This is a genomic window from Cellulomonas wangleii (genome assembly GCF_018388445.1).
GTDB classification, from domain to species: Bacteria; Actinomycetota; Actinomycetes; order Actinomycetales; family Cellulomonadaceae; genus Cellulomonas; species Cellulomonas wangleii.
The window spans coordinates 2,462,867-2,520,537 of the sequence record NZ_CP074405.1 but is presented as its reverse complement, the minus strand read 5'-3'; the positions used below and the strand labels follow the sequence as shown (position 1 = coordinate 2,520,537).

The following is a 57,671-nucleotide window of genomic DNA, read 5'->3' as shown; positions in this document are numbered from 1 at the left end:
GCCCCGCCGCCAGGGTCTGCACCCACCGCACGTGCGGCGCGGCGGCGGCGAGCTCCGCCAACCGGTCGGCGGGGTTGCCCCAGACGACGATCGCGTCGGCGTGCGCGGCCTGCGGCGGGGGCGCTGCGGCGACGTCGTAGGGGACCGGTACGACGCCCGCCGGCAGGCGCGGCGCGCCGTCGACGGACGTGGGCAGGAGGATCGTGGTCACGGGTCGATACGATGCCAGTGTGTCAGCCACGAGCCAGTCGACGCCGCCGCCCGCACCGGGTGCTCGGCCCGGGCCCATCTCCGTCATGATCGTCGACGACCACGAGGTCGTCCGCCGCGGCATCGCCGAGGTCGTCGAGCGCACCGACGGCATGACCGTCGTCGCCGAGGCCGGGTCCGTCGCCGACGGCGTCCGGCGCGCCAACCTCGTCCGGCCGCAGGTCATGCTCGTCGACCTGCAGATGCCGGACGGCACGGGCATCGACCTCATCCAGGCGGTCCGCGAGACGCTGCCCGAGGCGCGCGCCATCGTCCTGACGTCGTTCGACGACGACGACGCGCTCGCGGCGGCGCTCGACGCCGGGGCGGCCGCCTACCTGCTCAAGAGCGTGCGCGGGGCGGAGATCACCGACGTGATCCGCGCGGTCGCGGCCGGACGCACGCTGCTCGACGACCGCACGGTGGCCCGCCGCCGCGCCGGGCACGAGGACCCGACGGAGTCGCTGACGCCCAGCGAGCTGCGCGTCCTGGACCTCATCGGTGAGGGCATGTCCAACCGCGAGATCGCCGAGCGTCTCGGCGTCGCCGAGAAGACGGTGAAGAACCACATCACGTCGCTGCTGGCGAAGATGGGGCTGCAGCGGCGCACGCAGGTCGCCGCCTGGGTGGCGTCGCGCAAGAACTCCGGCTGGCGGGCCGAGCCCGGGCACTGACGGGCCCGCGGCGCACCGCCGGACGGTGCGCCGCAGGCGCCGCCCGTGCGCCCACGGCGCCCGGTCAGCCGAGCGGCGCCTGCCACATGAGCAGCGTGCCCGTTCCGCTGGGTGCGGTGCCGATGCTGAACGTCCCGCCGTGCTGCCGCGCGCGGGCCGCGAGGTTGCCGGTCCCGGAGCTGCGCTCCCGGTCGGCAGGCAGGCCCACGCCGTCGTCCTCGACGTCGACCTCCACCGAACCGGTCGGACCCGACCCGCGCACCGCGACGCGCACGGTGACCGACGACGCCTGCGCGTGCCGCGCGGCGTTGGCCAGCCCTTCGCGCACCACCGCCACCACGTCGTCCGTCAGCTGCTGCTCGAGGCGTTCGTCGAGGTGGTCCTGCGCGTCGGCGTCGTCCTGCGACAGGTCCTCGCCGTCGAGCGAGAGCACCAGGGACGGGGCGAAGCCCAGGCCGGTGCGGGCGAGCGACGCCTCGCGGCGCAGGCGCTCGACCAACCCCGTGGCGGCGTCCGGGTCACGCAGCGCGTAGACGATCTGCCGGATCTGCCGCACCGAGCTGTCGACGTTGTCCAGCGCCTCCTCGACGATGCTCGTGAGCTCCTGGGGGTCGACGCCGCGCGCCGCCCGGCGGCGCACGGTCTCCAGCTGCATGCCGGTCGCGAACAGCTGCTGGATGGCCAGGTCGTGCAGGTCCCGTGCGATGCGCTCGCGCTCGTCGAGGAGGGCCGCGACGTCCTGCGCGTGCCGGGCCTCGGCGAGCACGTACGCGAGCGCGGCCTGGGCGGCGAACGACTCGGCGGTGGCCAGGTCCCGCTCGTCGAACGGGGTGCGGCCGATGCGGCGCAGCAGGACGAGCACGCCGACGCCGCGGCCCGAGGAGTGCAGCGGGGCGAACATCGCCGGGCCGAAGGCGCGCATCTCGTCGACCTTGACGGTCCGCGACGCGGACAGGGACGGCGTGAGCAGCCCGCGCCCCTCCTCGAGGACCGTCCAGGCGCGCCCGCCGCGGGGCATGACCAGGCCCGTCAGCTCGGCCGCGTGGTAGCCGTCGGCCAGCTCGATGAACAGCTCTCCGCCCATGCCGGGCAGGGCGAGCGCGGCGGTGTCCGCACCGGCGACCTCGCGCGCGGTGCGCGCCACGTGCTCCAGCGCCGACTCCTCGTCCACGCCCTCGAGGAGCATGGTGGTGATGTCCTGGCCGGCGCGCAGCCAGTGCTCACGACGCTCCGCCTCGGCGTAGAGCTGAGCGTTGGCGACGGCGACCCCGGCGGCGGCGGCCAGGGCGAGCACCATCCGCTCGTCGCCCACGGTGAACGCGCCGCCGCCCTCCTTCTCCGACAGGTACAGCTGGCCGAAGACGTGCTCGCCGACCTTCACCGACGCCCCGAGGAACGACCCCATGGACGGGTGGTGGGCGGGCCAGCCCTGGAACGCCGGGTGCTGGGTCAGGTCGTCCAGCCGCAGCACGCCCTCGTGGGGGATCTGCCCCAGGACGCCGTGCGCGTGCGGGGGGTGCCGCAGCATCCGGGCCACGGCCGTCGGCACGCCGGTGTAGACGAACGTCGTCGAGGTCCCCGAGTCGTCCAGCACGTTGATCGCGCCGTACCGGGCGTGCGTCAGCTCGGCGCTGACCTGGACGAAGCGGTCGAGGACGGCCGACAGCTCGAGGTGCCCGGCGACCGCCAGCATCGCGCCGAGCAGGTCCGTCAGCGCGTCCCCGGTCAGGAGAGCGGGCGGCGGTGGGCGGTCGGAGATGACCCCGTGCTCGAACGGCGTCCCCGCCGTCGGCAACCTGCCGGGCACCTCCCGCATCTCGCCCCGGTACTCGTTCACGACGTCTCCTGCTGCTCGGCCTGCACGGCCTCACGGTAGCCCGGCACGCGCGTGACCAGCTCCGCGTGCGTGCCGCGCGCCGCGACCCGCCCGCCCGCGAGCCACAGCACCTCGTCGGCGGCGGTCAGCGGTGCGAGCCGGTGGCTGACGACGAGGACGCCCCGGGCCCGGCCGTCGCGTGTCGGTGGCGCGTGCCACAGCTCGTCCAGGAGGGCGTCCGCGGTGGGGGCGTCGAGGTGCTCGGCGGGCTCGTCGACGAGCAGGAGCAGGGCGTCGCTCAGCAGCGCGCGGGCCAGCAGCAGACGCCGGCGCTCGCCGCCGGACACCGTGCGGGCGTCGGAGCCCACGATCGTGTCGAGCCCGTCGGGCAGGCCGGCCAGCCACGGGCCCAGACCCGCGCGGCGCAGGGCGTCGGTGGCCTCGTCGGGCGACACGTCGCCGCGCGCGACGCGCAGGTTCTCCAGGACGGAGGTGCCGAAGACGTGCGCGTCCTCGCTCGTCATGACGACGTCGCGCACGACCCGCTCACGGCCGGCGACCGCCAGCGGCGACCCGTCGAGGGTGACCTCGCCCTCCACGGGCGGCAGCAGTCCCGCGAGCGTGAGCAGCAGGGTGGTCTTGCCCTCGCCGCTGGGTCCGGCGACGGCCAGCCGGCGGCCCGGCGACAGCGTCAGGTCGACCCCGGTGAGGACCGCGGGACGCCCGGGCCAGCCGCAGGCCAGACTGCGCGCGACGAGCCTCGGGGCACCCGCGGTGCCCGACGGTGCGGGCGCCGGTGCGGACGGCCGCGGCGCCACGGCGGTCGGGGCAGACGGCTCCGCGGTCCCGCGCGCGTCGTCGGCGTCGTCGAGCAGCGCCAGCACGCGCGCCGCGGCGGCGCGCGAGCGCTGCACCTGCACGGCCGCCGCCGGCAGCAGCGAGGTCGCCTCGAACGCGGCCAGGGGCGTCAGCACGATCACCGCCAGCTCGACCGGGGCGAGCAGCCCCGCCCGGACCGCCGGCACGCCGGTGACGAGCGCCGCCAGGACGGCCGCCCCGACGGCGAGCTGGCCGATCGCCGCCGCCACCGCCGCCGGGCGCGCCCCCGCGTCCGTGGCACGCGCCAGGTCCGCGTCCGCGGCCCGCAGCGCGTCGAGCTCGCCGCCCAGGCGCCCCGAGACGGCCAGCGGACCGGCGTCGTCGAGCACGCCCAGCGACGTGGCGCTCATGCGCGCCCGGGCCAGGACGCCGCGCTCCTCGGTCGTCCGGGCGCCCCGGGCCGCGAGCCAGGGGGCGAGCACGCCCGCCGCCAGCAGGCTCAGCGCCAGCGCGAGCCCCGCCGGTGGCCAGAACAGGGCCATCGCGACCGACGTGCCCACGCCGAGGGTCACCGCGACGCCCGCCGGGAGCAGCCCGCGGACCACGACGTCGCCCACGGCGTCGACGTCGGCACCGACCCGCGCGAGCAGGTCCCCGCGGCGCACTCCCAGCAGGGCGCGGGGCGAGCCCGCGGCGAGCCGCTCGTAGAGGGTGGTGCGCAGGTTCGCCATGCCGCGCAGCGCGACGTCGTGCGACACGAGGCGCTCCAGGTACCGCATGAGGCCGCGCCCGATGCCGAAGGCGCGGACCGCCACGGTGGCGACCGAGAGCTCCAGCACGGGCGGCATCTGGGACGCGCGGGCGATGAGCCACGCCGAGACGGCGGCGAGCGCGACCGCGCACCCGAGCGCGAGGGTGCCGAGCAGGACGGCCAGCGCGACGCGCCGCGGGTTCACGTCGAGCAGGCGGACCGCGCGTCGCAGCGTGCCCCGCGGCGGCGGGGTCGGCCCGTCGACGGCCGGGGGAGCGGTGGTCGGGGGAGCGGTGCTCATCGCGTCACCTGCTCGGTGACCGTGGCCGAGGAGACGACGTGCACCAGGTCGTCCGCGCGGCTCGCGAGGGACGCGCGGTGGGCGACGAGCAGCACGGCGCAGCCCGCGGCCCGCAGCGCGTCGAGCGTCGCCAGGACCACCTGCTCGCCGGCGGCGTCCAGGTGGGCCGTGGGCTCGTCGAGCACGACCACCGGGCTGGGACGCAGCAGCGCCCGGGTCAGGGCGAGCCGTTGGCGCTGCCCGACGCTCAGCCCCGCCCCGCCGGTGCCCAGGACGGTGTCCCAGCCCGCGGGTAGGGACGCCACGACGGCGTCCAGGCCGGTGAGCGCGGCCGCCCGGTCCCGGTCGCCCGGTGCGGGGGACCCGAGCACCTCCTCGACCGTCCCCGGCTCGAGCACCGGGCGCTGCGGGAGCCAGGTGACCTGACGCCAGTAGCCGTGCAGGTCCACGTCGCTCAGCGCGGTCACCGTGCCGTCCGCCGCCACGAGCTCGACGCGCCCCTCGTCGGGGGGCAGCAGGCCGAGCAGCACCTCGACGGTCGTGGACTTGCCGACGCCCGACGGCCCGACGAGCGCGACCACCCGCCCGGGGCGCAGCGCGACGTCCACGGGGGCCGGCGCCCAGCCGCCCCGGGCGCGCACGGCGACCCCGCGGGCCCGCACGACGCCGGCCGTCAGGTCGGGAGCTGGCCGGGTCCCGGCGGCCGGCACGGGGACCTCGAGCACCGCGAAGGCGCGGTCCGCGGCGGCGACGCCGTCGGTGGACGCGTGGAAGTGCAGGCCGACCTGGCGCAGCGGGTTGAACACCTCCGGTGCCAGCACCAGCACCGCGAGGCCCGTCACGAGGTCGAGGTGGCCGTACACGAGCCGCAGGCCGATGCCGACCGCCACGAGCGCGACGGAGAGCGTGGTGAGCAGCTCGAGGACCATGCCCGAGAGGAAGGCGATCCGCAGGGTGCCCATGGTGGCCCGGCGGTGCGCGTCCCCCAGGTCACGGACGCGGGCGGCCGGTCCGCGCTCGCGCCCGAAGGCCCGCAGCGTCGTCAGGCCGGCCAGGAGGTCGAGCACCTGCGCGCCCAGCCGCTGCATGACCGCCAGGCCACGCTCGGAGCGTCCCTGCGTCATGACGCCGACGAGCCACATGAACAGCGGCACGAGCGGCACGGTGCCCGCGAGGATCGCTGCCGACACCCAGTCCAGCCCGAGGACGACGAGCAGCGTCGCCGGCGTGAGCGTGGCGGCCAGCACGAGCTGCGGCAGGTAGCGCACGAAGTACGGCTCGAGCGCGTCGAGGCCGCGGGTGGCCAGGGTCACGAGGCTCGCGCCGTCGGTCGGTGCCGCGCGCCGTGGCCCGACCGCGGCGGCGTGCGCGACGACACGCTCGCGCAGCTCGGCGACGGCGCGCGTCGCGGCCCGGTGCGCGTAACGCTCCTGCGCCCCGGCCACGAGCGCCCGTGCGACGACGACGAGCACCAGCCACCCGGCGAGCGGGGCGACCTGCGCGAGCGTCGCCCCGTCCGCGACGGCGGATCCCAGGGCGTGCGCCAGCAGCAGGGCCTGGGCGACGACGAGCCCGCCCGTCAGCACTCCGAGCGCGACCGTGAGGGCGAGGTAGCCCCGGGCTGCCCGTGCGTACCGCAGCAGGCGGGGGTCGAGGGGCTTCACACCGTCCAGCAGATCATGCTCAGGACCGCGAGACCACGCGCTCGAACGTGAGCCCGGTCGCCTCGGGGATGTGCTCGATGGTCAGCCGCTTGCGGAAGACCCAGTAGGTCCAGCCCTGGTACAGCAGCACGATCGGCGTGAGGATCACCGCCACCCAGGTCATGACCGTCAGGGTGTAGTCGGTGGACGAGGCGTTCTCGACCGTCAGCGAGTTCGCCGGGTCGAACGCGGGCATCACGTCGGGGAACATCGAGCCGAAGATCAGCACCACGGCGGCGACGATCGTCACGACGGAGGCGCCGAACGCCAGGGCCTCGCGGCGCTGCCGCGTCGCGACCACGACGAGGACGAGCGCGACGGCGGCGACCAGCACGGCCGCCCACGTCCAGGCCTCGCCGCTGTAGGCGACCTGCGCCCACACGGCCCACACGCCCGCCGCGAGCAGCGTGACGACCGAGCTGCGGGCCGCGAACGTGCCCGCCCGCTCGCGCATCTCGCCGTCGGTCTTCATCGCGAGGAAGATCGCGCCGTGCGTGAGGAAGATGCTGAGCGTCACCACGCCGCCGAGCAGGGCGAACGGCGAGAGCAGCGCGAAGAACCCGCCGACGTACTGGTGGTTCGCGTCCAGCTCGACGCCGCGCACGAGGTTGGCGAACGCGACACCCCAGAGCAGGGCGGGGACGAACGAGCCGAAGATCAGCGCCCGGTCCGCCCAGGTGCGCCACTGCGGGGAGTCGATCTTGCCGCGCCACTCGAACGCGACGACGCGCACGATCAGCGCGATGAGGATGAGGAACAGCGGCAGGTAGAACCCGGAGAACAGGGTGGCGTACCACTCGGGGAACGCGGCGAACGTCGCTCCGCCGGCGGTGAGCAGCCACACCTCGTTGCCGTCCCACACGGGGCCGATGGTGTTGATCATCAGCCGGCGCTCCTTCTCGCGGCGCAGCTTGTCGCCCCGCGGCAGGATCGCGAGCAGCATGCCGACGCCGAAGTCGAAGCCCTCGAGGACGAGGTAGCCGGTCCACAGGACCGCGATGAGGAGGAACCAGACGACGGGGAGGTCCATGACGGGCTCCTCAGTAGGCGAAGGACAGCGGACGGGTGGTCCCGTCGGCGTCGTCGGCGGGCGGGTTGGCCTCGGGGCTGGGGTCGTGCTCGGTGTCTGCGACGCCCTGGACGGCGTACCGCTTCATGAGCCGGAACCACACGACCATGAGCACGCCGTACAGCAGCGTGAACCCGATCATCGAGAACAGGACCATGCCGGGACTGACGACCTCGCTGACGCCGCGGGCGGTGAGCAGCCACACGCCGTCGACGCCGGACGCGTCGGGGTTGGGCGCCACCACCCAGGGCTGGCGTCCCATCTCGGTGAAGATCCAGCCGAACGCCGAGGCGAGGAACGGGGTCGCGATCGCCGCGAGGCCGAGCCGGCCGAACCACACGTTGCCGGTGACCGACCCCTTGCGGCGCAGCAGCCACAGCGCGGCCAGCGACAGCGCGGCGGACCCGACGCCCAGCCCGATCATGAGGCGGAAGGACCAGTAGGTGACGGCCAGGTTCGGGTAGAACCGCGTGTCCTCGTCGACGCCGGACGAGACGCCGTTGGCCTCGTCCCACTCGGCGATCCACTGCGCGTACTCCTCCTGGAGCTCGTCCACGCCGCGGATGGGTGCGGTGAAGTCGTTGGTCGCCAGGAAGGACGTCAGGCCGGGGATCTCGATGAGGTGCTTCACGTTGGCGCAGTCGTTCGTGAGGTCACCGATCGCGAGGATCGAGAAGGGTGCGCCCTCCTGCGAGGTGCACAGGCCCTCGGCGGCCGCCATCTTGGCCGGCTGCTGCTGGAACATCAGCTTGGCCTGCCAGTCACCCGACAGCGCCACGCCGGCGCCCGAGACGAGCATCGTGACCAGCCCGAGGACCACCGCGGGGCGGTACACGTCGCGTGCCTTGTCGACCTGCCCCGAGCGCACGAGCCGCACCATCCACCAGGCGGCGATGCCGGCGACGAAGGTGCCCGCGGTGAGGAACGCGGCCGCGATGGTGTGCGGGAACGCCGCGAGCAGGGTGGGGTTCGTGAGGACCGCGACGATGTCGGTCATCTCGGCGCGACCGGTCTCCAGGTTGAACGTGGTACCGACCGGGTGCTGCATCCAGGAGTTGGCCGCGAGGATGAAGTACGCGGACAGGTTCGTCGCGATGGCCACGGCCCAGATGCAGGCGAGGTGGATCTTCTTGGGCAGCTTGTCCCAGCCGAAGATCCACAGGCCGAGGAACGTCGACTCGACGAAGAACGCGGCGAGCGCCTCCATCGCCAGCGGAGCCCCGAACACGTCGCCGACGAACCGCGAGTACTCCGACCAGTTCATGCCGAACTGGAACTCCTGGACGATGCCGGTGGCGACACCGATCGCGAAGTTGATGAGCAGGAGCTTGCCGAAGAACTTCGTCAGCCGCAGCCACCGCTCGTTGCCCGTGCGCACCCACGCGGTCTGCATGATCGCGACGAGCGGCGACAGGCCGATCGTCAGCGGCACGAAGATGAAGTGGTAGACGGTCGTGATGCCGAACTGCCAGCGGGCCAGGTCGAGGGCGTCCACGCGGGTCCTCCATGCGTGTGCGAGGGGCAGGGCGTGTGTGCGGCCGGACCGGGTGGGGGCGTGGTCGCAGGACGCGCCTGCACGGCGCGTCTCCTTGGAACGGTAGGCCGGGCGTCCCGGGGCGGCAGGGACGAAGGTCCCGGGTGCTGACGACACGTCGTCAACTCACCCTGGTCATCAGGGGGGTTGTGGCGGGGTCCTGTGCGATACTCGACACGGCCCCGACGTCCACACCGCCGGGACCGACGAGCTCGCCGCACCAGTGACCGTGCAGGCCAGCCGCCGCCCCGCCCTCGGCGGGCTCCAGCCTGGAGCCCCGAGACGGCCTGGCAGGCGATGGCGCCGGAGGGTGCGGCGGCTGCGACCGACGACTTCCGTCGCCGCGCCGGGTAGCACCGCCGTGAGCGACGACCGACCGCCTGGGGGTGCACGTCGTGTGGGCGGGCTCCCCGGTACCCAGGAGCACCCGCTTGCCTCCCGTGAACACCCCCGAGAACTCGTCCGACGCCGACGTCAGCGAGGTCGCCGACGCGGCGCCCCGCAAGCGACGTCGCCGTGTGGTCCGTGACGTCGTCACCCCCGACGCGACGCCCGACGCCCCGGCGTCCGAGGTGGCCGCCGAGCCCGCGGTCGAGCCGGCCCCGGAGCCCGTGGCCGAGGAGCCCGTGGCCCCGGAGCCCGTGGCAGGGGAGCCCGCGGCCGTCGAGCCGCCCGCCGCACCGCCGGCCGCCGCTCCGACGCGTGCGCGCCGGTCGCGCCGCGTGACGCGCACCGTCGTGCTCGACGACGCCCCCGCCACGGCGGCCGTGCCGCAGCCTGCGGCGGAGCCTGCGCCGGCGGTCGACGTGCCCGAGGCCGCGGCGCCCGTCGCCGAGGACGTCGTGGACGAGGACGCCGACGCCGCTGCCGACACGGCTGCCGACACCGCCGAGGTGAGCGCGCCCGAGGCGCAGGACGCCGACGAGCCCGAGGCCAGTGGTGTGGCCGAGTCCGTGGCCGAGGAGGCCGAGGAGCGCGCACCGCGCCGACGCCGCTCGGGCCGCCGCGGCGGCCGCGCCGGCCGTGCCGCGCAGGACGTCGACGCCGCCGAGGCCACAACAGCCGACGCTGCCGTCGGGTCGGACGACACCGACCCCGGATCTGCGCCGGACGCCGTGCCGGGCGACGTGGCGCCGGGTGACGTGGCGCGCAGCGCCGCCCCGCTCGACGTGCTCGCCGAGCTGGGGCCCGTCCGCACCGCCGACGAGCCCCCGGCCCGCGCCCGCCTCGCCACGACCGCGCTGCTGTTCCAGGCGCCGGACCCCGCGGTCCGCCCGCGGCGCCGCCGGGCGCAGGCCTCCACGGGGTCGCCCGAGGAGATCTCCGGCACCGCGCGCGTCGAGGCCGAGGAGCAGGACGCCCCTGCCGCCGAGGTCACCACGCCCGACGCCGCCCAGCCCGCCCCGGAGGAGGGCTCGGGCCGGCCGCGCCGCCGCCGGGGTCGTGGCCGCCGTGGCGCGTCGGACGTCGAGGAGACGGGCTCGGCCGACGACACGACGTCCGAGCCGACCGACGACGAGGTGACGGACGCGTCCGTCGCCACCGAGGACGCGTCGGACGACGTCGAGCCCGCCACCCCCGAGGGTGCGGACGGCGACGACGAGCAGGACGAGGACGGTGCGTCGGGCCGCCGCCGCCGTCGCCGCGGGGGCCGCGGCCGGCGCGGGCGTGCGGACGCCGGTGGCGACGACGACGCGTCCGACGAGGCCGCCGGTGACGACGACGCGGACGCCGGGTCCGGCACCGACACGGCGGACGACGCCGGTGACGACGAGGGCTCGGGGTCGAGCCGCCGTCGCCGTCGCCGTCGCCGCGGTGCCCGGGGCGACGCGGCGGAGGAGCCGCGCCGCCGGACGTCGGGCGACGAGGTCACCGCGCTGCGCGGCTCGACCCGGCTCGAGGCGAAGCGGCAGCGTCGCCGTGAGGGTCGCGACGCCGGTCGGCGCCGCCAGATCATCACCGAGGCGGAGTTCCTGGCGCGCCGCGAGTCCGTCGAGCGCTCCATGGTGGTGCGCGAGGTCGACGGCCGCACGCAGATCGCCGTCCTCGAGGACGGCGTGCTCGTCGAGCACTACGTCTCGAACCAGGCGCAGGCCTCGATGGTGGGCAACGTCTACCTGGGTCGCGTGCAGAACGTGCTGCCCAGCATGGAGGCCGCCTTCGTAGACGTGGGCAAGGGCCGCAACGCCGTGCTCTACGCCGGCGAGGTCAACTGGGACGCGGCCGGGCTCGAGGGCCAGCCGCGCCGCATCGAGCAGGCGCTGAAGTCCGGCGACGCGGTCCTGGTGCAGGTCACCAAGGACCCGATCGGCCACAAGGGCGCGCGCCTGACGAGCCAGATCACGCTCGCCGGCCGCTACCTCGTGTACGTGCCCGGCGGCGGCATGACCGGCATCAGCCGCAAGCTGCCCGACACCGAGCGCTCGCGCCTGAAGAAGATCCTGCGCGACCTCGTGCCCGACTCGGCCGGCGTCATCGTGCGCACCGCGGCCGAGGGGGCCAGCGAGGACGAGCTGCGCGCCGACGTGGCCCGCCTGCAGGGCCAGTGGGAGGCGATCGAGAAGAAGCGGAAGACCGCGAACGCGCCCGCCCTGCTGCAGGGCGAGCCGGACATGGCGATCCGCGTCGTCCGCGACATCTTCAACGACGACTTCTCCTCCCTGGTGGTGCAGGGCGACGACGCCTGGTCGACGATCTCGACCTACGTGGGCGACCTCGCACCCGACCTGGCGGCGCGCGTCGAGAAGTGGACCGGCACGCAGGACGTGTTCACGGTGCACCGTGTCGACGAGCAGCTCGCCAAGGGCATGGACCGCAAGGTCTGGCTGCCGTCCGGCGGGTCGCTGGTCATCGACCGCACCGAGGCCATGACGGTCGTCGACGTCAACACCGGCAAGTTCACCGGTGCGGGCGGGACGCTCGAGGAGACGGTCACCCGCAACAACCTCGAGGCGGCCGAGGAGATCGTGCGCCAGCTCCGGCTGCGCGACATCGGCGGCATCATCGTCATCGACTTCATCGACATGGTGCTCGAGTCCAACCGTGACCTGGTGCTGCGTCGGCTCGTCGAGTGCCTCGGGCGCGACCGCACCAAGCACCAGGTCGCCGAGGTCACGTCGCTCGGGCTCGTGCAGATGACGCGCAAGCGCGTCGGGCAGGGCCTGGTCGAGGCGTTCAGCGAGACCTGCGAGCACTGCCACGGGCGCGGGTTCATCGTCCACACCGACCCGGTGGGCCGGAACGGGCGACCGGAGACCCCGGCGCAGCAGCCGGCGGCCGAGCAGGGCGAGTCGAAGCGGTCGCGGCGCAAGCGTGCGGCGGCCGACGCGGGCGCCGCGCCCGCCGCTGCGGTGCCGGTGCTCCCGGAGGCGCGCGAGGCGGTCAAGGCCACGCTCGCGACGATCGCCGCCGCGGCGGCCCACGCGCACGAGCACGACGCCGACCGGCCGGAGGATGCGGACGTCGACGTGGCGCCCGACGCGTCGTCCCGCGCCGTCACGCCGGTGGACGCCGAGCAGGCGCCCGCAGCGGCGGAGGACGCCGGCCACGGCGCCGCGACGCTCGACGTCATCGCCGAGCTCGGCGCCGTCGTGCGGGAGCCCCGCCGTCGGCGCGCGACCAGGGTCGCGAGCACGGACGCCCAGCTCGAGCTGCACGCCGTCGCCCCCGAGGTCTTCGCGGTCGACGACGAGGCGGACGAGACCGGCCCGGACGCGCAGGACGCGCCCGCGGACGGTGGCGTGGAGCGCACGGCGGCCCCGCAGCCGGCCGACGACTGACGTCCCCGCACGTGACGCCCGCCACCAGGGCGGGCGTCACGGCGGGGCCCGTTTGACCGGGCGGGAACGGGTCCGTACCCTAGAACGTCGGTGCGTCACGCACGTACCGGGAGGTGGATGTGCCCCCGAGGACACCCTCGGACCCGGGTGCGTCGCACGGCCCCGGTCAGGCGCCGCGGACGACACCGCCGACGCGAACCCCCGCCCTCGTGGCTGGGCGGCGCGCGGGGTCCGGCGGGTCGCGCGGCACCGACGAGCAGGACAGACGTAGCACCGATGAGCAGGTCCGACGAGCAGAGATGAGCAGCAACGTGGTGTACGCGATCGTGAAGGCTGGCGGCCGCCAGGAGAAGGTCGCCGTCGGCGACGTCGTCGTCGTCGACCGCCTCGCCGCCGAGGCGGGGTCGTCGGTCCAGCTGCCGGCGCTCCTGCTCGTGGACGGCGAGAAGGTCACCACCGACGCCGCGGCGCTGGCCAAGGTGACGGTGACGGCGGAGGTCGTGCGGGACGAGAAGGGTCCCAAGATCGACATCCTCAAGTACAAGAACAAGACCGGCTACCGCAAGCGCCAGGGTCACCGCCAGAAGCTGACCCGGCTGAAGGTCACCGGCATCAAGTGAGCCCGCGCCGCTCACGCGGCCGTCCCCCTTTTCGCAGCATCCGGAGAGCAGGTCAGTCATGGCACACAAGAAGGGCGCGAGCTCCTCGCGCAACGGTCGCGACTCGAACGCCCAGCGCCTCGGCGTCAAGCGCTTCGGCGGTCAGGTCGTCAAGGCCGGCGAGATCCTCGTCCGCCAGCGCGGCACCCACTTCCACCCGGGCGACAACGTCGGCCGCGGTGGTGACGACACGCTGTTCGCACTGGCCGCCGGCTCGGTGCTGTTCGGCACGCGTCGTGGCCGCAAGGTCATCGACATCGTGGTCGCCGACGCCTGAGGTCGCGACACACCCCAGCTTCACGGTCGAAGGGGCGCACCGGTACGGTGCGCCCCTTCGGCGTGTGACGATCGAGAGCAGTACCCGCAGAGCAAGGAGGTCCAGCCGTGGCGACGTTCGTCGACCGTGTCGTGCTGCACGCGACCGGCGGTGACGGTGGGCACGGTTGTGCGTCCATCCACCGCGAGAAGTTCAAGCCGCTCGCCGGCCCCGACGGCGGCAACGGCGGCAACGGCGGGTCGGTGATCGTCGAGGTCGACCCTCAGGTCACCACGCTGCTGCCGTTCCACCACCTGCCCCACCGGCGCGCCGCGTCGGGCGGCCAGGGCATGGGCGACCACCGCAGCGGCGCGACCGCCGACGACCTCGTCCTCGGCGTTCCCGACGGGACGGTCGTGAAGTCGCCCGACGGCACGGTGCTCGCGGACCTCGTCGGCGCCGGCGCGCGCTACGTGGTCGCCGCGGGCGGGCGCGGCGGGCTCGGCAACGCCGCGCTGTCCTCGCCGCGTCGCAAGGCCCCGGGCTTCGCGCTGCTGGGGGAGCCGGGCGAGGAGGCGGAGGTCGTCCTCGAGCTCAAGACCATCGCCGACGTGGCGCTGGTCGGGTTCCCGTCGGCGGGCAAGTCGAGCCTGGTCGCGGCGATCTCCGCCGCCCGGCCCAAGATCGCCGACTACCCGTTCACCACGCTCGTGCCGAACCTCGGCGTCGTGCAGGCCGGTGACGCGCGCTACACCGTGGCGGACGTGCCCGGGCTGATCCCCGGTGCCTCGCAGGGCAAGGGCCTCGGGCTGGAGTTCCTGCGGCACATCGAGCGCTGCGCCGTCGTGGTGCACGTGCTGGACTGCGCGACGCTCGAGCCGGACCGTGACCCCGTCACGGACCTCGACGTGCTCGAGCATGAGCTCGCCGCGTACGCGGAGGACCTCGCGGTGGCCGCCGGGGGCGTGCCGCTCACCGAGCGGCCGCGCATCGTCGTGCTCAACAAGATCGACGTCCCCGAGGCACGCGAGCTCGCGGACCTCGTGCGCCCCGAGCTCGAGGCCCGTGGCCTGCCCGTCTTCGAGATCTCGACCGCGAGCCACGAGGGGCTGCGGCCCTTGACGTTCGCGCTCGCCGAGCGGGTCGCGGCAGCGCGCCGCGCCGCGCCGGCGCCCGAGGCGACGCGCGTCGTGCTGCGTCCCCGCGCGGTGGACGACACCGGCTTCACGGTGAAGCGGCGCGAGGGCGGGGGTCAGGTCTGGTTCGCCGTCCGCGGCGAGAAGCCCGAGCGGTGGGTGCGGCAGACGGACTTCTCCAACGACGAGGCCGTGGGCTACCTGGCCGACCGCCTCGCGCGCGCCGGGGTCGAGGACGCGCTGTACAAGGCCGGGGCCGTGGCGGGTGACGAGGTCCGCATCGGGCCGGACGAGAACGCGGTGGTCTTCGACTGGGAGCCGACGCTGCTCACGGGGTCCGAGCTGCTCGGTGGCCCGCGCGGCACGGACGTGCGCCTGGAGGACCGCGCCCGCCCGACCCGCGGTCAGAAGCGTCGCGAGTACACCGAGCGCATGGACGCCAAGGCGGCCGCCCGCTCCGAGCTGTGGACGGAGCGCGAGCAGGGTGTCTGGACGGATCCGGACGACGCCTGACCGGTGCGCCGCCCGCTCCGGGACCGCCGCGTCCGCGGGTCGGGCGGTGCGCGGGACCGGGGGCGGCGCGGGGCATCATGGGTGCCGTGAGTGCCGCCGCCCTGTTGGGACGTGACCAGCTGCCCGGTGCGGGCCGCATCGTCGTCAAGGTGGGGTCGTCCTCGCTGACGACGCCCGACGGACACCTCGACCCTGCGCGGCTCGGCGCGGTGGTCGACGTCCTCGCCGCCCGGCGGGCCGCCGGGGCGCAGGTCGTCCTCGTGTCGTCCGGTGCCATCGCCGCGGGCATCGGCCCGCTGGGCCTGGCCGCGCGTCCGCGTGACCTGGCGACGCAGCAGGCCGCCGCGTCGGTGGGGCAGGGGCTGCTGGTGGCGCACTACACGCGCGCGTTCGCGGCGCACGGCCTGACGGTCGCGCAGGTGCTGCTCACGGCCGAGGACACGTGGCGCCGCGGGCAGTACCGCAACGCCCACCGGGCCCTGACGCGGCTGCTGGACCTCGGCGTCGTGCCGATCATCAACGAGAACGACGCGGTCGCGACCGACGAGATCCGGTTCGGTGACAACGACCGGCTCGCGGCCCTGGTGTCGCACCTGGTGCACGCCGACGCGCTCGTGCTGCTCACCGACGTCGACGCGCTCTACACCGGTCCGCCCTCACGTGCCGGCTCCCGGCGGATCGCCGACGTGCAGGCGCTCGACGAGCTCGCGGGCATCGACGTCACGGCCCGGGGCAGCGCGGTGGGGACCGGCGGCATGGTGACCAAGCTGGAGTCCGTCGCCATCGCCACGCAGTCCGGGATCCCGGTGGTGCTCACGTCGGCCGCCCGAGCCGGCGACGCGCTGGCGGGGCAGGACGTGGGCACGTGGTTCGCGGCCACGGGGCGGCGGCGTTCCATCCGGCTGCTGTGGCTCGCGCACGCCGCGCGCACGCGCGGCCGCCTCGTGCTGGACGACGGCGCGGTGCGGGCGGTCGTCGAGCGGCGCACGTCGCTGCTGCCGGCGGGCGTCACCGACGTCGAGGGGACGTTCGAGGCAGGTGACCCCATCGAGCTCGTCGACGGCTCCGGTGCGGTCGTCGCGCGCGGGCTGGTCGCCTACGGCTCGGAGGAGGTCCCGCAGCTGCTCGGCCGCACCACGGCCGACCTGCGGGCCGAGCTCGGCCCGGGGTGGGACCGCGAGCTCGTGCACCGCGACGACCTCGTGCTGGTCCGTCGGCGGCGCTGACGCACCGCGGCTGCCCACGGTGCGGGAGGGGTCGGCGCGCGCGACCCGCGCGCGACTAGCCTGGGTGGCATGACCACGTCGCTGGAGCAGTCGACACCCGCGCTCGTCGACCCCGAGGAGGCGGTGCTCGCCGTCGCGCGTCGCGCCCGGGAGGCGTCCCGTGCCCTGGCGACCGCGACGCGCGCCACCAAGGACGCCGCGCTGCGGGCCATGGCCGACGCACTGGTGGCCGCCACCGACCGCGTGCTGGTCGCGAACGCGCAGGACGTCGACCGGGAGCGCGCCGCCGGGATGTCGCCCGGCCTGCTCGACCGGCTCACGCTGACGCCGGAGCGCGTCGCCGCGATCGCCGACGCCCTGCGCGAGCTCGCGGCCCTCCCGGACCCGGTCGGGGAGGTCGTGCGCGGCTCGACGCTGCCCAACGGGCTGCGGCTGCGGCAGGTCCGCGTGCCGATGGGGGTCGTCGGGATGATCTACGAGGCCCGCCCGAACGTCACGGTGGACGCCGCGGGGCTGGCCCTGAAGAGCGGGAACGCCGTGGTGCTGCGCGGCGGGTCCGCGGCGGCGCGGTCCAACGAGGTCGTCGTGCAGGTCCTGGCCGCCGCGCTGGACGCGCAAGGGCTCCCGGGCGACCTGGTCCAGTCCGTGGACGCCTGGGGGCGGCCGGGGGCCGTCGCGCTGATGCACGCGCGCGGCCTGGTCGACGTGCTCGTGCCGCGCGGGGGAGCGGACCTCATCGCGACGGTCGTGCGGGAGGCCACGGTGCCGGTGATCGAGACCGGCGTGGGCAACTGCCACCTGTACGTCGACGCGAGCGCCGACCACGCCGACGCCCTGGCGATCCTGCTGAACTCCAAGACGCAGCGCGTCGGGGTGTGCAACGCGGTCGAGACGCTGCTGGTGCACCGTGACGTGGCCGACACCTTCCTGCCGGCCGCGCTCACCGCGCTGGCGACGGCCGGCGTGACGGTCCACGGGGACGACGTGACGTTGGCGCACGTGCCGGCGGGTGCTGCCGCGGTCCCCGCGACCGAGGAGGACTGGGGCACGGAGTACCTGTCGCTCGACCTCGCGGTCCGCGTGGTGGAGGACCTCGACGACGCCGTCGCGCACGTGCGCCGCTGGTCCACCGGGCACACCGAGGCCATCGTCACGCAGGACCTGCGTGCGTCGGAGCGGTTCGTGGCGGAGGTGGACGCGGCGGCGGTCATCGTCAACGCGTCGACGCGGTTCACGGACGGCGGGCAGTTCGGCCTCGGTGCCGAGATCGGCATCTCCACGCAGAAGCTCCACGCGCGCGGGCCGATGGGTCTGTCCGAGCTGACGACGACCAAGTGGATCGTGCACGGTGACGGCCACGTGCGTCCCTGACCCGCCCGCCCGGCGGTCGGTGGTGATGTACCACGGCCCCGCGTGCGAGACTGGGTGGCCGCGGCGCGGGCCCCTCGCGGGCGCCCGCCGCCACCGACCCGCAGGACCGACGTGAACCCCCAGGAGGACGACGTGCACGCCACCCTCATCGCCGCGGCAGAGACCGCCGCCGAGCACTCCGAGGCGCTGCCGTTCGCGCCGGCCGTCTTCGGTGTCGGCGCGTTCGTGGGGCTCCTGGCGATGCTCCTCGTGACGTACGCCTTCCGCTCCGTCGGGACGCGCCACTGACGGTGCCGGCCACCACGGGGGTCCCTGCCCGCCCACGCCTCGGGGTGATGGGTGGCACGTTCGACCCCGTGCACCACGGCCACCTGGTGGCCGCGAGCGAGGTCGCCGCCCGCTTCGACCTCGACGAGGTCGTGTTCGTGCCGACGGGGCAGCCCACGTTCAAGCAGCACGCGAACGTCTCGCCCGCCGAGCACCGGTATCTCATGACGGTGATCGCGACGGCGTCGAACCCCCGCTTCACGGTGAGCCGCGTGGACATCGACCGCGCGGGACTCACGTACACGGTCGACACGCTGCGGGACCTCAAGACCGAGCGCCCGGACGCCGACCTCTTCTTCATCACCGGCGCGGACGCGATCGCGCAGATCCTCACGTGGAAGGATGCTGCCGAGCTGTTCGACATGGCGCGGTTCGTGGCGGTCACCCGCCCCGGGCACGCGCTGTCGGTGGACGGCCTGCCCGCCGGGCGGGTCGACGTGCTGGAGGTCCCGGCCCTCGCGATCTCCTCGTCCGACATCCGTGCGCGTGCGCGTGCCGCGGAGCCGGTGTGGTATCTCGTCCCCGACGGGGTCGTCCAGTACATCGCCAAGCACAGGTTGTATCGAGGTCGTGATGAGTGAACCCGGAGAGCGCCGCCGCCGTCGTGAGATGGAGCGGGCGGCCCAGGACGGTGGCCAGGGCCCCGGCGCCCCGGCGCCCCCGTCCGACGAGCCGGTCGCACCCGCGTCGCGCCGCGCCATGCGCAGCAGGCTCGTGACCCCGCCCGCGGGGACGTCGTCGGCTGCCGGCGGCGGTACGCCCGCCTGGTCGGCGGGTGCCGGCCAGCCGACCCCGCGGCCCGCGGCGACGGGGCCGGGCACCCCGGCTCCGTCACCGGCGCAGGGTCCGACCACCGGCGACGCGTCCCGCTCGCGACGGTCGTACCGTGACGCGGCCCTCGACCCGACGGCCGGCCCGCGGACGACCGGCGCCACCGCGCCGCGCCCCGGGACGCCGCCGCCCGCGCCGCGCGCCGCGACCCCGCAGCCGCAGCACCGGCCGGTGCCGTCGACGGCACCCCGACCCGCCGCCGCGGGCCCGGCCTGGGGCGGCGCCCCGCAGGGTGCCGGCGCCCCTGCGACGTCGCGCCCGGCCGGTGCCCCCGCACCGTCGTCGCCGGCACGGCCGTGGGCGCAGCCCTCGGCGCAGCCGTCCGGGTCCGCGGCGACATCGCGCCCCGAGGCGCGCACCCCGTGGAACCGGGAGCCGGGCGGCGCCGCCTCGCCGTCCGGTGCGCCCAGCTGGGCGGCGTCCGCGGCCCCGCCGGCACCCGCCGCCCCGCCGGCGGCCACGACCCCGCCGCGTACCTCGGCCTGGGGCTCCGGTGCGCCGGCGGCTCCCGCCGGCCAGCCGTCGGCACCCTGGACGCCCTCGCAGCCCTCGTCCGACGGCCCGCGGCCGACCGGGCCGGCGCCGTCGCTCAGCTCGTTCCAGTCGTCAGCAGCGACCGCACCGCGTACCGAGCCGGCCCCGTCGCGCATCGAGCCCGTGGTGCCGTCGGCCACGGCGTCCGCCGCGTCGACGGCGTCGCCCGTCTGGACGCCGAGCGGTGCCCCGGCCGCACCCGCGGCGCCCCAGCGGGCGGCGGGGGAGCCGCCGGCCGCCGGCTGGCCGCGGACGCCCGCTGCGGTGCCTGACCCCGTCGCCGGCCCCTCCGACGAGAAGCCCGCCCCGCCCTGGGGCGTGTCGCGCCCGCCGTACGACGAGGACGACCTGGACGACGAGGACGACGACGACGAGCCGGGACGGCGGATCCACCCGTACACCTGGCTGCACGTGCTGATCCTGGCCGCCGTGGCCTTCGTGCTCGGCTTCCTCATCATGCTGCTCTACATCCGGACGCGGGGCGCCGACGGCGCCGCCGAGGCTGCGGCCGCCGTGAGCGGCTGGGTCACGAGCCGCGCCGGCCCGCTCTGAGCGACGGCACCGACCGGCCTGCCCCGCCGGGTTCGGCAGTGCCGCGCCCGGCACCACCGCATCCCGGCACCACCCGTACCACCGCATCCCGCGGCGGCGGCCTCCCCGGCCGCGCCGCCCCCCGACCCCCAGGAGCCCACGTGTCTGCGAGCCCCCGCGCGATCGAGCTGGCCCACGCCGCCGCCCGCGCCGCATCCGACCTCAAGGCGCAGGAGATCATCGCGCTCGACGTGAGCGAGCAGCTCGTCCTCACCGACGTCTTCCTCATCGCCTCCGGGACGAACGAGCGGCAGGTCGGCGCGATCGTCGACGCCGTCGAGGAGTCCCTGCACAAGCTCGGCGCGAAGCCCGTGCGCCGGGAGGGCAAGGCGCAGGGTCGGTGGGTCCTCATCGACTTCGGTGACGTCGTCGTGCACGTGCAGCACGCCGAGGACCGCGTCTACTACGCGCTCGAGCGACTCTGGAAGGACTGCCCCCTGATCGAGCTGCCCCCGGAGGAGCGGGGCGAGCAGGCCGACGCGTGAGGCAGCACCTGCTGCTCTGGCGGCACGCGCGGACGGCCTACAACGCCCTGGCCCGGCTGCAGGGGCAGATCGACATCCCCCTGGACGAGGTCGGTCACTGGCAGGCGCGCGTCTCCGCGGCGCGCCTGGCCGCCCGGCACCGCCCGGTGCGCATCGTCGCGTCGGACCTCTCGCGCGCGGTCGACACCGCGGGCTACCTGGCCCGTGCGGTCGGCGTCCCGGTGGAGCTGGACCCGCGGCTGCGGGAGCGCGCCTTCGGCGAGTGGGAGGGCATGACGGGCCACGACATCGAGGCCCGCTGGCCGCAGGAGTTCCGCGAGTGGCGCGCCGGCGGGGACCCGGTCGGGGTCGGCGCCGAGACCCGCGCCGAGGTCGCGGCCCGCATCGGCGAGGCCGTCCGCGACCAGGTCGCGCGCACCACCGAGGGCGGGACGCTCGTCGTCGTGTCCCACGGTTCCGCGCTCGGCTCGGTCGTGGCCGACCTGCTCGGGCAGGACCCCGCGTGGCGCGGCATCGTCGGCATGCACAACGCCCACTGGGCCGAGCTGCTGGCCGCGGGCTCGGCCGATGCGGACCCCGCGTGGCGTCTGCTGGGCTACAACGTGGGCCCGACCGACGCATCGTCGGACTGGAACGCCGGCCCCGACCCGGAGCCCGCGCAGGAGGCCGCCGACGACGCCACGCGCGACCCGGACTGACGCCATGTCGCACGTCACACGGCCCCTGCCGGGGCGCGATTGGCGTTCTGCGGCTCGTTCGTCCTAGACTCACCGGGCGCCCTTCGGGGCGACGGGGTCCGTCCGCGGACCACGGGGCTGTGGCGCAGCTGGTAGCGCACCTGCATGGCATGCAGGGGGTCAGGGGTTCGAGTCCCCTCAGCTCCACCCGAGAACGACGGCGAGGGCCGCGTCAGGATCCTGGGACCAGGAACCCGACGCGGCCTTCGGCGTTCCGGGGACGTCAGGTCCTCAGGTCGACGGGGAACACGTCGGTCCGGGCGACGACCCGGTCCCGCTCGTCGGCCATCCGTACGCGCCGGGGGTCGGCGACGTACCCGTCGAGCGCGGTCGCGTCCGGGAACCGCAGGATCTGGACCTCGTGAGGCTGCCCGTCGCCGCCGTCGCCCACCGCGCGCTGCAGGACCGTGCCGCCGTGGTCGGCCACGAGGACCAGGACGGCGTCCTCGTAGCGGTGCAGGCCCGCCTCCTGCCCGGGGACGGCCCGCAGCAGGCAGCACAACGTCAGTGCGCTCATCCCGGCAGCGTGGCACGGGTGGCGTCCTGCGGTCGACGGATGGGAGCGAGCGTCTAAAGGTTTCGTCGCCCGCGGGCGCCTTGCCGATGAGGAAAGCGCTCGCCTACGGTCGAGAAACCGGTTTCCGACCCGGGATGCCGCATTGCCGCGGCGCGACCGGGTCGGACGGCGCGTCCCGCGGGGCACGCGCCGGTCCGACCGCGCTCGACGACGAGAAGAGGCAACGATGAGACGACCTGTCGTGACACGACTCCTGGCGACCGGGGTCGCTGCGGCCCTGGCCACAGCCGTCGGCGTGTCCACGCTCACCCTCCCCGCCCAGGCGGCCACCGGAGCCGCCGACGGCTTCGCCTCGCAGAACGGCGGCACCACCGGCGGCGCCGGCGGGCGGACGGTGCGGGCCACCACCGGCACCCAGATCCACGAGGCCCTGTGCGGCCGTGCCGGCAGCGACACCCCGATCGTCATCGAGGTGTCCGGCACCATCACCCACGGCAACACCGCCAAGGTCTCCGGCAGCAGCTGCAACACGGCCGCCGGGGTCATCGAGCTCAAGCAGGTGAGCAACGTGACGCTCGTGGGCGTCGGCAGCGGCGCGGTGTTCGACCAGGTCGGCATCCACATCCGCGAGGCGCGCAACATCATCGTCCAGAACGTCACCGTCAAGAACGTCAAGAAGTCCGGCTCCCCGACGTCCAACGGCGGCGACGCCATCGGCATGGAGAGCGGCGTCAGCAACGTCTGGGTCGACCACGTGACGCTCGAGGCGTCCGGCGGGGAGTCGGAGGGCTACGACGGCCTGTTCGACATGAAGGGCGACACGCGGTACGTGACGCTGTCGTACAGCATCCTGCGCAACTCCGGGCGCGGCGGCCTCGTGGGCTCCGGGGACAGCGACCTGGGCAACGGCCCGGTGACCTACCACCACAACCTCTACGAGAACCTCGACTCGCGCGTGCCGCTGCTCCGCGGCGCGACGGCGCACATCTACAACAACCACTACGTCGGCATCAAGGAGTCGGGCATCAACGCCCGTGCCGGCGGCAAGGCCAAGGTCGACAACAACTACTTCGAGGACTCCAAGGACGTGCTCGGCACGTTCTACACGGACCTGCCCGGCTACTGGCAGGTCGCGGGCAACGTCTTCGACAACGTGTCGTGGTCCAGCAAGGGCGGCGACACCAACCCCGCGGGGCCGAACGTCACGTCGACGACGACGGTCTCGGTCCCGTACTCCTACCGGCTCGACGGCGCGAGCTGCGTGCCCGCCCTGGTGCGCGCCACGGCCGGGGCGAACACGGGCAACCAGGTGTCGAACGGGTCGTGCACTCCGCAGACCCCGGCGCCGACGACGGCACCCACGTCCGCGCCGACCACGGGCCCCACCGCCGGCCCGACCTCGTCACCGCAGCCGTCCACGCCGCCGCCCACCGCGCCGCCCCTGGGACGCAACCTCAGCCTGGGTGCGGGCGCCGACGGCTCCGGCAAGGGCGGCGGCACCAGCTACGGCAACGCGATCGACGGGTCGCTCAGCACGTACTGGCAGCCGAGCGGCTCGACGGGCCGCATCTCGGTGAAGTGGGGGTCGGCCACCACGGTCGCCCGGGTCGTGGTGCGCGAGCCGGCGGGCTCCGTGGGGTCCATCGGGGCGTGGCGGGCCGTCGACAACGCCACGGGGGTCGTGCTCGCCACGGGCAACGGGGCCGGGACGCTGACCTTCAGGGCCACGTCCCTGACCAAGCTCAACGTGGAGATCCTCGGGTCGACCGGTACGCCGCGCGTCGCGGAGGTCGAGACGTACGCCGGCTGAGCCGGTCCGGTCGGGGGTCGGGGCCCGTGCGCCCCGGCCCCCGACCGTGCGGGTGTCGTCAGCCGGCGAGCTCGTCCAGCGGCGGCGCGAGGCGCCCCTCGGGGTCGAGTCGGTGCAGCATCGCCCGGCTCAGCTCCTCCAGCTGCGAGACCTGCTCGGGTGTCAGCGCGTCCACCACCAGGGCGCGGGCGGTCGCGACGTGCCCCGGGGCCGTCCGCACCACCAGGTCCCAGCCGGCGGGGGTGAGGTGCGCCTCGGTGGCCCGGCGGTCCGTGGCGCACGGCGCCCGCTCCACCAGCCCGCGCTCCTCGAGCCGGCGCACGACATGCGAGAGGCGGGGGAGCGTGGCGTTGGTGCGGCGGGCCAGCGCCGACATCCGCAGCGTGCGGTCCTCCGCCTCGGACAGCATCGCCAGCACCTGGTACTCGAAGTGCGTGAGACCGGCGTCGCGCTGCAGCTGCGAGTCGAGCTGGGCCGGCAGGAGCTCGGCGACGGCCACCAGCCCGAGCCAGGCGCGCAGCTCGGCAGGCGTCAGCCAGGGGGTCTCGGAGGTCACGCGTCCAGCGTACGCCGATGTTGAAGCGACAACCCTGAGGGTGCTCGCCGCGGCATGTGTCAGCGGCCGTCCAGGCGCCGCACGGGCACGCCGAGGATCGTCTGCTCCGGCGGGGGCAGCGTGTCCAGGTCGTCGGGCACCGGCGGGAAGCCGTCGTCGGGGACGTCGCCGACCCAGACGCGCCAGGTGCCGTCGCTGCGGTGCGCCACGCCCGGCACGACGAGCGAGGCGTCCCCGGCCGCCGCGAGTGCGGCCGCGAGCGGCGGTGCCGCGTCGGCGGGCACGAAGCCGACGATGACGTTGCGCCAGACGAGGACCAGCCGGTCGTCGGCGCCGTGCTCGACCACCAGCCGCGCCGGCACCCGCGCCGGCGCCGGGCGGTCACCCATGCCGAGGGCGGCCAGGATCGAGCGCTGCATCGCCGGCGCCTCCGCCGCGCAGAACCCGGCGGTGACGTCGGCCGGCACGTCGGGGCGACGGCGGAACCAGCTCACCCGCCCAGCATGGCACGTGCCGTCGCGACCACAGGGCGGTCGCCGCGGGCGGGCGGTGCACCGGGTCAACTACCTTTCTCCCGTGACAGAAGCGGAGATCAGGCCGGACGTCCCTCGCGGCGTCGTCAGCCATGAGGTACCCGAGCTCCTGCGCAACGACGTCCGGCTCCTCGGGGAGCTGCTGGGTCGTGTGCTGCGCGAGGCCGGCGGGGAGGACCTGCTCGCCGACGTCGAGCGGCTGCGCGAGCTCGCCATCGCGTCGCACAGCGACCCGAACGGGCACGCTCTCGCGCAGGCCGAGGAGCTCGTCGCCGGGTTCAGCCACGAGCGGGCCGAACAGGTGGCGAGGGCCTTCACGTGCTACTTCCACCTCGCCAACCTGGCCGAGGAGTACCACCGGGTCCGTGTGCTGCACGACCGCGAGTCGCGCCTGGCGCCCCACGAGCTGGCACCCGACGACTCGCTGCCGGCGGCGTACCAGCAGCTCGTGGCCGAGGTCGGCGAGGACGAGGCCCGTGCCCGTCTGCGCGAGCTCGAGTTCCGCCCCGTCTTCACCGCGCACCCCACCGAGGCGCGACGCCGCGCGGTCGCGCGGTCCATCCGACGCATCGCCGAGCTCGTCGCCGAGCGCGACGCGCTGCACATCGGCGGCACCACGCTGGCGGAGAACGAGCGGCGCCTGCTGGCCGAGATCGACACGCTGTGGCGCACCTCGCCGCTGCGCGCGGAGAAGCCGACCGTCCTCGACGAGGTCGCCACCGTCCTGTCGATCGTCGACTCGACCCTGGCCGACGTGCTGCCCACGGTGTACCGCCGGCTCGACGACTGGCTGCTGGAGCGGGACGCCGGGACCACCGCGCCCCTGGTCGCGCCCTTCGCCCGGCTCGGGTCGTGGATCGGGGGCGACCGCGACGGCAACCCCAACGTCACGGCCGAGGTGACGCGCGCCGCGGCTGCGCTGGCCTCCGAGCACGCGCTGGACGCGCTGCTCTCCTCCGCACGCCGCACGGCCGACGGCCTCACGCTCGACGCGGCCGGGACCCCGGCGTCGCCGGAGCTCAGCGCCCTGTGGCAGCGGCAGCGCTCGCTGTCGGACGCCATGACCTCCCGCATCGCGGGAGACGCGCCCAACGAGCCGCACCGGCGCGCGCTCCTCGGCATCATCGAGCGGATCGCCGCGACCCGTCGGCGCGACGCGGACCTCGCGTACGCGAGCCCCGACGAGCTCGAGGCGGACCTGCGCACGGTCCAGGACTCGCTGCAGGCGGCCGGCGCCCGGCGCGCCGCGTACGGCGACCTGCAGCGGCTCATCTGGCAGGTGCAGACGTTCGGCTTCCACCTCGCGGAGCTGGAGATCCGGCAGCACTCGCAGGTCCACGCCGCCGCGCTCGCGGACATCGAGGAGCACGGCGTCGACGGCGACCTGCAGCCGATGACCGTCGAGGTCCTCGACACCTTCCGCGCGCTGGGGACGGTCCAGCGCCGCCTGGGCGTGGCCGCGGCGCGGCGCTACATCGTGTCGTTCACCCAGTCGCCCGACCACCTGCCGGCGGTCTACCGGCTGGCCGAGCTCGCGTTCGGCGGTCCGGAGCACGCGCCGGTCATCGACGCCATCCCGCTGTTCGAGACGTTCGCCGACCTGCAGAACAGCGTCGACATCCTCGACGCCGCGCTCGCGCACCCACGGGTCCAGGAGCGGCTCGCGGCCAACGGTCGGCGGGTGGAGGTCATGCTCGGCTACTCCGACTCCTCCAAGGACGTCGGGCCGCTCTCGGCGACGCTGGCCCTCGACGACGCGCAGCGCCGGATCGCGGACTGGGCGCGTCGCAACGACATCGTCCTCACGCTGTTCCACGGGCGTGGCGGTGCGCTCGGCCGCGGGGGCGGCCCGGCCAACCGTGCCGTGCTCGCCCAGCCCCCGGGCTCGGTCGACGGCCGGTTCAAGCTCACGGAGCAGGGCGAGGTCATCTTCGCCCGGTACGGCGACCCGGACATCGCCACGCGCCACATCGAGCAGGTGGCGGCCGCGACGCTGCTCGCCGACGCACCGAGCGTCGCACAGCGCAACACCGAGGCCGCCGGCCGGTTCGCCGACCTGGCGTCCCGCCTGGACGTGGCGTCCCGCGAGCGGTTCCACGATCTGGTCCGTGCCGACGGGTTCCCCGCCTGGTTCGCGCAGGTCACCCCGCTCGAGGAGATCGGTCTGCTGCCGATCGGCTCCCGCCCGGCCCGCCGCGGCCTGTCGGTCTCGTCGCTGGACGACCTGCGGGCGATCCCGTGGGTGTTCTCCTGGTCGCAGGCCCGCATCAACCTCGCGGGGTGGTACGGCCTGGGCACGGCGCTGGACACGGTCGGCGACGTGGAGGAGCTGCGCACGGCCTACGCCGAGTGGCCGCTGTTCGCGACGATCATCGACAACGTCGAGATGTCGCTGGCGAAGACCGACGAGCGCATCGCCGCCCGCTACCTCGCCCTGGGTGACCGGGACGACCTGGCGGAGCAGGTGCTCGACGAGATGCGGCTGACGCGGCAGTGGGTGCTGGCCACCACCGGCAGCACGGGGGTGCTCTCGCGCCGGCGGATCCTCGGACGCGCGGTGCAGCTGCGCAGCCCGTACGTCGACGCCCTGTCGCTGCTGCAGCTGCGCGCCCTGCGAGGGCTGCGCACGGGCCAGGACCCGCAGTCGGCGGAGGAGCTGCGCCGGCTGCTGCTGCTCACGGTCAACGGCGTCGCGGCCGGCCTGCAGAACACCGGCTGACACCGCCGCGTCCGCCACGACGCCCCCGCACCGACCGGGTCGGTGCGGGGGCGTCGTGCGTCCGGCGATCCGTGCCGCGCTGGTCCGTGCCGTGCTGGTCCGTGACGTGCGCCTCGGTGCCGTGCGGTCGGTGCTGCTCGGGCTCGTCAGCGAGCCGGCACCGTGCGCGTCGCCGCCCACGCGCGCAGCGCGGCGACGCGCTCGCCCATGACCACGGACAGCGGGCGGGTGGCCCGCAGCTCCTCGAGGACGGTGCCGGCGTCGAGCGCGGTGCCGCGGGCGTGCGCGGCGTACGTGGCCGAGACGACCGCCTGCTCCACCTCGGCGCCCGAGAACCCGGCCGACGCGGCGACGAGCGGGGCCGCCGCCCCGTCGTCCAGGACCAGCCCGCGGCGCCCGGCGTGCAGCCGCAGGAGCGCCGCGCGGGCCGCGTCGTCCGGCAGGTCGACGAAGAAGATCTCGTCGAAGCGGCCCTTGCGCACCAGCTCCGGGGGCAGGGCGGAGACGTCGTTGGCGGTCGCGGCGACGAACACGCGGGAGCGGCGGTCGGCCAGCCACGTCAGCAGGGTCCCCAGGACGCGCCGTGCGGACCCGCCGTCCTCGTCGCCCGCGACGGCCTTCTCGATCTCGTCGACCCACAGCACGCAGGGTGCGAGCGCGTCCGCCGCGGCGAGCGCCTCGCGCAGCCGGCGCTCGGACTCCCCGACGTACTTGTCGTGCACGCCCGCGAGGTCCAGGCGCAGCAGCGGCACACCCAGCACGGACGCGGCGGCGCGCGCGGCGAGGGACTTGCCGCAGCCCTGGACGCCGACGAGCAGCACGCCGCGCGGCGGGTCGAGGTGCGGTGCGGAGCCGTCGGTCGCCGGGCGTCGCAGCAGGAGCCAGCGCACCACCCGGTCCAGGCCGACCACGTCGCCCGGCGCGACCGTCGCGTACTCGTACGCGAGCACACCGTCCCCGGCGAGGGCGTCGAACCGCGCGCGGTCGACGACCGCGACGTCGTCGACCGTCAGCGCGCCGTCGTCGACCACGGCGCCGTGCGCCAGCCGCGCGACGTCCGCACGGGACAGTCCGGCGAGGCGCCGGACGAGCAGGTCCCGTGCCCGCGGGTCCACGTGCGGCACACGCCCCGTCGCGTTCGCCCAGGCGGCGACCGTGCGGTCGACGACGGTGGCGCGCTCGTCGGCGGAGGGGAAGGACACGGGGATGCTCACCGCCAGGTGCTCCACCTCGCGCGGCAGGTCGAGCCGGCGCGAGACCAGCACGAGCGTGCTGCGCAGGCCGAGGGGCCGCTGGGCGGCGTCCTTGAGCAGGCGCACGACCAGCGGGTCGTCGAACCAGGGGTGCAGGTCGAGCAGCACGTACACGGCGGGCGCGATGCTGTCGACGATCGTGCGCAGCAGGGCGGGGGGATCGGTGTTGTGCAGCTGGGAGCCGCCGAGGTCCACGTCCATGCGGCGCAGCCCGTCGGTCACGCTCCAGCGGAAGACCGGGCGCGGGGACCGGCCGCCGGGCGGCCGTGACGCCGCGCGCAGCACCAGCTCGACCGCCTCCGGCTCGTCGGCCGTCTCCAGGACGATGACGGGCGTGCGCGCCGCCACCAGTGCGGCGAGGTCGTCGAGCGTGGAGGTCTCGGGGCGCACGCGGGCCACGGTAGCCCGCCGGTGCCCGCGCGGAGCCGGGCACGGCGGCCGGGGGCGCCGTTCCACCCGCTCGGCTCAGCCGGGGGGACGAGGGGGTGCGGGAGCGGCACGGCCCGGTGGGGTCGGGCGAAGGCTCAGCGGGGCCGGGCGAGGGCTCAGCGGGGGAGCGAGACGACCGCCGGCACGGGGGAGCCGGACGCGAGCAGGTCGAGCACGAGCCGCTCGTGCGGCACGACCCGCTCCGGGAGCGCGTGCAGCGGGAACCAGCCCATGGCGGCTGCCCGGTCGGGCTCCTGCAGCGTGGGCTTGCCGCTCCACCGGGTGACCAGGAAGAAGACGTCGACGCGCTGCTCGACCTGCGGACCGCCGCGCTCGAACCGGTGCAGCGCGGTCAGGGGCTGCAGCGCGTCGGGTGCGACGACGACGCCCGCCTCCTCGGCCGCCTCCCGCACGGCCGCCTCGTGGACGGACTCGTCGCGGTCGACGTGGCCCGCGAGCAGCGCCCACCACCCGTCCATGTACCCGGTGCCGGCGCGGCGCTGCAGCAGCACCTCGTCGCCGTCGTCTCCCGGGCGCCGCAGGACGACGTAGGCGGCCGCGACGAGGAGCGTGCGCCCGTCCAGGTGGTCGTCCGGGGCATAGGCGTCGACGGGGGCAGGCACGGCACCGAGTCTGGCACGCAGCGGGCAGCCCGACGTCAGACGTCCGCCGCGTCCTGGTCCGCCGCGTCCCGGCCCGGCGGGGCGCAGTCCGGGTGCAGGAGCTCCCAGACGTGCCCGTCGGGATCGGCGACCGTCCGCGCGTACGGCGATCCGTCACGGAGCCCCGCGCCGAGCTCCGTGCCGCCCGCGGCCAGCGCTCCGGCGGCCAGGGCGTCCACGTCGGCGCGCGACGTCGCCGCGAGGCAGAGCACGACCTGGGTCGCGGCGCGGGCGTCGACCACGGGCAGTCCGGTGACCTCGCCGAACCGGGCGGGGAGCAGCAGCATGACGCACACCGTGTGCGACACCAGCACGCAGACGACGTCGTCGTCGCTGAGCATCTCGTCCACGGCCATGCCGAGGCCCGTGTAGAACGCCCGCGACGCACTGAGGTCCCGGGCCGGCAGGTTGACGACGATCATGCGGTCCACGGGTTCTCCCTGCGGTACGGGACGGGATCGTCCTGGGTGTGCCGACCGGCGAGGGCGGCGGGTCTCGTCGGGTGGTGACGATGTCGGTGGCGGCCGCTACCGTCGAAGTGTGACGACGACCACATCGGGAACGCCGACCCGAGCGACCAGCCGGCCCGGCCCGCCGGCCGGGGACGGGACCGTGGGCCCCCGCGCCCAGGAGCCCGGGACCGGACCGGCAGGCGAGGACCTGACCGGGGAGGAGTTCGCGGCGCGCCTCGCCCCGCTGCGCCGTGAGATCCTCGCGCACTGCTACCGGATGACGGGTTCGGTGCACGACGCGGAGGACATGCTGCAGGAGACGTACCTGCGCGCGTGGCGTGCGATGCGCGGGTTCGAGAACCGCTCGTCGCTGCGCACGTGGATGTTCCGCATCGCGACCAACACCTGCCTGACGCACCTCGAGGGCCGGCGACGCCGTCCGCTGCCCACAGGACTGGGCGCGCCGGCCGCGGACCCCCGCGAGCAGCCGCGGGAGGACCGCACCACGCCGTGGCTGGAGCCGATGCCCGACCGCCTCGTGTGGGCGACGGCCCCGGCCGACCCGGCGGAGACGGCGGTGGACCGTGACACGGTGCGGCTCGCCTTCGTCGCCGCGCTGCAGCACCTCACGGCCCAGCAGCGGGCCGTGCTGCTGCTGCGGGACGTGCTCGCGTGGTCGGCTGCCGAGGTCGCCGACGCCCTGGGGCTGTCGGTGGCCGCGGTGAACTCGACGCTGCAGCGGGCGCGGGCCCACATGGCCAACGTGCAGGACGTCACGCCCCTGGAGCCCACGGACCCGCGCCACCAGGAGCTCCTCGCCCGGTACGTCGCAGCCTTCGAGGCCTACGACGTGGCGGCCATCGTCGAGCTGCTCGCCGCTGACGTCGTGTGGGAGATGCCGCCCTTTCCCGGCTGGTACACCGGTCCCCGCGCGGTGGGCGAGCTCATCGGGACGTGGTGCCCGGCCCGGGCGGCCGGCGACATGCGCCTGGTGCCGACGTCGGCGAACGGGCTGCCCTCGTTCGCGATGTACATGCGCGACGCGCAGGGTCGTCACCGGGCGTTCCAGCTCCAGCAGGTCGCGGTGACCGCGGCGGGGGTGCGCCACGTGACGGTGTGGTTCGACGACGACCTGTTCGCACGGTTCGGGCTGCCGACCGAGCTCGACTGAGGCCGCGCCGCCCGGCGGGCCGGCGCGCGGACGTTCCCGGGGCGAGCGGTGCGCCGCCCGTCCGGGAGGCGGACGGGCGGCGCGTTGGCCGGGCGGACCCGGCCGGGTCAGCCGCCGACCTGCACCTCGAGGGGAAGGCTCGAGGTCTCGCCGGCGGCGTTGCGGAACGTCGCGACGACGGTGTGCGTGCCCGGCGCCCAGCCTGCGGTCGACGTGCTGACGGTCTGGCGGTGCGGCGTGCGCGCGACGAGCTCGCCGCGGTCGACCTCGACCCCGTCGGCGGTGACCACGTAGGAGGTCGCGTTGGTGCCCCACCACAGGGTCGCCGTGACGGTCGGCGCGCCGTCGGTCCCCGTCGCGGCGGTCAGCCGGGGCGTGCCGGGGCGCGCGTCGCGGACGGCGACCGTGAGCGGCGCGGACCGGGTCGTCCCCCACGGGTTGAGCGCCTCGGCGACGTACGTGTACGTGCCGTCGGGCCGCCCGGAGACCGCGAACGCCACGCGCTGCGCGTGCGGGGTGCGGGGGTCCACCCGCTGCGCGTCGACGAGCACGCCGTCCTCCAGGAGCCGCACGACGGTGGCGTTCTGCCCCCACCACAGGGTCGAGGTGACGGTGAAGTCGCCGTCGTGCAGACCCGTGTCCCAGCCGTTGTCGTGCGACAGCCGCGGGGCGTCGGGGGCGCGCGACGCGCCCGGTGTGCCCGACGGCAGCGTGGCGCCGGCACCCCCGCGGACGGCGTCGGCGACCTGCGCCGCGGGCTGCACGTCCGGTGCGTAGTGGTCCGCGGGGGTCCACCGTGCCGCATCCACGAGCGGGGTCGGCGCCGTGGCGTTGAAGGCGGCGACCAGGTCCACGGGCTCGCCACGGACCAGCGTGCCCTCCTCGCGCAGCATGGTGCCCTTCCAGGCCGTGACCACCGACGCCGGGTCCACCCCGGGGGCCAGGTCCACGACGTTCTGCTCGGCGACGATGCTCGACTCGACACCCGCGCCGAGGAGGTAGGCGTACCCCGTGGCGCGGGTCTGCTCGTACACGTTGTTGTAGACGTGGACGTCGCCGTACCGCACGCGGGGCGCGCGCTGGCCGACGTCCGTCCAGAGGTTGTGGTGGTACGTGACGCGGTGCTGCCCGCGGTCCTGCGTGCGGGAGTCCGACGATCCGACCAGGCTCGTCTTGTCGTGGTCGTGGAAGTGCGTCCACGAGACGGTGACGAGGTCGGAGCCGTGGGTGATGTCGAGCAGCCCGTCGTGCACCTCGTACGGGCGCCCGTAGACGGTCCGGGTCGTGGCCGGGGGGTGGTCCCCGTCGTCGAGCCGGACGTGGTCGACCCACACGCTGGTCGACGACCACACCGAGAGGTTGTCGTAGGCGGAGTTCCAGTTGCCCGCGTCCGTGTCGCCCGGGTCCCACTGGGGGAAGCAGTCCGACGCGTCGGACAACGTCAGGTTGCGGACGATGACGTTCGACGCGTCCCGGATCCGCAGGTTCGCCCCGACGATCCGCGCGTCACCGACGCCCACGATCGTCACGTTCGACCCCACGTGCTGCTGCGTCTGGGCGGCCTGGGCGGCCGCGGCCGCGACGCGGGCGTCCTCGAGCGGCCCGCTGGGGTCCGCGCGTCCCCACGGGCCTTCGGGGTCGAAGTGCGCGATGTAGTCGGCCATCGAGAAGGGGGACCCGGTCCCGGCGACGGTGGCCTGGCGGGCGAGGTCGTCGCACGTGGCCCGGGACCCGTCGGGCCGGGCGAACGCGTCGATCGTGCCGCGGACGTACACGATGCGGGGCTCGGTGACGGTGCGCGCCGTGGTCCCGGTCGAGCCCGGGCGCCCGCCGAGCGCGTCGCGCAGCTGCGTCCACGAGTCGACGACGTACACCTGCGCCGCGGACGCGGCGGCGCCGCCCGTGGTGCCGGTCGCCCGGACCTCGCGGCCGTCGGGACGCGAGACGCCCGACCACGAGGCCCACCCGTCGCCGGGGGCGAGGGTCTCGCGGCCGAGGTCGCGGGCCGCGGCACCCGGGGCGCCGCCGTCGGTGGCGGCCGCGGCAGCCGGGGCGCCGACCAGCACGGTCACGAGGGCGACGAGGGCCGCAGCCCGCCGGCGGGGCGCGCGGCGGGCGTCGTGCGAGGGCCGGACGGCACGCATGGGGGACTCCTTCGTCTCCGGGTCGACGTCCGAGAAACCGGTTTCCCGTCGACGGGGACGAGCGTGGCACAGATGCGTCGGAAAACGCAATCCCGACGAGTCGGGCGGTGCGACGACGACGGGCCCACGAGCCGGCCGACCGAGGTGGTCGACCGGCCCGCAGGCCCGTCGGGACGATGCAGGTCAGGCCGTGGGTGCGCCCGTGGGCGCACCGGCGCGCCCGCGTCCGCGGCCGCCCCGGCGGCGTCGGTGCGGGGCACCGCTCGCGTCACCGGCGCCCGTGTCGCGGCCCGCGGCCGGACCGGAGCCGCGCGTGGCGCTGCCCCGGCCGCGACCCTCGCCGCTCGCGTCGGTGCGAGCCGGGCTGCCCGACTCGGACGTCCAGGCCGTGGCGGGGCCGGCGGGACGCGACGCGGCGCGCGAGCCGGAGCGACGACGTGCGCCGGCGTCGGGCTGGGTCGCCGGGCGGGCGCCACCGGTCGGCGCGGCACCGCGCGCCGCGGTCCGGCCACGTGCGGGGGCCTGGGTGCGACCCGAGCCCCCCTGGCCGCCGGAACGGGTGCGGCCGGACGCGGACGAGCGGTCGCTCGTCATGACCGCGCCGGACACCGGACCGCTCGGGGCGGGCGTGCCGCCGTTGGCGGTGGGGACCGAGCCGGGTGCGTCGGCGAGCCGGCGCACGAGGTCGTCGCCGGGGGTGACGGCCACGGGCGTGACGGTGATGCCGGCGGCCCGGGTCATGGAGCGCACGTCGGCGCGCTGCTCGGGCAGCTGCAGCGTCAGCACCGTGCCGCTGGCGCCGGCGCGTGCCGTGCGACCGGAGCGGTGCAGGTACGCCTTGTGCTCGGCCGGCGGGTCGACGTGCACGACCAGCTCGACCTCGTCGACGTGGATGCCGCGGGCGGCGATGTCCGTGGCGACCAGGACGCGCGAGCGACCCGAGGAGAACGCCTCGAGGTTGCGCTCGCGGGCACCCTGGCCCAGGTTGCCGTGCAGGTCGACCGCGGGGATGCCCGCGAGCGTCAGCTGACGCGCCAGCTTCTTGGCGTGGTGCTTGGTGCGCATGAACAGCACCCGCCGACCGGGGCCGGCCGCGAGCGTCTCGACGACGGCGCGCTTGGCGGCCGCGTCCGCGACCTCCAGGACGTGGTGGGTGCTCGCGACGACGGTCTGCGCGGCCGGGTCGACCGCGTGCTCCACCGGGGAGGTCAGGTAGCGGTCGACGAGCGTGCCGACACCGTTGTCCAGCGTCGCGGAGAACAGCAGGCGCTGCCCGCGCGCCGGCGTGCGGTCCATCAGGCGGCGCACGACGGGCAGGAACCCGAGGTCGGCCATGTGGTCCGCCTCGTCGAGCACGGTGATCTCGATGCCGTCGAGCGTGACCAGGCCCTGCTTCAGCAGGTCCTCGAGGCGCCCCGGGCAGGCGACCAGCACGTCGACGCCGCGGTCGAGCGCGCTGACCTGGCGCGACTGCGCGACGCCGCCGAACATCGTCGCCGTGCGCAGACCGACGGCTGCGGCGAGCGGCGCGAAGACCGCGTCGATCTGCGTGGCCAGCTCACGGGTGGGGCACAGCACCAGGGCGCGCGGGCGTCGGGCGCGGCGCTGCGTGCTCGACGCGGCGAGGCGCGCCACGACGGGCAGGGCGAACGCGAGCGTCTTGCCGGACCCGGTGCGGCCGCGGCCGAGCACGTCGGCGCCCCGCAGGGTGTCCGGCAGCGTCGCCGTCTGGATCGGGAAGGGGGAGGTGATCTGCTGGGCGGCGAGGGCGCGGGCCAGCACCTCGGGCACGCCGAGGTCGGTGAAGGTCGTCACAGGGAAAAGGTGCCTCTCGGGCTGAAGAGTCGGGGTCCGCCGCACGATTCCCGGGGGGACTCCACGACGCGGGCGCGCGGTCGATCGCGCTGCCTCTCGGGGTCCACCCTCTCACACCCCGCGTCCGGCGGCCCGGACGGTCGCCGTCGCCGCAGGTCAGCGGCCCCCCACCGAGGTGTCGGTCGGGGCGTCGAGCACGGCGCGCACGGCGTCGGTCGCCGCGGGCGTCCAGCCCGGCGGCGGCGCCACGGCCGCCCAGGCGTCGGCGTACTCGCCCACGTACGTGTGCCCGTGCCCCGCCGGTGCCTGACCGGCGACGAACAGGTCGATGAGCACGCGCCAGAACGTCGCCACGGGGAACCAGCGCACCTCCGGCAGGACGTCCGCCCCCCGCGGCTCGCGCAGCCAGTCGGGCTCGTGCAGCAGCAGGTCCGGCGTCCACCACACCACCCCGTCGGAGGGGTGCTGCAGGTACACGACGCGCGGGTCCTCCCACGTCGCCGTGCCGTCGTCCGCCAGCGAGGCACCGTCCACGTCGCGCAGGGTCCGGCCCCAGCGGACCGTACGGCCCTCGTCGAGGACCGGGCGGATCTCGGGCGACCCCGCCTGCCGGTCCGACGTGAGGCCACGCCACAGGGGGGTCGTGCCGGGCGTGCCGGCCCAGACCGCGCCGTCCGTGCGTGCGGCGACGTCCTGCAGGCTCGCGAAGGCACCCTGCGAGCCGAAGCCGCCCAGCGAGATGCCGAACGGGTACAGCGCCGGTCGGTCGTCCTCCGGCAGCTGCGACCAGCGCGCGTGCACGGCCTCGAACAGCGCACGACCCGCCGCGACCGGCGTCGCGCGGTCCCCGACGAAGTTCACCCAGCTCGGCAGGTAGGAGTACTGCATCGCGGCGATCGCGCTGTCGCCGCCCCACATCATCTCGACGGCCGTCGCCGACGCGGGGTCGACCCACCCCGTGCCGGTCGTGGTGACGACGACGAGGACCGACCGGTCCCACGCGTTCGTGCGGTCGAGCTCGTCGACGACGAGGGACGCGAGCTCGTCGAGGTCGTCGTCGCTGTCCAGGCCTGCGTAGACCCGGATCGGCTCCCGGACCTCACGGTCGAGGCCGGCGGCGGCCGACAGGTCGGCGAGCTGCGCGACGTCCGGGCCGCCCGAGACGAACCGCCGCCCCTCGCGACCCAACGACTCCCACGGGGACAGGGACGCTGGCGACCCGCTGCGCAGGGGGTCGGTCGGGCGCACCTCGCCGGGGTACGTCTGCTCGTCACGGGCCGCGTACGTCGTCGTCATCAGGTGCCGGACCCCGGCGACCAGGGTGCCGTCGACCAGCAGGTACGTCGCGACGGCCACCACGACCACCGCGAGCAGACGGGCCGGCACCGGCGGCAGCAGCCGGCTCGTCAGGCGCGCCAGGCCACGCACCGCCGCTCGCAGCCCGCGGGCGAGGAGCACGAGCAGCAGAGCCACCAGCACGGCGAGCACGAGGACGAGCAGCGGCCGCGCGGCGGGCGGCGGCCCCATGTCCAGCAGCGCGCGGGACCGTGCCTGCCAGTCGGCGTCGACGACCAGCGCCGCCACCACCACGGCCAGGGCGACCGCGCCGCCGACCAGCCGCGCGGCCGGTGCGCGGCGCTCGGGCCACGGGGCACGCAGTCCGATCCGTCGTCCGCCCCACCCGAGGGCGGCCCCGACGGCGTAGCCGATCGCGGCGCAGACCCCGCCGATGACGCCCTGGTACAGCGGGCTGCGCGGCAGGAGGGACGGTCCGAGCGCCGCGGCGAAGAGCACCAACGCCCCGACGAGCCCCGCGGGGGAGAAGCGCAACCACCAGTGGGCGACCGCGGACGCGGCACGCGTCCCGCGGCCGGGCCCTGCCGTCCTCGACCCGCTCGCGCCCGATGCGTCGGTGCGGGGAACCTGCGACGAGGGCTCGGGGGTCGGGTCCCGCGACCGGCCGCCGCTCGGCCCGTGCGGGGGCGGTCGGCCCGCGTCCGCCGGGTCGTGCGCCGTCGCCGCGTCCCGCGACGCCCCCCTCGTCATCTCCGCACTGTGCCACGGAACGGTGTCCCGGACCCGGCGCCGCGGTCTGCGGCAGGTCCCTGCGGGATCCGGCGCCCCGGTGGGTACGGTGTGTCCGAGCGGCCGTGGGGTCGGCGGACAGGTGGCAGGGATGAGCGACACGGGGTACGGCGACTTCGAGTTCGAGCGGCGGTTCGTCGCGCGCGACGTCCCCCCCGAGCTGCTGGACGCCGCCCCCGCACTGATCGTGCAGAGTTACTACCTCGCCGACGCCGGGTTCGCGCTGCGCGTGCGGGCGCAGGTGTCGTCGGTCGTCGGGGTCGACGTGCGCACGGACGAGACGACCCTGCTCGAGCGGTACGCCGACCAGGTCGACTTCTGCGCGGTCACCGTCAAGGGGCCGATGAACGGTGGCACCCGGTACGAGGCGGAGCGCGAGATCGACCCGCTCGTCGGCGTCGAGATGGTGCGCCGCGGCGGTGCGCGGGTCGCCAAGGTCCGTCACTCGGTGTGGCTCGGTGAGGACGGCTGGGTCGTCGACGTGTTCGCCGGGGCGAACGCGCCCCTCGTCGTCGCCGAGGTGGAGCGCGGCGGCCCGGTGACGGACCTCGCGATCCCGGACTTCTGCGTGACCGAGGTGACGGTGGACCCACGGTTCGCCAACGACGGTCTCGCCCGTGCGCCGTACGCCGCGTGGGCGGCGGCGTGGCAGGCCGAGCTCGAGCAGGAGGGCCCCCGGTTCCTCGAGGGGTTCGGGCACGACCACCGCATGACAGGCATCTAGGCAGGCCCCACCGCGCCGGGCTCCCGGGGCGGCGCGACCGGACGCCCGGCGTCCTGGCCTCGAGGGCTGCGTCCCGGCGGCGCCCTGCCTACAGTGGCGGACCGGTGCGCGGACCGTCCGCGCCGAGAGGTGAGGTGGTCGTGGCGGGTCTCGGCGGCGGAGCGCGGGTGCGCGGGTGTGTGGTCGTGCTGCTCCTCGCCGTGCTCGCGGCGTGCACCACGGGCACCCCCGGCGACGCCCCGGAGGCGGCCACGCCGGCTCCCTCGGCCTCGCCGGACGCGCTCTCCGTGGTCCCCGCGGCGAGCCCGGCAGCGGCCACGGTCGTCGACGGGGACGAGGCGACGGCCGCGGTGAGCACCTCGGCCGCCCTGCTCGACGCGGCGCCGGTCGCCGTCGTGGCGGCAGCGGGTGACGTCGCCGGCGGGCTGACGGGGGCCACCGCGGCGGTCGCGCTGGGCGCCCCGCTGCTGCTGGCGGGTGGTGGGACCGACGCCGGTGCCGAGCTGGCGCGCCTGGGCACCGCCCACCTCCTGGTGGTGGGCGACGTCCCGGACGACGCGCTGCCCGCCGGCGTGGGGCGCGTGCGGGTGCCGTCCGGGGCCGACGGCGCTGCGCTCGCCGCGGCGACCGGCCACCGGTTCGGGTCGACCACCCCCGTGCCCGCCGGCGGGGAGGCCGACGCCGTCCGCGCCCTCGCCGGACCGGAACCCGACGTCCTGGTCCTCGACGAGGCGCCGGTGCCCGCTGCTCCCTCGAGCCCGGCCACCGCGACACCCGCCCCGGCCGGCCTGCCGTCCACCGCGCCCACGGCGGTGCCGGACGTGCTCGCGCTCGCGGACGGCCCCGTGCCCACCGCGGCGCTGGCGACCCTGCGCGCGCTCGACGTCGACGTGCTCGACGTGCCCGGAGGTGACCCGCGGGCCACCACGGTCACGGTGCAGGCGCTGGCGCAGGCCGACCCGGCGGCCGTGGTCGCGTTCGGGCCGACGTTCGGGCAGCCCGACCTGCTGGCCGCCCGGGTCGCGACCGCGCGGACGGGCGTCGAGCTCCCGGGTGGCGGCCAGCTCGTCTTCCCGGCGGTCGCGGGGCAGCCCGGCAAGAAGTACGTGGCGCTCTACGGCACGCCCGGGTCGGGTGCGCTCGGGGTGCTGGGGGAGCAGGACGTCCCGGCGACCGTCGCCCGCGCGCAGGAGCACGCGGCGATGTACGCGGGCCTGACGTCCGACACCGTCGTGCCCGCGGTCGAGATCATCGCGACCATCGCCTCGGCGGGGCCGGAGGACGACCAGACGTACTCGCGCCGCCGGGCGGTCGACGACCTGCGCCCGCTGGTCGACGCGGCGGCCGCCGCGGGGCAGTACGTCCTGCTGGACCTGCAGCCCGGGCGCACGGACTTCGTCACCCAGGCGCAGGCGTACGCCGAGCTGCTCGAGCTGCCCCACGTGGGGCTCGCGCTGGACCCCGAGTGGCGGCTCGCGCCCGACCAGGTGCACCTGCGTCAGATCGGGTCGGTCGGGATCGACGAGGTGAACGCGACGGCGGCCTGGCTGGCGGGCTTCACGCGGGAGCGGGCGCTGCCCCAGAAGATGTTCGTGCTGCACCAGTTCTCGCTGCGCATGATCACCGAGCGGGAGCGGCTGGACACGTCGTACGACGAGCTGGCCCCGCTGATCCACGTCGACGGGCAGGGCTCCCAGGGCGCCAAGGCCGGCACGTGGGCTGCGCTGCGGGCGGGTGCCCCGCCGGTGCACTGGGGCTGGAAGAACTTCTACGACGAGGACCTGCCGATGCTCGACCCGGCCGCGACGTACCGCGTGGAGCCCGTCCCTGACCTGGTCACCTACCAGTGAGCCGCGCCGCGCGCGCCGCGCCCGCCGCGCGTCGCGGCGCTACCGTGGTCCGGTGACCCAGACCCCCGCGACCGACGTGCGCGTCGGCGTCCAGATCCAGCCCCAGCACGCCGACTACCGCCAGATCCGGGATGCGGTCCGCCGCGCGGAGGACCTCGGCGTGGACGTGGTGTTCAACTGGGACCACTTCTTCCCTCTCAGCGGGGAGCCGGACGGCAAGCACTTCGAGTGCTGGACGATGCTCGGCGCCTGGGCGGAGCAGACGAGCCGCGTCGAGATCGGCGCCCTGGTCTCGTGCAACTCCTACCGGAATCCTGATCTGCTGGCCGACATGGCCCGCACCGTCGACCACATCAGCGGTGGGCGCCTGATCCTGGGGATCGGTGCGGGCTGGTTCGAGCGGGACTACACGGAGTACGGGTACGAGTTCGGCACCGCGGGGTCGCGGATCGCCGACCTGGGGCAGGCGATGCCGCGGATCCGGTCCCGCTGGGCGGCGATGAACCCCGCCCCCACGCGCGACATCCCCGTGATGATCGGCGGCGGCGGTGAGCGCAAGACGCTGCGGATCGTCGCCGAGCACGCCCACATCTGGCACTCCTTCGGTGACGTCGACACGCTGCGCCGCAAGAGCGCGATCCTCGACGAGCACGGCGCCACGGTCGGGCGGGACACCGCCGCGCTGGTCACCCGCTCCCTGGGCGTCGACGGGTCGGACCCGGACGAGGTGGGCGACGAGCTGTACGCCGCAGGTGTGCGGCTGTTCACGTGCGGCACGACCGGGCCGGACTACGACCTGACCGAGGCGGAGCGGTGGGTGCGCTGGCGCGACACGCGGGGCTGACACCGAGGTGAGAGCGTCGGGCGGTCGCGTCTAGGCTCACCGCGTGGGAGGTCCGACGAACGACGTGCCGGCGCCCGGGCGGCTGCTGCGCGCGCGTCGACCCGTCGGGCGGGTGCTGCGTGCGGTGCGCGGGTGGCGCCCTCGCCACGGGTGGTGGTCGGCGATCGCGCTCGTCGTCGCGGGCGTCCTGGTGTCCGTCGTGGTCGGCGTGACGACCGCGAGCGTGCAGGCGTCCCTCGGGCCCCACGTCACGCGCTACGACGTCACCACCGACGCGACGGTGACGATCGACTTCGGCCCGCTCGGCACGCTCCAGCTCGACTCGCCGCTGCCGGCGACCCTCGGCCTGCGGGCCACCGTGCAGGAGATCCCGGCGACCGTCACCGAGCTCGGCGAGGCGCGCACCCTGGAGGCGCTCGGGGAGGACCTCAACGCGTACGTGGCGTTCTTCTCCGGCCCGGCCGCGGCCGTGCAGGACATCGCGAACGCCCTCGTGCGGGACGCGCTGCTGCGGTCCGGGACCACGTTCGTCGTGCTCGTGGCCCTCTTCTGGCTGGGGCGTGCGCTGCTCGGCGGCCCGCGGAGCAGCGAGCTGACGCAGCAGCTCGCCGCGCACGCGCGCCCGCTGACCGCCGGCGGCCTCGCCGTCGTGGTCGGCGCGACCGTCCTCACGTCGAGCGTCGGGCCCCAGGACCGGCGGGAGCAGGAGCAGCTCGCCTCGCCCGTCTTCGACGGCACCCCGCTGGAGGGTGCCCGCGTGACGGGCAGGCTGGGCGGCGTCATCGACACCTACGGCGCCTACGCGGTGGACGCCTGGCGGCAGAACGAGGAGTTCTACCAGGCGGCCGACGCCGCGCTCGTCGTGGCGTGGGAGGACTGGGAGGAGCAGGAGGCGCTGCTCGCCGCCGAGGCGGCCGCGCAGGCGGCCGCGCAGGAGGCGGCGCAGCGCGCGACCGGGTCGGACGACGGGACGGCGACGCAGGAGGACGGTGTCGAGGGGGACGGCTCCGTGGGGGACGGTGCCGAGGCGGACGGTTCCGTGGGGGACGGGACCGTGGGGGCGGAGGTCGACGGGGGCGCCGCCGCGTCCCTCGACGGCGACGGTGGCAGCGCCGGCGACGGTCAGGACGGGACCGCAGGCGCGGCGGACGCGCTCCTCGGTGCGGGGGACGACGACGTCGCCGCGGCGGACCGTCCGAGCGCGTCGCCCAGGAGCCCTGCGCCGTCCGAGGAGCCCGAGCCGGAGGTCGAGCCCGTGGTGCTGGTCGTCGTGTCCGACCTGCACTGCAACGTCGGGATGGCCCCGCTGATCGGCACGCTCGCGCGGCTGTCGGGTGCCGCGGCGGTGCTCGACGCGGGCGACACGACCATGAACGGGACGTCCGTGGAGCAGTACTGCGTCACGTCCTTCGCGCGCGCCGTCCCGCCGGGGGTCGCGCTGGTGACGGCTCCGGGCAACCACGACTCGCGCGAGACCACGGCGAACTACGCGCGTGCCGGGGCGACCGTGCTCGACGGGTCCGTGATCGACGTCGCGGGGGTGCGCGTCCTCGGTGACAGCGACCCCAACGAGACCCGGGTCGGCGCCGGCGGCACCGCGTCCGCGGCCGACGAGACGGTTCCCGAGGCGGCTGAGCGGCTCGCCGCGACGGCCTGCGAGGACGGGGAGGTCGACCTGCTGCTGGTCCACACGCCGGCGGTGGGCGACGAGGCACTGGCGGCGGGGTGCGTCCCCGCGCAGGTGTCGGGGCACCTGCACCGCCGGTCGGGTCCGGAGCAGGTCGGGCTGGGCATCCGGTACATCTCGGGGAGCACCGCGGGCGCCACCCTCAACCAGCCGACGGTCGGCCCGTTGCGCGGCGTGGCGGAGATGACCGTGCTGCGGTTCGACCCGGGCTCGCGCCGGCTGCTGGACCTCCAGGTCGTCCGGGTCGCGCCCGACGCGACCGTCACGGTCGGCAGCCCGCAGCCGTGGCCCCTGCCCGCGGTGGTCGGCCCCGGCGACGCGGCGGACCAGGGTGGGGACGGCGGTGCGGCGGGCGACGAGGCCGTCGGCCGTGATCCCCAGGAGGAGCCCGGCGCGACGCCGGACGGCGGCACCGACGCGCAGGACGGCTGAGCGCGGGACCGCGTCCCGGGGGGCGAATCGGGCGCAACGGGTTGCGCATCCGTGACGGAGATGATCGCCTGGACCCGAGCCACCACGCCGGCCCACGGGAGAGCCGCGCGGTGCGCCGGGGGGAGTACGCGTGCGACGTCTCGCGATCGCGGTGGTCACCGTGGGGTTCGTGCTGGTCGGCGCCCTGCCGGCGCTGGCCGGGTCCGGTGAGGACGTGCTGCGGCCGGGCGAGCAGCTGGGTCCCGGTGAGGCGCTGCTCGCGCCGGGCGGCGCACAGGTGCTCGTCATGCAGCCGGACGGCTCGCTGGGCATGTACGCGCTGGACGACGTGGTGCGCTGGACGACCGGCCGCGGGGTCGCGGGCTCCGTCCTGAGCGCCGACGCCACCGGCGACGTGCGACTCGTGGCGCCGGACGGCGCCGTGGTGTGGAGCACCGGGACGGGCGGCTCCGGCGGGACGCTGCGCCTGCAGGACGACGGCGACCTCGTCGTGCAGGGTGCCGACGGCGCGGTGGTGTGGAGCAGCGGGACCTCGCAGGCCCCGTCGTCGCTCACCGGCCCCGGCCGCCTGGTCGGCGACGACGTGCTCTCGTCACCGGACGGGCGGCACACGCTCCTGATCGGCCCCGACGGGGTGCAGCTGATGGGACCCGACGGCGCCGTGCGGTGGGCGCCGCAGGCCCCGGTCGGTCCCGAGGAGTCCGACGCGTCGTCGAGCGGGCGGTCGCAGCGGGCGGGCACGTCGGCCACACCGCGACCGTCACCCTCCGCGGCGCCCCGTGCCCCCGCCGTGGCGCTCGAGCTGCGCGAGGACGGCAACCTCGTGGCCCTCGACGCCGACGGCGCCCCGGTCTGGCGCAGCCGCACCGCCGGGCACGGGCCGGCGACGCTGACGCTGCAGGACGACGGCAACCTCGTCCTGCTGGACGCGGCGGGCGCCCCCGTGTGGAGCTCGAGCACGCCCATCGGGCCGTCGGCCCTCGAGCCGGGGGGTGAGGTCGCGGCGGACGGGTTGCTGGGCTCGCCGTCGGGGCACCTGGGGCTGGCGGTGCGCGACGGTGCGCTCGTCGCCTCCTGGGACGGGGAGCCGTTCTGGTCGTCGCCCACCGACGGTGCGGCGTCCGTGCGGCTGCAGGAGGACGGCGACCTCGTGCTCCTCGACGCCGCCGGAACGCCGGTCTGGTCCACCGGCACTGCCGGCAGGACCGGGGCCCGGCTCGTCCTCGAGGAGCGTGCGGTGCTCCTGCTCACGCCCGACGGTGAGGTGCCGTGGCAGGTCCCGGTGCCGGAGGACCTCGCGGCCGTACCCGTGGACACCGCACCGGCACCCCGGGCGCAACCGACCGAGTGCGCGCTGGTCGACGGGCCCGTGGCCGAGGCGGACGTCGTGCGCACCGGCAGCGGCATCCGCGTCCACCCGTGCCTCGCGGACGCGGTCGACGCACTGGTCACCGCGGCGCGCGACGCCGGGGTGGAGCTCGGCGGGGGCGGCTGGCGCAGCCCCGAGCAGCAGATCGCGCTGCGCCGCGCGCACTGCGGTCCGTCCGACGCGGACATCTACGACAAGCCCGCCTCGGCGTGCTCCCCGAGCACCGCCCGGCCGGGCAGCTCGCGGCACGAGCGCGGCCTGGCGATCGACTTCACCAGCGGCGGCCGGTCCCTGTCCGCCGGGTCCCCGGCGTACGCGTGGCTGGTGCAGAACGCGGCGGCGTACGGACTGTCGAACCTGCCGGGGGAGCCGTGGCACTGGAGCGTCGACGGCTCCTGAGACCTCTACGCTGGACGGCGTGACGCAGAGCCCTGTCCCCGCGGCCGCCGACCTCAGCGCGGTGACCCAGGACTACCTCAAGGTCATCTGGGGGGCGCAGGAGTGGTCGGACGCCCCCGTGACGACCAAGCTCCTGGCGGGGCGCCTGGGAGTCGGACCGTCGACCGTGTCCGAGACCGTGAAGCGCCTCGCCGACGCCGGGCTCGTCTCGCACCGGCCGTACGGTGCGGTGGAGCTGACCGCGGCGGGCCGGGCGCACGCCCTGGCGATGGTGCGCCGGCACCGCCTCATCGAGACCTACCTGGTCGAGCGGCTCGGCTACGGCTGGGACGAGGTGCACGACGAGGCCGAGGTGCTCGAGCACGCCGTGAGCGACCGGTTCGTCGAGCGGGTGGCCGACCTCCTGGGCCACCCGGACCGGGACCCGCACGGCGACCCGATCCCCGCCGCCGACGGCACCGTGCACCTGCCCGACGCCCGGGTCATGTGGGAGGTCGAGCCGGGCGACTACCGGGTCGCGCGGATCTCCGACGCGGACCCGGAGCTCCTGCGGTACCTCGAGGGTGTCGGCCTGGTGCTGGACGCGCCGGTCGTGCTCGACGAACGACGCGCCGTGACGGGCGTCGTCAGCGTCCAGGTCGACGGCCGTCCGGACCGCGTGGAGCTGGGCGAGGTCGCCGCCTGCGCGATCTGGCTCACCGCGCGGCACTGACAGCCCCGGGCCCGGCGTCGTCCGGCCCCGGCCCTCGGTACGATTCACGGGTGAGCGACCAGTCCCCGAACCCGACCCCCGACGACGTCCCGTTCCGCTACACCGCCGCCCTCGCGCAGGAGATCGAGCTGCGCTGGCAGGACGAGTGGGAGAAGCGCGGCACGTTCTTCACGCCCAACCCGGTGGGTCCGCTCACGGACGGCCAGGGGCGACACGCCGACCCGGCCGCGCGGCCCTTCTTCGTGATGGACATGTTCCCGTACCCGTCGGGCGCCGGGCTGCACATCGGTCACCCCCTGGGGTACATCGCCACCGACGTCGTGGGCCGGTTCCGGCGCATGTGCGGGGACAACGTGCTGCACGCTCTGGCCTTCGACGCCTTCGGGCTGCCGGCCGAGCAGTTCGCCGTGCAGACGGGCCAGCACCCGCGCACGACGACCGAGGCCAACATCGCGATCATGCAGCGCCAGCTGCGCCGGCTGGGCCTGGCGCACGACCCGCGCCGCTCGTTCGCCACGATCGACCCGGACTACGTGCGCTGGACGCAGTGGATCTTCCTGCAGATCTTCGAGTCCTGGTACGACGAGGACGCCCCGCGGCCCGACGGCGGGACGGGCCGGGCGCGCCCGGTGTCCGAGCTGGTCGAGGAGTACGCGGCGGGCACCCGTGCGCTGCCGACGGACGTCGAGGGCGTCACCGAGGGCGCGACCTGGGCCGACCTGGACGAGGCGACGCGCCGCCGCGTCGTCGACAGCCGACGCCTGGCCTACCTGTCCGAGACGCCCGTGAACTGGGCGCCCGGGCTGGGTACGGTCCTGGCGAACGAGGAGGTCACGGCCGACGGACGCTCGGAGCGCGGCAACATGCCGGTGTTCCAGCGCAGCCTGCGCCAGTGGAACATGCGGATCACGGCGTACGCCGACCGCCTGACGGACGACCTGGAGCGCATCGACTGGCCCGAGAAGGTCAAGGCCATGCAGCGGCACTGGATCGGCCGCTCGACGGGCGCGCGCGTCCGGTTCGCGGTGCAGGGCGGCGAGGAGGTCGAGGTCTTCACGACGCGGCCCGACACGCTGTTCGGCGCCACGTTCCTCGTCGTCTCGCCCGAGCACCCGCTGCTGGACGAGGTGCCGCAGGCGTGGCCCGACGGCACGGTGGACACCTGGACGGGCGGGCACGCCTCGCCGGTGGACGCCGTGGCGGACTACCGCCGGCAGGCCGCCGCCAAGACGGCCGTGGAGCGCCAGCAGGACGCGGGCCGCAAGACCGGCGTCTTCACCGGGCACCTGGCCGCGAACCCGGTGAACGGCGAGCTGCTGCCCGTGTTCACCGCGGACTACGTCCTCATGGGCTACGGCACGGGCGCGATCATGGCGGTCCCCGGCGGCGACGAGCGCGACTTCCAGTTCGCCGAGGCCTTCGGGCTGCCCGTCGTCTACACCGTCGACGCGCCCGAGGGCACCCCGCCGGGTGCGCGCACCGGTGACGGTGCGGTCATCAACTCGTCCAACGACGAGATCAGCCTGGACGGCCTGCCCGTCGCCGAGGCCAAGGACCGCATCGTGGAGTGGCTGGCCGCCCGCGGCGCGGGGGAGCGGACCGTCACCTACCGTCTGCGCGACTGGCTCTTCAGCCGCCAGCGCTACTGGGGCGAGCCCTTCCCGATCGTCTACGACCAGGACGACCACCCCATCGCGCTGCCCGCCTCGGCGCTGCCGGTCGACCTGCCGGAGGTGCCGGACTTCTCGCCGCGCACCTACGACCCGGACGACGCGGACTCCGAGCCGGAGCCGCCGCTGGGCCGCAACCCCGACTGGCTGTACGTCGAGCTGGACCTGGGCGACGGGCCGAAGCGTTACCGCCGTGACGCCAACACGATGCCCAACTGGGCCGGTTCGTGCTGGTACTACCTGCGGTACCTGGACCCGCACTCCGACGACGTCCTGGTCGACCCGGCGCTCGAGGAGTACTGGATGGGCCCCGGCCACGGCGCCCAGCCGGCCGGCTCCACGGGCGGCGTCGACCTGTACGTCGGCGGTGTCGAGCACGCCGTGCTGCACCTGCTGTACGCCCGGTTCTGGCACAAGGTCCTGTACGACCTGGGCCACGTGCGCAGCTCGGAGCCCTTCCACAAGCTCTTCAACCAGGGCTACATCCAGGCCTACGCCTACACGGACGAGCGGGGCGTGTACGTGCCGGCTGCCGAGGTCGTGGAGGACGAGTCGTCGCCCACGGGCTTCACGTGGGACGGGCAGCCCGTCAACCGCGAGTACGGCAAGATCGGCAAGTCGTTGAAGAACGCCGTGTCGCCGGACGAGATGTACGAGGCGTACGGCGCGGACACGCTGCGCGTGTACGAGATGTCGATGGGCCCGCTGGACCTGTCGCGGCCTTGGGAGACGCGTGCCGTCGTCGGGGCGCAGCGGTTCCTGCAGCGGCTGTGGCGCAACGTCGTCGACGAGACCACGGGCGAGCTCGTGGTGTCCGACGACGAGCCCGCGGTGGAGACGCTGCGCCTGCTGCACCGCACGGTCGCCGACGTGCGCGCGGACATGGAGGGCATGCGGATCAACACCGCGATCGCCAAGCTCATCGTCCTCAACAACCACCTGACGACCCTCGACCGCAGCCCGCGCTCGGTGGTCGAGGCGCTCGTCGTCATGACCGCTCCGGTGGCGCCGCACGTCACCGAGGAGCTGTGGGCGCGGCTCGGCCACGACGAGTCGGTGGTGCACGCGACGTTCCCGCAGGCCGACCCGCAGTACCTGGTCGAGGAGACCGTGACCTGCGTGTTCCAGGTGCAGGGCAAGGTGCGTGGGCGTGCGGAGGTCTCGCCGTCGACCGGTGAGGACGCGCTCCGCGAGCTCGCGCTCGCGGACGCCGGCGTGCAGCGCGCCCTCGCGGGTCGCGACGTGCGCACGGTCGTGGTGCGCGCCCCCCGGCTCGTCAACGTGGTGCCTTCCTGAGCCCCGCGACGGGTCGGCACGCGCCCCGGGTCGCTGTCGTCACCGACTCCACGGCCGCGCTGCCCCCGGGCCTGGCGGCGGAGGTCGGCGTGCACGTGGTGCCGCTCGAGGTGAGCATCGACGGCGCGCGGTACGCCGAGGGCGTCGACGTCACGCCCGAGCAGCTGCTGCAGGCGCTCGCGCGCGGGTCCCGGGTGACGACGTCGCAGCCGCCGCCCTCGGCGTTCGCGGCCGCGTACGAGCAGGCGGCCGCCGAGGGTGCCCACGCGATCGTGTCGGTCCACCTGTCCGGCGAGATGTCGGGGACGGTGCGCTCGGCGCGGACCGCGGCGACGGTCAGCCCGGTACCCGTGCGGGTGGTCGACTCGCGTACCGCTGCGCTCGGGCTCGGGTTCGCCGCGGTCGCCGCGGCGCGGTACGCGGCGACGCCGCTGCCGGACGAGCCGGACGACGCCGACGCGGAGGACGGCGTCGGCGGCACCGTCCGGCGCTGGGTGGCGCGCACGGTGCACCGGACCTCCGCCCCCCGGTGGCCGGACGCCCAGCAGGTCGCCGGCGTGGCGGCTTCGACGGCGGCGGGCAGCCGGGTGTGGTTCCTCGTCGACTCCCTGGAGCACCTGCGCCGGGGCGGACGGCTGGGGACGGCGGCCGCCGCGCTGGGCACCGTGCTGGGTCTGCGTCCGCTGCTGACGGTGCAGGACGGCCGGCTCGTGGTCTGCGAGAAGGTCCGGACCCGGCGGGTGGCCCGCGAGCGCCTGGAGCAGCTGGCGCTCGCCGACCTCGCCGGCCGGCCCGGCGCCCGGGTAGCCGTGCACCACGTGGGCCCGTCGGACGTCGCGGACGAGGTGGCCGCGCGCCTGGCGGAGGCGGCGGGTCCCGCGGTCGGCGAGGTCGTCGTGGCCGACGCGGGCGCCGTGCTCGCCGCGCACGTGGGCCCCGGTCTGCTGGCGGTCGTCGTCACCGACGCGTAGGGGCCGCACCGCCGCCGGCCGCGCCGCGGCTGGCACGCCGCGCGCCTGCAGGCGCGAAGGGCGGTCGACGAGCCGACCCCAGGACCGCGGGTGCGCCGCACGATCCACCGCCGGGCCGTCGCCCTCGGGGCGACGGCTCGGGTGGTCCTAGCGTCGCGACGGTGCCGCCCCTCGACCGCCGCCGCCTCCCGCCCGACGTCGCGCACCGCCTCGCCGCCCTGACGGCCACCGCGCGCGACGGCCGGACGGGAGGGGCGCACGGACACGACCCGGGGGCGGACCCCGGGAACGACGTGCCGGGGGGTGAGGCGCGGGCCGCGGACACCGGCCGACGACCCGGGCCCGCCCCCGGCGAGGACGGGTCGCCGGCCCTGCGCCGGACGGTCGCCCCTGGTCACCGCCCGGCAGGGCACCCCCTGGCGGATGCGGCGGTACCCGGTCCCGGACGCGGCGACCGCGCTCCGGCCGGCTGGACCCCTCACACCGGTGGTTCCCCCGCCACGGCCCCCGCGGACGACGGGCTCGAGGGTCCGTCGCCGGAGCGGTGGCGTCCGGACGTGCGCGCGGCGCTCGCCGCGGCATCACCCGGGCCGCCGCCCGCCGCGCCCCGGGTGCGGTGGGCGCCCGGCTGGCGGGCGGCGGGGGCGGCGACCCTGGTCCTGGGTCTGGCCGCGGGCGGCATCGTGCTGCGCGCGTCCGCGGTGCCCCAGGGGGAGCCCGTCCGGCTGCCGACCCCCGCGGTGGCGGGCGCCTCCGCCGTGCAGCCGGACGGCGAGCCGGGATCGGGGCCGGGGACGGCGTCCGCGGACGGTGCGGGCGACGACGTGGTGGTGCACGTCGTCGGGGCCGTCGTGCGGCCCGGTGTCGTCCGGCTCGCGCGCGGTGCGCGGGTGGGCGAGGCCGTCGACGCGGTCGGTGGCAGCGTCCCGGGTGCCGACCTGGCGGGTGTCAACCTGGCGCGCGTCCTCACCGACGGGGAGCAGCTGGTCGTGCCGGTCGTGGGGGCGCCGCCCCTCGCGACGGGCGGCGGTGCCGCCGCCGCCGCGGACGGGCTGGTCGACGTCAACACCGCCGACGCCGCGACGCTCGAGGACCTGCCCGGGGTGGGCCCGGTGCTGGCGGAACGCATCGTCCAGCACCGGACGGAGCACCCGTTCACCACCGTCGACGACCTCGACGACGTGACGGGGATCGGCCCCGCGCTGCTGGCCGACCTGCGGCCGCGGGTACGCGTGTGAGCACGGGAGCCGCGGGGCCGGTCGACCTGCGGATGCTCCCGCCCGCGGCCGCCGCGTGGTGCGCCGGAGCGGTGGTCGTGCACGCCCCCGACGCCGTCGCCCGGACCACCGCGGTGCCGGGCGTCGTGCTCGGGGTCGCGGTCGTGGCCGCGCTGGTGGGTGGGGGCGTCCGGGCGTCCCGGGCCCACGCCGCCGACCACGGGCCCGCGACCGGGCGACCGCGCGGTGCGCTGCCCGCGCTGGCGCTGGCGGTGGTGACGGCGGCCGTGGTCCTCGTGGCCGGCGCGGTCGGCCAGCAGGCCCGTGCGCCGCACGTCCTGCTGGGAGCCGCGCAGGACCGCACCACGGTCGAGCTGACGGGCCGGGTGTCCACCGCCCCCCGGCCGGTGGCCGGTGGGGGCGCGCAGTTCACCGTCACCGCGTCCGCCGTCCGGGTCGAGGGCACCTGGTACCGGGTGCGTGCACCCGTCGACGTCCTGGCACCGACGGGCGCGGTGCTCGACGCGGTCGTGCGCGTGCGGGGCGTCCCGGCGGCCGGGGGCGCCGGTGTCCGCACCGCCGTCACGCTGCGGTCCAGCCGGGCGCCGGTGGTCTCCGCACCGCCGCGGGGGGTCCGGGCGTGGGCGGCGGGCGTGCGCGACGGGGCCCGCGCCGTGGCCGCGCCCCTGCCCCCGGACGTGCGAGGGCTGCTGCCGGCGGTGACGGTCGGTGACACGGGTGCCGTCCCGGCCGACCTCGAGGTCGCGATGCGCGCGGCCGGGCTCGCGCACGTCATGGCGGTCTCCGGCGCCCACTTCGCGATCGTCGGTGCGATCGTGCTGGCGGGGGCGGCTGCGGCGCGGGCACCGCGGCTCGTGCGCCTGGGACTCGTGGCGTCCGCGGGTGCCGCACTGCTGCTCGTGGTCGGACCCGCGCCCAGCGTCCTGCGGGCGGCCGTGATGGGAGCGGTGGGTCTGGTGGGCCTGCTCGCCGGGCGCCGCGCCGCCGGGCCGGCTGCACTCGGCACGGCCGTCGTCGCGCTGCTCGTCGCCGACCCGTGGCTGGCGGCCGACGTCGGGTTCGCGCTGTCGGTCGCGGCGACCGCGGGCCTCGTGGTGCTCGGCTCGCCGCTCGTCGAGCGGTGGGCGCCGCGCTGCGGCCGACCGGTCGCCGCGCTGCTTGCCGCCCCCGTCGCCGCGCAGCTCGGGTGCCTGCCGGTGACGCTCGCGGTGTGGCCGACCTTCGGCCCGTGGGCGGTGCTCGCGAACGTCGTGGTGGCCCCGGCCGTCGCCCCCGCGACGGTGCTCGGCCTGCTCGCCGCCGCACTCGCCCGCGTCTGGCCGTGGGCCGCCGACGTCGCGGGCGCGGGGGCCGGGGCGGCCTGCTGGTGGATCGCCGCGGTCGCACGGTGGGCGGCCGGCCTGCCGGGCGCCGCCCTGCCGTGGTGGCCGGGCGTCGGCGGAGCGGTCTGCGCGCTCCTGGTCGCGGCGGCCGCATTCGCCCTGACCCTGCGGCGGGCGTCCGCCCGGTGACGGGTGCCCAGGACGGGCCGGGATGTCCGCGGCGCGTGGCAGGCTGGTCCCGTGGCCGCCCGTACACCCGCACGTCCGTCCCGCAGCACCACCGGCTCGTCGCGCGGGCGGGCCGCCGCCTCGACGGGCGGTGTGCCGTGGACGCAGGCGGCACCGGCCCCCGTGGTCCTGGTCGCCGGCCCCGAGGCGCTGCTGGCCGACCGGGCGTGCGAGCGCATCGTCGCGCAGGTCCGCGAGGCCGACCCGGAGGTCGAGGTGACCCGGGTCGACGCCGCGACGTACGCGCAGGGCGAGCTGAGCGTCCTGACCAGTCCCTCGCTCTTCGCGGAGGCCAAGGTCATCCTCGTCGAGGGCGTGGAGCGTGCGGGGGACGCGCTCCTGCTCGACGCCGAGGCGTACCTGGCGGCCCCGGCACCCGACGTCGTCGTCGTGCTCCGGCACGGCGGCGGCCAGCGGGGCAAGCGGCTGCTGGACGCGGCGAAGCGGGCGCAGGTCCCCACCGTCGCGTGCGACCAGGTCCGCACCGACGCGGACAAGACCGCGTTCGTCACCGAGGAGCTGCGGCGGGCAGGCCGACGCGCGGACGGTCGTGGCGTGCGGGCGCTGGTGGACGCTGTCGGCTCGGACCTGCGAGAGCTCGCCGCCGCGTGCGCGCAGCTCGTGGCGGACACGACCGGCCTGATCGGCGAGGAGGCCGTCCAGCGCTACCACGGCGGGCGTGTGGAGGCGACGGGCTTCCAGGTCGCCGACGCCGCCGTCGCCGGGGACGCGGGCCGGGCGGTCGCGCTGCTGCGGCACGCGATGGCGACCGGGCTCGATCCCGTCCCGGTCGTCGCGGCGGTCGCCGCGCGGCTGCGCACGCTGGCGAAGGTCGGGGCGGTGCGCGGGAGGGGCGCCGCTGCCGCACGAGAGCTGGGCATGGCGCCGTGGCAGGTGGACCGTGCGGCGCAGGACCTGCGGCGATGGACCCCCGAGGGTCTGGCCGTCGCCATCTCCGCCGTGGCGCAGGCCGACGCGGAGGTGAAGGGCGAGGGACGCGACCCGCGGTTCGCGGTGGAGCGCGCGGTGCTGCGGGTGGCGGCTGCTGTCGACCACTGAGGCGTGGACCCCGCTCCCGCGGGTCATGCCCGCGCCGGGTGCCCGGGGCACCCGCCTGTGACTGGGGAACGCCGGCGGTCACCCGTCCGGGCGCGTCCGTCCGTGCAGCGCCGTGACACCCCCGGCACCGCGCCGGCAGGGCACGTGCGGGGGGGGGGGGGGGGGGGGGGGGGGGGGGGGGGGGGGGGGGGGGGGGGGGGGGGGGGGGGGGGGGGGGGGGGGGCGGACATCAGTGCCCGACGAGCCGGGCCCCCGCCCGGTCGAGGACGCCCGCCCGCTCGATCAGGTTGCCCTGGAAGAGCGTGAACCCCAGGTCGCGCGCATGGCGCAGGACCTCGGGAGACTCGACGTACTCCGCGACGAGCATCGCGCCGAACGAGCGCGCGACACGGACCACCGGGTCGCCCTCGACGTCCAGGTCGCGCACGTCCACCTTGACGAAGTCGGCGTGCGGCAGCAGGCGCCGCTGCTCCGGGCGGTCGACGAAGGCCGGCAGCGCGATGCGGAAGCCCTGCTCACGGAGTCGACGCAGGCCGGCCAGCGCCGCGGCGTCGACCTCGGCAGTGGTGCTGACCTCGATGACCAGGCGGTCCGGGCGTGCCGGGACCGGGAGCTCACCCAGCAGGTGCGCGCGCGGGCAGCGGACGAACAGCAGGCGCCCGTGCGCGACGTGCTCGAGGTCGGCGCGCCCGAACGTGGCGCGCAGCACGTGGTCCGTGGCGTGCTCGTGGGCGGCCCGGTCCCACGTGCGGGCGAGGTCCGGGTGGTGGCCGGGCGCGCGGTAGGAGAGCTGGTACGCGAACGGCCGCCCGTGCGTCGAGTAGATCCCCTGCCGGGCGACGAGCACCGGGTCGTGCGCCAGGTGCTGCTCCCAGGCGCGCCGCAGGGCGCGGGGGATCGCCGCATCGACCGCCGCGCCGAGCCGGGCGAGCGTCGCGTCCTGGTCGTCCGATGTCATGGCCCCTATGACACCACAGGTGCGGACGGGTGATCACGTGTCGAGGGGGTGGAAATCCGACCGACCCGTTCGGGTGTACGGGTGTTCGCGCAGATCCTTCCGATGTGTCACCCTGTCGGCGACGCGTCCCGACCTGGCGGGCCGTCGATCTCACGCCCCCAGGGAGCACGAAGCCCTCTGACAGGAGAACGACCATGAAGCCGCTCACCAGTGCAATCGCCGCTCTCGCCATCGCCGGTTCCCTCGTCGTCGGCGTTCCTGCCGCCACCGCCTCGGTCTCGATGAACGGTGGCGCCAGCGGTTGCTGCAAGGCCCTCTGATCGCGCGCACCGCGGGACGCAGGTCGACGACCGGTCGGTGGTGATCAGTCACGCTCCGCCGGCCGTCGGCGTCGCGCGCCGGGTCGGGAGGTCGTCGTGCCCGGCCCGGCGCGCCGCGCATCCCTCAGGGTGAATGGCACGCAGTTCATCGCCAGGGGGATGGCTTTCACGGACGTCATACGTAGAATGACTTTTCATGACGACGATCGGTGACCGCGTGCGTGAGGCGCGGCTGGCCTCCGGGCTCTCCCAGACGGCGCTGGCGGGCAACGCGTTCTCGCCCAGCTACATCTCCCTCATCGAGGCGGGGCACCGCGAACCGACGGACACCGCGCTCGGCGTGCTGGCGGAACGTCTCGGTACGACGCTCGAGTTCCTCAAGCACGGTGAGGACGGCCCGAACGAGGCGCGGACCCGGCTCGAGGTCGACTACGCGCGGCTCGACCTGGCCAGCGGCGACGCGGCCGGCGCCGCCCGGCGCATCGACGCGCTGGACCTCACCGTGGTCACGCCCGTGCTGCGCGTCGAGGCGCTCACCACGCTCGCCTGCGCCCACGAGGTGCTCGGCGACCTGGAGACGGCGATCACGCTGCTCGAGCCGTTGCTCGCCGAGACGCGGGAGCGTCCCGACCACCTGCGCGCCGCCTCGCTCACGACCGCCCTGGTCGGCTGCTACCTGGAGGCGGGCGACCTGCACCGGGCCGTCGAGGTGGGGGAGGGCACGCTCGCGGAGCTCGACGCGGCGGACCTGCTGGGGACCGACGAGCACCTGCGGCTCGCGTCGACCGTGCTGTGGGCGTACGTCGAGCGCGGCGACCTGCTGTACGCGACGCACCGCGCGGCGGAGCTCGTGCGGCTCGCGGAGTCGCTCGGCACGCCCCGCGGCCGGGGCAGCGTGTACTGGAACGCCGCTCTCGTGGCCGAGCAGCGCCGGGACTACGAGCTCGCGCAGCGGTACACGGAGCGGGCGCTGGCCCTGCTCTCGGAGGGGGAGCCGGACCGGGACCTGCCCCGCCTGCGGGTGAACTACGCCTGGCTCCTGCTGCGCTCCGAGCCGGCGGACCCGCGGGCCGCGCTCGAGCAGATCGACAGGGCGGAGCCGGGGGTGAGCGCGGTCGGCTCGGCGCTGGACATCGCGCGCCTGCAGGTCGAGCGGTCGCGGGCGCACCTGCTCCTGGGTGACGAGGACGCGGCCGAGGCCGACGTCCGGCGGGCGCTGGACGGACTGGGCGACTCGCCCCGGCTGGAGTCCGCCACGGCGCACGTCGCGCTGGGTGACGTGCTCGACGCCCGCGGTGACCACGAGGGGGCGACCGCGTCGTTCAAGTGGGCGGCCGACCTGCTGGGCATGATGGCGGCCACGCGGTACTCCGCCGGCGTCTGGCGTGACCTGGGCGACCGCTACCTGCGTCGCGGCGACGTCGACGCGGCGGCGCGGGCGTTCGACCGGGCCCTGCGCGAGGCGGGGTTCCACCCGTCCGTGCCGACGGGTGCGCCGCGCGAGACGTGGGCGCTGGGTGGCTGACGCGGTCCTGGTCGGCTGACGAGGTCCGACGAACGCCGGAAGGGCGGCACCCTCGCGGGGTGCCGCCCTTCCGGCGTTCGTGCGGGACGTCGAGGTCCCTGGCGCAGGTGGAAGCTGCGCTGCGGGCTCAGAGGCCGTTGACGGCCTTCGAGAGCGCCGACTTGCGGTTGGCGGCCTGGTTGGCGTGGATCACGCCCTTGGACACCGCCTTGTCGAGCTTGCGCGCCGCGACGGCGAGCGCAGCGTTCGCCGCGTCCTTGTCGCCACCGGCGACGGCCTCGCGGACGCGACGCACGTACGTCTTGAGCTCGGACTTGACGGACTTGTTCCGCAGCCGGGCCTTCTCGTTCGTGCGGATGCGCTTGATCTGGGACTTGATGTTCGCCACGTGTGGACTCTCTTGGTTAGGTCGCCGGAGCGATCCGACAGGTCGTAGAGGGCATGCGCAGCGCCAGGACTGGGGCGTGGGGACACCCTCGGGAAAGGCCTGCGCCCGCGCCCGCCGACCCAGGCGGGCACGCGGTTCGACATCTTACCAGCCGTGCAGCCGGGCAGCCGCACCGACGACCTCGTCGTACCGGCGGCGGTCCAGTGCGGCGCCCTCGCGCCGGACCTCGTCCGCGGGGAGCCGCAGCACCCGGTCGAGCCGTACCTCGCTCGGTCGACCCCGCGGGTCCCACGCGCCGCTGCCCACGTCGAGCCAGACGCGTCCGTGCCGCGCCTCGTCCGCGGCGTCCCGGTCATGGTCCTTGCTGGTGAGCATGAGGGCGACGACGGTGGCGTCCTCCACCGCCAGCACGAGCACCGGGCGGTCCTTGCCCCGCCGTGGGTCGTCCTCGTAGGGCACCCAGGTCCACACGACCTCGCCCGGGTCCGGCCGGCCGTCGGCGCTCGGCGCGTACGCGGGACGGACGGGCCCGGTGCCGCGGGGCGAGGGGTGCAGGAGCCGGCGCACGACGCGCCGCAGGGCGGAGGGTCGGCGGCCGTCGGTCACGGTCGCCGAGCCTAGCCGCGCCGCGTCGACGGCGCGGTGCGGGCGGTGCCGCGGTCCTCCGCCGGGGGCCAGGTCGCGGCGACCGCGTCACGTAACGCGACGTTGACACGGGCCGACTAGATTCACGCCATGGCCGACCTCTTCGACGACTACCCGGCCGGTACCGCGTGGGACGAGATGATCGGCCCGGACGGCGAGATCCGGACGGCGTACCGCCACGTGCACTCGACGCTGGCGCAGCTGTCGGCGGGCGAGCTGCGCGCGCGGGCGGACACGCTGGCGCGGTCGTACCTCAAGCAGGGCGTCACGTTCGACTTCGCCGGTGAGGAGCGTCCGTTCCCCCTGGACGTCGTCCCGCGCGTGATGGCGGGCGACGAGTGGGAGCACGTGGCCCCCGGCGTGTCGCAGCGGGTACGGGCGCTGGAGGCGTTCCTGGCGGACGTCTACGGTCCGCAGAAGTCGGTGGCCGACGGCGTCGTGCCGCGCTCGGTCGTCGTCTCGTCCAACCACTTCCACCGGGCCGCACGGGGCATCGAGCCGCCCAACGGCGTGCGCGTGCACGTCTC

Annotated in this window: 47 protein-coding genes and 1 tRNA gene (2 of these 48 running past the window's edge); 30 read left to right on the top strand and 18 right to left on the bottom strand. The window is 75.8% G+C overall.

Annotated features, from left to right (window positions below):
* Positions 1-211 carry the start of an NAD(P)-dependent oxidoreductase gene (locus KG103_RS11575; RefSeq protein WP_249670564.1) on the bottom strand. The gene continues 734 nt to the left of window position 1, outside the view, so 211 of the gene's 945 nt are visible here — the first part of the coding sequence; its start codon is at positions 209-211; its stop codon lies off the left edge, out of view.
* Positions 212-296: 85 nt separating this feature from the next.
* Here KG103_RS11575 and KG103_RS11570 point away from each other — a divergent pair, with 85 nt between their 5' ends.
* On the top strand, positions 297-923 hold the full coding sequence (locus KG103_RS11570) for a response regulator (protein WP_207341005.1): 627 nt from the start codon (positions 297-299) through the stop codon (positions 921-923).
* 64 nt (positions 924-987) lie between these two features.
* Here the strand turns inward: KG103_RS11570 and KG103_RS11565 are convergent, their stop codons facing one another.
* From KG103_RS11565 to KG103_RS11545, 5 genes are read right to left on the bottom strand one after another with little or no spacing between them, the layout of a single operon-like run.
* Positions 988-2,760 (bottom strand): sensor histidine kinase, encoded by a 1,773-nt coding sequence (locus tag KG103_RS11565; RefSeq protein WP_307860939.1) that lies wholly within the window; start codon positions 2,758-2,760, stop codon positions 988-990.
* Positions 2,757-4,610, bottom strand: a complete 1,854-nt coding sequence (gene cydC / locus KG103_RS11560; protein ID WP_207341006.1) for a thiol reductant ABC exporter subunit CydC — start codon at positions 4,608-4,610, stop codon at positions 2,757-2,759. The genes KG103_RS11565 and cydC overlap by 4 nt, the downstream gene beginning before the upstream one ends.
* Complete coding sequence (gene cydD, locus KG103_RS11555; protein ID WP_207341007.1) at positions 4,607-6,274, bottom strand: thiol reductant ABC exporter subunit CydD; 1,668 nt, start codon at positions 6,272-6,274, stop codon at positions 4,607-4,609. The genes cydC and cydD overlap by 4 nt, the downstream gene beginning before the upstream one ends.
* 19 nt (positions 6,275-6,293) lie before the next feature.
* On the bottom strand, positions 6,294-7,343 hold the full coding sequence (cydB, locus tag KG103_RS11550) for a cytochrome d ubiquinol oxidase subunit II (protein WP_207341008.1): 1,050 nt from the start codon (positions 7,341-7,343) through the stop codon (positions 6,294-6,296).
* Between the two features lie 10 nt (positions 7,344-7,353).
* The gene (locus KG103_RS11545; protein WP_207341009.1) at positions 7,354-8,877 is read right to left on the bottom strand and encodes a cytochrome ubiquinol oxidase subunit I; all 1,524 of its coding nucleotides are present in this window, start codon (positions 8,875-8,877) and stop codon (positions 7,354-7,356) included.
* Positions 8,878-9,347: 470 nt separating this feature from the next.
* On the opposite strand from KG103_RS11545, the gene KG103_RS11540 reads away from it, so the two are divergent.
* From KG103_RS11540 to KG103_RS11485, 12 genes are all read left to right on the top strand, one after another.
* Positions 9,348-12,695, top strand: coding sequence for an Rne/Rng family ribonuclease (locus tag KG103_RS11540; RefSeq protein WP_207341010.1), 3,348 nt, complete (start codon positions 9,348-9,350; stop codon positions 12,693-12,695).
* Between the two features lie 311 nt (positions 12,696-13,006).
* Positions 13,007-13,315, top strand: a complete 309-nt coding sequence (gene rplU / locus KG103_RS11535; protein WP_201775302.1) for a 50S ribosomal protein L21 — start codon at positions 13,007-13,009, stop codon at positions 13,313-13,315.
* Positions 13,316-13,373: 58 nt separating this feature from the next.
* The gene (rpmA, locus tag KG103_RS11530; protein WP_207341011.1) at positions 13,374-13,631 is read left to right on the top strand and encodes a 50S ribosomal protein L27; all 258 of its coding nucleotides are present in this window, start codon (positions 13,374-13,376) and stop codon (positions 13,629-13,631) included.
* A gap of 107 nt (positions 13,632-13,738) precedes the next feature.
* Complete coding sequence (gene obgE / locus KG103_RS11525; protein WP_207341012.1) at positions 13,739-15,259, top strand: GTPase ObgE; 1,521 nt, start codon at positions 13,739-13,741, stop codon at positions 15,257-15,259.
* Positions 15,260-15,336: 77 nt separating this feature from the next.
* Complete coding sequence (gene proB, locus KG103_RS11520; RefSeq protein WP_207341013.1) at positions 15,337-16,485, top strand: glutamate 5-kinase; 1,149 nt, start codon at positions 15,337-15,339, stop codon at positions 16,483-16,485.
* A 69-nt stretch (positions 16,486-16,554) separates the two neighbouring features.
* Positions 16,555-17,856, top strand: coding sequence for a glutamate-5-semialdehyde dehydrogenase (locus tag KG103_RS11515; protein ID WP_207341014.1), 1,302 nt, complete (start codon positions 16,555-16,557; stop codon positions 17,854-17,856).
* A 111-nt stretch (positions 17,857-17,967) separates the two neighbouring features.
* Positions 17,968-18,144 (top strand): hypothetical protein, encoded by a 177-nt coding sequence (locus KG103_RS11510; protein ID WP_177199618.1) that lies wholly within the window; start codon positions 17,968-17,970, stop codon positions 18,142-18,144.
* Between the two features lie 2 nt (positions 18,145-18,146).
* Entirely contained in the window at positions 18,147-18,764 is a 618-nt protein-coding gene (gene nadD, locus KG103_RS11505) for a nicotinate-nucleotide adenylyltransferase (protein WP_207341015.1), read from the top strand.
* Positions 18,757-20,100, top strand: coding sequence for a hypothetical protein (locus tag KG103_RS11500; protein ID WP_213319909.1), 1,344 nt, complete (start codon positions 18,757-18,759; stop codon positions 20,098-20,100). The genes nadD and KG103_RS11500 overlap by 8 nt, the downstream gene beginning before the upstream one ends.
* A gap of 140 nt (positions 20,101-20,240) precedes the next feature.
* Positions 20,241-20,624, top strand: coding sequence for a ribosome silencing factor (gene rsfS, locus KG103_RS11495; RefSeq protein WP_207341017.1), 384 nt, complete (start codon positions 20,241-20,243; stop codon positions 20,622-20,624).
* A complete protein-coding gene (locus tag KG103_RS11490) occupies positions 20,621-21,322 on the top strand; it encodes a histidine phosphatase family protein (protein ID WP_207341018.1) in 702 nt (233 codons plus the stop codon). Before rsfS ends, KG103_RS11490 begins: the two co-directional genes overlap by 4 nt.
* A 113-nt stretch (positions 21,323-21,435) precedes the next feature.
* Positions 21,436-21,508, top strand: a tRNA-Ala gene (locus KG103_RS11485).
* Positions 21,509-21,584: 76 nt separating this feature from the next.
* On the opposite strand, the gene KG103_RS11480 is transcribed toward KG103_RS11485, so the two are convergent.
* Positions 21,585-21,878, bottom strand: a complete 294-nt coding sequence (locus KG103_RS11480; RefSeq protein ID WP_207341019.1) for a hypothetical protein — start codon at positions 21,876-21,878, stop codon at positions 21,585-21,587.
* A 241-nt stretch (positions 21,879-22,119) separates the two neighbouring features.
* Here KG103_RS11480 and KG103_RS11475 point away from each other — a divergent pair, with 241 nt between their 5' ends.
* The gene (locus KG103_RS11475) at positions 22,120-23,688 is read left to right on the top strand and encodes a pectate lyase family protein (RefSeq protein ID WP_264758258.1); all 1,569 of its coding nucleotides are present in this window, start codon (positions 22,120-22,122) and stop codon (positions 23,686-23,688) included.
* Between the two features lie 58 nt (positions 23,689-23,746).
* Here KG103_RS11475 and KG103_RS11470 read toward each other — a convergent pair whose 3' ends face one another.
* A complete protein-coding gene (locus tag KG103_RS11470) occupies positions 23,747-24,244 on the bottom strand; it encodes a MarR family winged helix-turn-helix transcriptional regulator (RefSeq protein WP_207341021.1) in 498 nt (165 codons plus the stop codon).
* A 59-nt stretch (positions 24,245-24,303) separates the two neighbouring features.
* Complete coding sequence (locus KG103_RS11465; protein ID WP_207341022.1) at positions 24,304-24,738, bottom strand: hypothetical protein; 435 nt, start codon at positions 24,736-24,738, stop codon at positions 24,304-24,306.
* Positions 24,739-24,820: 82 nt separating this feature from the next.
* Between KG103_RS11465 and KG103_RS11460 the strand changes: the two genes are divergently transcribed.
* Positions 24,821-27,496: a phosphoenolpyruvate carboxylase gene (locus tag KG103_RS11460; protein ID WP_207341023.1), complete on the top strand. Its 2,676-nt coding sequence runs from the start codon at positions 24,821-24,823 to the stop codon at positions 27,494-27,496.
* A 146-nt stretch (positions 27,497-27,642) separates the two neighbouring features.
* On the opposite strand, the gene KG103_RS11455 is transcribed toward KG103_RS11460, so the two are convergent.
* The 3 genes from KG103_RS11455 to KG103_RS11445 form a co-directional block, all read right to left on the bottom strand.
* Entirely contained in the window at positions 27,643-29,139 is a 1,497-nt protein-coding gene (locus KG103_RS11455) for an AAA family ATPase (RefSeq protein ID WP_207341024.1), read from the bottom strand.
* Between the two features lie 155 nt (positions 29,140-29,294).
* Positions 29,295-29,801, bottom strand: a complete 507-nt coding sequence (locus KG103_RS11450; RefSeq protein WP_207341025.1) for an NUDIX domain-containing protein — start codon at positions 29,799-29,801, stop codon at positions 29,295-29,297.
* A gap of 35 nt (positions 29,802-29,836) precedes the next feature.
* Entirely contained in the window at positions 29,837-30,262 is a 426-nt protein-coding gene (locus tag KG103_RS11445) for a VOC family protein (RefSeq protein WP_322973091.1), read from the bottom strand.
* 118 nt (positions 30,263-30,380) lie between these two features.
* Here KG103_RS11445 and KG103_RS11440 point away from each other — a divergent pair, with 118 nt between their 5' ends.
* Positions 30,381-31,463: a sigma-70 family RNA polymerase sigma factor gene (locus KG103_RS11440; RefSeq protein WP_249670562.1), complete on the top strand. Its 1,083-nt coding sequence runs from the start codon at positions 30,381-30,383 to the stop codon at positions 31,461-31,463.
* Positions 31,464-31,570: 107 nt separating this feature from the next.
* Here the strand turns inward: KG103_RS11440 and KG103_RS11435 are convergent, their stop codons facing one another.
* From KG103_RS11435 to KG103_RS11425, 3 genes are all read right to left on the bottom strand, one after another.
* Complete coding sequence (locus KG103_RS11435; protein WP_207341027.1) at positions 31,571-33,607, bottom strand: pectate lyase family protein; 2,037 nt, start codon at positions 33,605-33,607, stop codon at positions 31,571-31,573.
* A 183-nt stretch (positions 33,608-33,790) separates the two neighbouring features.
* Positions 33,791-35,422, bottom strand: coding sequence for a DEAD/DEAH box helicase (locus tag KG103_RS11430; protein ID WP_207341028.1), 1,632 nt, complete (start codon positions 35,420-35,422; stop codon positions 33,791-33,793).
* Between the two features lie 156 nt (positions 35,423-35,578).
* Positions 35,579-37,468 (bottom strand): alpha/beta hydrolase, encoded by a 1,890-nt coding sequence (locus tag KG103_RS11425; RefSeq protein WP_207341029.1) that lies wholly within the window; start codon positions 37,466-37,468, stop codon positions 35,579-35,581.
* Between the two features lie 130 nt (positions 37,469-37,598).
* Between KG103_RS11425 and KG103_RS11420 the strand changes: the two genes are divergently transcribed.
* The 11 genes from KG103_RS11420 (at position 37,599) to holA (ending at position 53,308) form a co-directional block, all read left to right on the top strand.
* Positions 37,599-38,231, top strand: coding sequence for a CYTH domain-containing protein (locus KG103_RS11420; protein WP_207341030.1), 633 nt, complete (start codon positions 37,599-37,601; stop codon positions 38,229-38,231).
* A 185-nt stretch (positions 38,232-38,416) separates the two neighbouring features.
* Entirely contained in the window at positions 38,417-40,081 is a 1,665-nt protein-coding gene (locus KG103_RS11415; RefSeq protein WP_249670561.1) for a hypothetical protein, read from the top strand.
* Between the two features lie 52 nt (positions 40,082-40,133).
* Positions 40,134-40,925 carry an LLM class F420-dependent oxidoreductase gene (locus KG103_RS11410; protein ID WP_207341031.1) on the top strand — a complete coding sequence of 264 codons (792 nt, stop codon included), beginning with the start codon at positions 40,134-40,136 and terminating at the stop codon, positions 40,923-40,925.
* 43 nt (positions 40,926-40,968) lie between these two features.
* The gene (locus tag KG103_RS11405; RefSeq protein ID WP_249670560.1) at positions 40,969-43,044 is read left to right on the top strand and encodes a metallophosphoesterase family protein; all 2,076 of its coding nucleotides are present in this window, start codon (positions 40,969-40,971) and stop codon (positions 43,042-43,044) included.
* A gap of 130 nt (positions 43,045-43,174) precedes the next feature.
* Complete coding sequence (locus tag KG103_RS11400) at positions 43,175-44,812, top strand: D-alanyl-D-alanine carboxypeptidase family protein (RefSeq protein WP_207341032.1); 1,638 nt, start codon at positions 43,175-43,177, stop codon at positions 44,810-44,812.
* Positions 44,813-44,831: 19 nt separating this feature from the next.
* Positions 44,832-45,524: a metal-dependent transcriptional regulator gene (locus KG103_RS11395; protein ID WP_207341033.1), complete on the top strand. Its 693-nt coding sequence runs from the start codon at positions 44,832-44,834 to the stop codon at positions 45,522-45,524.
* A gap of 50 nt (positions 45,525-45,574) precedes the next feature.
* Positions 45,575-48,490 carry a leucine--tRNA ligase gene (gene leuS, locus KG103_RS11390; RefSeq protein WP_207341034.1) on the top strand — a complete coding sequence of 972 codons (2,916 nt, stop codon included), beginning with the start codon at positions 45,575-45,577 and terminating at the stop codon, positions 48,488-48,490.
* Positions 48,487-49,461, top strand: coding sequence for a DegV family protein (locus KG103_RS11385; protein ID WP_207341254.1), 975 nt, complete (start codon positions 48,487-48,489; stop codon positions 49,459-49,461). Before leuS ends, KG103_RS11385 begins: the two co-directional genes overlap by 4 nt.
* A gap of 557 nt (positions 49,462-50,018) precedes the next feature.
* Positions 50,019-50,699, top strand: coding sequence for a ComEA family DNA-binding protein (locus KG103_RS11380; protein ID WP_249670559.1), 681 nt, complete (start codon positions 50,019-50,021; stop codon positions 50,697-50,699).
* Positions 50,696-52,210 carry a ComEC/Rec2 family competence protein gene (locus tag KG103_RS11375; RefSeq protein ID WP_207341035.1) on the top strand — a complete coding sequence of 505 codons (1,515 nt, stop codon included), beginning with the start codon at positions 50,696-50,698 and terminating at the stop codon, positions 52,208-52,210. Before KG103_RS11380 ends, KG103_RS11375 begins: the two co-directional genes overlap by 4 nt.
* A 132-nt stretch (positions 52,211-52,342) precedes the next feature.
* Positions 52,343-53,308 carry a DNA polymerase III subunit delta gene (holA, locus tag KG103_RS11370; RefSeq protein ID WP_249670896.1) on the top strand — a complete coding sequence of 322 codons (966 nt, stop codon included), beginning with the start codon at positions 52,343-52,345 and terminating at the stop codon, positions 53,306-53,308.
* Positions 53,309-53,537: 229 nt separating this feature from the next.
* On the opposite strand, the gene KG103_RS11365 is transcribed toward holA, so the two are convergent.
* On the bottom strand, positions 53,538-54,266 hold the full coding sequence (locus KG103_RS11365) for an EAL domain-containing protein (RefSeq protein ID WP_207341036.1): 729 nt from the start codon (positions 54,264-54,266) through the stop codon (positions 53,538-53,540).
* Positions 54,267-54,460: 194 nt separating this feature from the next.
* Between KG103_RS11365 and KG103_RS19025 the strand changes: the two genes are divergently transcribed.
* Together KG103_RS19025 and KG103_RS11360 are read left to right on the top strand one after the other, a co-directional pair.
* Positions 54,461-54,586 (top strand): hypothetical protein, encoded by a 126-nt coding sequence (locus KG103_RS19025; protein WP_256439578.1) that lies wholly within the window; start codon positions 54,461-54,463, stop codon positions 54,584-54,586.
* A gap of 196 nt (positions 54,587-54,782) precedes the next feature.
* Entirely contained in the window at positions 54,783-56,111 is a 1,329-nt protein-coding gene (locus KG103_RS11360) for a helix-turn-helix domain-containing protein (protein ID WP_207341037.1), read from the top strand.
* 127 nt (positions 56,112-56,238) lie between these two features.
* Here KG103_RS11360 and rpsT read toward each other — a convergent pair whose 3' ends face one another.
* Positions 56,239-56,499, bottom strand: a complete 261-nt coding sequence (gene rpsT, locus KG103_RS11355; RefSeq protein ID WP_089799688.1) for a 30S ribosomal protein S20 — start codon at positions 56,497-56,499, stop codon at positions 56,239-56,241.
* 144 nt (positions 56,500-56,643) lie between these two features.
* Entirely contained in the window at positions 56,644-57,105 is a 462-nt protein-coding gene (locus KG103_RS11350) for a type II toxin-antitoxin system PemK/MazF family toxin (protein WP_307859526.1), read from the bottom strand.
* A 129-nt stretch (positions 57,106-57,234) separates the two neighbouring features.
* On the opposite strand from KG103_RS11350, the gene KG103_RS11345 reads away from it, so the two are divergent.
* Positions 57,235-57,671: the start of a circularly permuted type 2 ATP-grasp protein gene (locus tag KG103_RS11345; protein WP_207341038.1), read on the top strand. The gene runs 1,153 nt beyond the window's last position; only the first 437 of its 1,590 coding nucleotides appear in the window; it begins with the start codon at positions 57,235-57,237; the stop codon falls past the right edge of the window.

What these genes read in the sequence shown, in the direction of transcription:
- KG103_RS11570 (WP_207341005.1), top strand. Translation starts at nt 297, where the DNA reads ATGATCGTCGACGACCACGAGGTCGTCCGCCGCGGCATCGCCGAGGTC.
- cydC (WP_207341006.1), bottom strand. Translation starts at nt 4,610, where the DNA reads ATGAGCACCGCTCCCCCGACCACCGCTCCCCCGGCCGTCGACGGGCCG.
- cydB (WP_207341008.1), bottom strand. Translation starts at nt 7,343, where the DNA reads ATGGACCTCCCCGTCGTCTGGTTCCTCCTCATCGCGGTCCTGTGGACC.
- rpmA (WP_207341011.1), top strand. Translation starts at nt 13,374, where the DNA reads ATGGCACACAAGAAGGGCGCGAGCTCCTCGCGCAACGGTCGCGACTCG.
- proB (WP_207341013.1), top strand. Translation starts at nt 15,337, where the DNA reads ATGGGTGCCGTGAGTGCCGCCGCCCTGTTGGGACGTGACCAGCTGCCC.
- KG103_RS11515 (WP_207341014.1), top strand. Translation starts at nt 16,555, where the DNA reads ATGACCACGTCGCTGGAGCAGTCGACACCCGCGCTCGTCGACCCCGAG.
- KG103_RS11500 (WP_213319909.1), top strand. Translation starts at nt 18,757, where the DNA reads ATGAGTGAACCCGGAGAGCGCCGCCGCCGTCGTGAGATGGAGCGGGCG.
- KG103_RS11480 (WP_207341019.1), bottom strand. Translation starts at nt 21,878, where the DNA reads ATGAGCGCACTGACGTTGTGCTGCCTGCTGCGGGCCGTCCCCGGGCAG.
- KG103_RS11445 (WP_322973091.1), bottom strand. Translation starts at nt 30,262, where the DNA reads ATGATCGTCGTCAACCTGCCGGCCCGGGACCTCAGTGCGTCGCGGGCG.
- KG103_RS11435 (WP_207341027.1), bottom strand. Translation starts at nt 33,607, where the DNA reads ATGCGTGCCGTCCGGCCCTCGCACGACGCCCGCCGCGCGCCCCGCCGG.
- KG103_RS11425 (WP_207341029.1), bottom strand. Translation starts at nt 37,468, where the DNA reads ATGACGAGGGGGGCGTCGCGGGACGCGGCGACGGCGCACGACCCGGCG.
- KG103_RS11420 (WP_207341030.1), top strand. Translation starts at nt 37,599, where the DNA reads ATGAGCGACACGGGGTACGGCGACTTCGAGTTCGAGCGGCGGTTCGTC.
- KG103_RS11365 (WP_207341036.1), bottom strand. Translation starts at nt 54,266, where the DNA reads ATGACATCGGACGACCAGGACGCGACGCTCGCCCGGCTCGGCGCGGCG.
- KG103_RS19025 (WP_256439578.1), top strand. Translation starts at nt 54,461, where the DNA reads ATGAAGCCGCTCACCAGTGCAATCGCCGCTCTCGCCATCGCCGGTTCC.
- KG103_RS11360 (WP_207341037.1), top strand. Translation starts at nt 54,783, where the DNA reads ATGACGACGATCGGTGACCGCGTGCGTGAGGCGCGGCTGGCCTCCGGG.